This window comes from Enterococcus sp. 12F9_DIV0723, from assembly GCF_002174375.1.
Taxonomy (GTDB): Bacteria; Bacillota; Bacilli; order Lactobacillales; family Enterococcaceae; genus Enterococcus_A; species Enterococcus_A gilvus.
Genome location: NZ_NIBK01000001.1, coordinates 721,497 through 779,167, shown reverse-complemented (window position 1 = coordinate 779,167; position 57,671 = coordinate 721,497). Strand labels below are relative to the sequence as shown.

Annotated in this window: 54 protein-coding genes, 3 tRNA genes, 1 rRNA gene and 1 other annotated feature; of the genes, 11 read left to right on the top strand and 47 right to left on the bottom strand. The window is 42.5% G+C overall.

The features are described 5' to 3' along the window. Positions 1-164 precede the first annotated feature (164 nt). The 10 genes from smpB to A5868_RS03755 all read right to left on the bottom strand — a co-directional run bounded on the left by smpB (position 165) and on the right by A5868_RS03755 (position 9,450). A complete protein-coding gene (gene smpB / locus A5868_RS03800; protein ID WP_010781594.1) occupies positions 165-629 on the bottom strand; it encodes an SsrA-binding protein SmpB in 465 nt (154 codons plus the stop codon). Position 630: 1 nt separating this feature from the next. Then, positions 631-3,006 carry a ribonuclease R gene (rnr, locus tag A5868_RS03795; protein ID WP_086305501.1) on the bottom strand — a complete coding sequence of 792 codons (2,376 nt, stop codon included), beginning with the start codon at positions 3,004-3,006 and terminating at the stop codon, positions 631-633. Beyond that, a complete protein-coding gene (locus A5868_RS03790) occupies positions 2,987-3,751 on the bottom strand; it encodes an alpha/beta hydrolase (protein WP_086305763.1) in 765 nt (254 codons plus the stop codon). The genes rnr and A5868_RS03790 overlap by 20 nt, the downstream gene beginning before the upstream one ends. Before the next feature lie 187 nt (positions 3,752-3,938). Then, a complete protein-coding gene (gene secG / locus A5868_RS03785) occupies positions 3,939-4,175 on the bottom strand; it encodes a preprotein translocase subunit SecG (RefSeq protein WP_010781597.1) in 237 nt (78 codons plus the stop codon). A gap of 80 nt (positions 4,176-4,255) precedes the next feature. Continuing rightward, entirely contained in the window at positions 4,256-4,531 is a 276-nt protein-coding gene (locus tag A5868_RS03780; protein ID WP_010781598.1) for a GNAT family N-acetyltransferase, read from the bottom strand. Between the two features lie 34 nt (positions 4,532-4,565). Then, positions 4,566-4,832, bottom strand: a complete 267-nt coding sequence (locus A5868_RS03775) for a (4Fe-4S)-binding protein (protein ID WP_010781599.1) — start codon at positions 4,830-4,832, stop codon at positions 4,566-4,568. 66 nt (positions 4,833-4,898) lie between these two features. Continuing rightward, positions 4,899-5,234 (bottom strand): hypothetical protein, encoded by a 336-nt coding sequence (locus A5868_RS03770; RefSeq protein ID WP_086305500.1) that lies wholly within the window; start codon positions 5,232-5,234, stop codon positions 4,899-4,901. Next, positions 5,221-5,733, bottom strand: coding sequence for a gamma carbonic anhydrase family protein (locus A5868_RS03765; protein WP_086305499.1), 513 nt, complete (start codon positions 5,731-5,733; stop codon positions 5,221-5,223). Before A5868_RS03765 ends, A5868_RS03770 begins: the two co-directional genes overlap by 14 nt. A 229-nt stretch (positions 5,734-5,962) precedes the next feature. Further along, on the bottom strand, positions 5,963-7,723 hold the full coding sequence (locus A5868_RS03760) for an ABC transporter ATP-binding protein (protein WP_086305498.1): 1,761 nt from the start codon (positions 7,721-7,723) through the stop codon (positions 5,963-5,965). Further along, on the bottom strand, positions 7,720-9,450 hold the full coding sequence (locus A5868_RS03755; protein WP_010781603.1) for an ABC transporter ATP-binding protein: 1,731 nt from the start codon (positions 9,448-9,450) through the stop codon (positions 7,720-7,722). The genes A5868_RS03760 and A5868_RS03755 overlap by 4 nt, the downstream gene beginning before the upstream one ends. Before the next feature lie 360 nt (positions 9,451-9,810). On the opposite strand from A5868_RS03755, the gene A5868_RS03750 reads away from it, so the two are divergent. The 3 genes from A5868_RS03750 (at position 9,811) to A5868_RS03740 (ending at position 12,429) form a co-directional block, all read left to right on the top strand. Next, entirely contained in the window at positions 9,811-10,023 is a 213-nt protein-coding gene (locus tag A5868_RS03750) for a DNA-directed RNA polymerase subunit epsilon (protein ID WP_010781604.1), read from the top strand. A 3-nt stretch (positions 10,024-10,026) separates the two neighbouring features. Next, positions 10,027-11,703, top strand: coding sequence for a ribonuclease J1 (gene rnjA / locus A5868_RS03745; RefSeq protein WP_010781605.1), 1,677 nt, complete (start codon positions 10,027-10,029; stop codon positions 11,701-11,703). A 234-nt stretch (positions 11,704-11,937) separates the two neighbouring features. Continuing rightward, a complete protein-coding gene (locus tag A5868_RS03740) occupies positions 11,938-12,429 on the top strand; it encodes a TetR/AcrR family transcriptional regulator (RefSeq protein WP_010781606.1) in 492 nt (163 codons plus the stop codon). Positions 12,430-12,500: 71 nt separating this feature from the next. On the opposite strand, the gene A5868_RS03735 is transcribed toward A5868_RS03740, so the two are convergent. From A5868_RS03735 to A5868_RS03695, 9 genes are all read right to left on the bottom strand, one after another. Continuing rightward, a complete protein-coding gene (locus tag A5868_RS03735; RefSeq protein ID WP_010781607.1) occupies positions 12,501-12,701 on the bottom strand; it encodes a cold-shock protein in 201 nt (66 codons plus the stop codon). 151 nt (positions 12,702-12,852) lie between these two features. Beyond that, the gene (gene radC, locus A5868_RS03730) at positions 12,853-13,542 is read right to left on the bottom strand and encodes a RadC family protein (protein ID WP_010781608.1); all 690 of its coding nucleotides are present in this window, start codon (positions 13,540-13,542) and stop codon (positions 12,853-12,855) included. A 50-nt stretch (positions 13,543-13,592) separates the two neighbouring features. Then, entirely contained in the window at positions 13,593-14,252 is a 660-nt protein-coding gene (locus A5868_RS03725) for an HAD family hydrolase (RefSeq protein WP_086305497.1), read from the bottom strand. Continuing rightward, positions 14,239-15,552 (bottom strand): bifunctional folylpolyglutamate synthase/dihydrofolate synthase, encoded by a 1,314-nt coding sequence (locus tag A5868_RS03720; RefSeq protein ID WP_086305496.1) that lies wholly within the window; start codon positions 15,550-15,552, stop codon positions 14,239-14,241. The genes A5868_RS03725 and A5868_RS03720 overlap by 14 nt, the downstream gene beginning before the upstream one ends. Positions 15,553-15,742: 190 nt before the next feature. After that, complete coding sequence (locus A5868_RS03715; RefSeq protein ID WP_086305495.1) at positions 15,743-18,382, bottom strand: valine--tRNA ligase; 2,640 nt, start codon at positions 18,380-18,382, stop codon at positions 15,743-15,745. Positions 18,383-18,501: 119 nt separating this feature from the next. Beyond that, positions 18,502-18,714 (bottom strand) — a binding site (T-box leader). A gap of 32 nt (positions 18,715-18,746) precedes the next feature. Further along, entirely contained in the window at positions 18,747-19,382 is a 636-nt protein-coding gene (locus A5868_RS03710) for a redox-sensing transcriptional repressor Rex (RefSeq protein ID WP_010781612.1), read from the bottom strand. 145 nt (positions 19,383-19,527) lie between these two features. Beyond that, positions 19,528-20,736 carry a tRNA uracil 4-sulfurtransferase ThiI gene (gene thiI / locus A5868_RS03705; protein ID WP_010781613.1) on the bottom strand — a complete coding sequence of 403 codons (1,209 nt, stop codon included), beginning with the start codon at positions 20,734-20,736 and terminating at the stop codon, positions 19,528-19,530. A gap of 33 nt (positions 20,737-20,769) precedes the next feature. Then, complete coding sequence (locus tag A5868_RS03700; RefSeq protein ID WP_010781614.1) at positions 20,770-21,912, bottom strand: cysteine desulfurase family protein; 1,143 nt, start codon at positions 21,910-21,912, stop codon at positions 20,770-20,772. A gap of 172 nt (positions 21,913-22,084) precedes the next feature. Next, on the bottom strand, positions 22,085-23,806 hold the full coding sequence (locus A5868_RS03695) for a septation ring formation regulator EzrA (RefSeq protein WP_010781615.1): 1,722 nt from the start codon (positions 23,804-23,806) through the stop codon (positions 22,085-22,087). Between the two features lie 317 nt (positions 23,807-24,123). Here A5868_RS03695 and A5868_RS03690 point away from each other — a divergent pair, with 317 nt between their 5' ends. Next, the gene (locus A5868_RS03690) at positions 24,124-25,476 is read left to right on the top strand and encodes an aspartate kinase (protein ID WP_086305494.1); all 1,353 of its coding nucleotides are present in this window, start codon (positions 24,124-24,126) and stop codon (positions 25,474-25,476) included. Positions 25,477-25,498: 22 nt separating this feature from the next. On the opposite strand, the gene A5868_RS03685 is transcribed toward A5868_RS03690, so the two are convergent. From A5868_RS03685 to A5868_RS03675, 3 genes are read right to left on the bottom strand one after another with little or no spacing between them, the layout of a single operon-like run. After that, positions 25,499-26,011 carry an HAD family hydrolase gene (locus A5868_RS03685; protein ID WP_086305493.1) on the bottom strand — a complete coding sequence of 171 codons (513 nt, stop codon included), beginning with the start codon at positions 26,009-26,011 and terminating at the stop codon, positions 25,499-25,501. A 52-nt stretch (positions 26,012-26,063) separates the two neighbouring features. Beyond that, the gene (locus A5868_RS03680) at positions 26,064-26,900 is read right to left on the bottom strand and encodes a Cof-type HAD-IIB family hydrolase (protein ID WP_086305492.1); all 837 of its coding nucleotides are present in this window, start codon (positions 26,898-26,900) and stop codon (positions 26,064-26,066) included. Between the two features lie 13 nt (positions 26,901-26,913). Continuing rightward, positions 26,914-27,744 (bottom strand): DUF72 domain-containing protein, encoded by an 831-nt coding sequence (locus A5868_RS03675; RefSeq protein WP_086305491.1) that lies wholly within the window; start codon positions 27,742-27,744, stop codon positions 26,914-26,916. Positions 27,745-27,833: 89 nt separating this feature from the next. Here A5868_RS03675 and A5868_RS03670 point away from each other — a divergent pair, with 89 nt between their 5' ends. Then, the gene (locus A5868_RS03670) at positions 27,834-28,808 is read left to right on the top strand and encodes an asparaginase (protein WP_010781620.1); all 975 of its coding nucleotides are present in this window, start codon (positions 27,834-27,836) and stop codon (positions 28,806-28,808) included. A 30-nt stretch (positions 28,809-28,838) separates the two neighbouring features. On the opposite strand, the gene A5868_RS03665 is transcribed toward A5868_RS03670, so the two are convergent. The 6 genes from A5868_RS03665 to A5868_RS03640 all read right to left on the bottom strand — a co-directional run bounded on the left by A5868_RS03665 (position 28,839) and on the right by A5868_RS03640 (position 34,043). Further along, positions 28,839-29,576, bottom strand: a complete 738-nt coding sequence (locus A5868_RS03665) for an acyl-[acyl-carrier-protein] thioesterase (protein WP_010781621.1) — start codon at positions 29,574-29,576, stop codon at positions 28,839-28,841. Further along, complete coding sequence (locus A5868_RS03660; protein WP_086305490.1) at positions 29,577-30,410, bottom strand: fructosamine kinase family protein; 834 nt, start codon at positions 30,408-30,410, stop codon at positions 29,577-29,579. Between the two features lie 12 nt (positions 30,411-30,422). Then, a complete protein-coding gene (locus tag A5868_RS03655) occupies positions 30,423-31,208 on the bottom strand; it encodes a tyrosine-protein phosphatase (RefSeq protein ID WP_086305489.1) in 786 nt (261 codons plus the stop codon). 224 nt (positions 31,209-31,432) lie between these two features. Next, the gene (locus tag A5868_RS03650; protein WP_086305488.1) at positions 31,433-32,761 is read right to left on the bottom strand and encodes an aminopeptidase C; all 1,329 of its coding nucleotides are present in this window, start codon (positions 32,759-32,761) and stop codon (positions 31,433-31,435) included. Between the two features lie 57 nt (positions 32,762-32,818). Next, entirely contained in the window at positions 32,819-33,790 is a 972-nt protein-coding gene (locus A5868_RS03645; RefSeq protein ID WP_086305487.1) for an acyltransferase family protein, read from the bottom strand. Between the two features lie 179 nt (positions 33,791-33,969). Next, a tRNA-Asn gene (locus tag A5868_RS03640) sits at positions 33,970-34,043 on the bottom strand. A 126-nt stretch (positions 34,044-34,169) separates the two neighbouring features. Between A5868_RS03640 and A5868_RS03635 the strand changes: the two genes are divergently transcribed. Together A5868_RS03635 and A5868_RS03630 are read left to right on the top strand one after the other, a co-directional pair. Then, on the top strand, positions 34,170-35,336 hold the full coding sequence (locus tag A5868_RS03635; protein WP_086305486.1) for a serine hydrolase domain-containing protein: 1,167 nt from the start codon (positions 34,170-34,172) through the stop codon (positions 35,334-35,336). Positions 35,337-35,450: 114 nt separating this feature from the next. Next, positions 35,451-35,523, top strand: a tRNA-Thr gene (locus A5868_RS03630). A gap of 128 nt (positions 35,524-35,651) precedes the next feature. Here the strand turns inward: A5868_RS03630 and A5868_RS03625 are convergent. The 5 genes from A5868_RS03625 to A5868_RS03605 are packed head-to-tail and all read right to left on the bottom strand — an operon-like array spanning position 35,652 to position 40,059. Further along, complete coding sequence (locus A5868_RS03625; protein ID WP_010781627.1) at positions 35,652-36,053, bottom strand: PTS sugar transporter subunit IIA; 402 nt, start codon at positions 36,051-36,053, stop codon at positions 35,652-35,654. A gap of 25 nt (positions 36,054-36,078) precedes the next feature. Further along, on the bottom strand, positions 36,079-36,888 hold the full coding sequence (locus A5868_RS03620; RefSeq protein WP_010781628.1) for a PTS system mannose/fructose/sorbose family transporter subunit IID: 810 nt from the start codon (positions 36,886-36,888) through the stop codon (positions 36,079-36,081). Next, positions 36,875-37,774 carry a PTS mannose/fructose/sorbose/N-acetylgalactosamine transporter subunit IIC gene (locus A5868_RS03615; protein ID WP_010781629.1) on the bottom strand — a complete coding sequence of 300 codons (900 nt, stop codon included), beginning with the start codon at positions 37,772-37,774 and terminating at the stop codon, positions 36,875-36,877. The genes A5868_RS03620 and A5868_RS03615 overlap by 14 nt, the downstream gene beginning before the upstream one ends. 11 nt (positions 37,775-37,785) lie before the next feature. Beyond that, the gene (locus A5868_RS03610) at positions 37,786-38,265 is read right to left on the bottom strand and encodes a PTS system mannose/fructose/N-acetylgalactosamine-transporter subunit IIB (RefSeq protein ID WP_010781630.1); all 480 of its coding nucleotides are present in this window, start codon (positions 38,263-38,265) and stop codon (positions 37,786-37,788) included. 21 nt (positions 38,266-38,286) lie between these two features. Next, positions 38,287-40,059 carry a glycoside hydrolase family 35 protein gene (locus A5868_RS03605; protein ID WP_086305485.1) on the bottom strand — a complete coding sequence of 591 codons (1,773 nt, stop codon included), beginning with the start codon at positions 40,057-40,059 and terminating at the stop codon, positions 38,287-38,289. Positions 40,060-40,229: 170 nt separating this feature from the next. On the opposite strand from A5868_RS03605, the gene A5868_RS03600 reads away from it, so the two are divergent. Beyond that, positions 40,230-40,940 carry a GntR family transcriptional regulator gene (locus A5868_RS03600; protein WP_086305484.1) on the top strand — a complete coding sequence of 237 codons (711 nt, stop codon included), beginning with the start codon at positions 40,230-40,232 and terminating at the stop codon, positions 40,938-40,940. A 14-nt stretch (positions 40,941-40,954) separates the two neighbouring features. Here A5868_RS03600 and A5868_RS03595 read toward each other — a convergent pair whose 3' ends face one another. The 10 genes from A5868_RS03595 to A5868_RS03550 all read right to left on the bottom strand — a co-directional run bounded on the left by A5868_RS03595 (position 40,955) and on the right by A5868_RS03550 (position 53,298). Beyond that, positions 40,955-41,896, bottom strand: a complete 942-nt coding sequence (locus A5868_RS03595; RefSeq protein ID WP_086305483.1) for a hexose kinase — start codon at positions 41,894-41,896, stop codon at positions 40,955-40,957. 11 nt (positions 41,897-41,907) lie between these two features. Continuing rightward, a complete protein-coding gene (gene lacD / locus A5868_RS03590) occupies positions 41,908-42,915 on the bottom strand; it encodes a tagatose-bisphosphate aldolase (protein ID WP_086305482.1) in 1,008 nt (335 codons plus the stop codon). A gap of 21 nt (positions 42,916-42,936) precedes the next feature. Next, entirely contained in the window at positions 42,937-44,109 is a 1,173-nt protein-coding gene (locus A5868_RS03585) for an SIS domain-containing protein (RefSeq protein ID WP_086305481.1), read from the bottom strand. Positions 44,110-44,123: 14 nt separating this feature from the next. Next, positions 44,124-44,855: a GntR family transcriptional regulator gene (locus A5868_RS03580; protein WP_010781636.1), complete on the bottom strand. Its 732-nt coding sequence runs from the start codon at positions 44,853-44,855 to the stop codon at positions 44,124-44,126. A gap of 295 nt (positions 44,856-45,150) precedes the next feature. Then, the gene (locus A5868_RS03575; protein WP_086305480.1) at positions 45,151-45,810 is read right to left on the bottom strand and encodes a hypothetical protein; all 660 of its coding nucleotides are present in this window, start codon (positions 45,808-45,810) and stop codon (positions 45,151-45,153) included. A gap of 60 nt (positions 45,811-45,870) precedes the next feature. Further along, a complete protein-coding gene (locus A5868_RS03570) occupies positions 45,871-47,226 on the bottom strand; it encodes an APC family permease (protein ID WP_010781638.1) in 1,356 nt (451 codons plus the stop codon). Between the two features lie 68 nt (positions 47,227-47,294). Continuing rightward, positions 47,295-48,782: an amino acid permease gene (locus tag A5868_RS03565; protein WP_139843627.1), complete on the bottom strand. Its 1,488-nt coding sequence runs from the start codon at positions 48,780-48,782 to the stop codon at positions 47,295-47,297. 26 nt (positions 48,783-48,808) lie between these two features. Beyond that, entirely contained in the window at positions 48,809-50,212 is a 1,404-nt protein-coding gene (locus tag A5868_RS03560; RefSeq protein ID WP_086305479.1) for a C69 family dipeptidase, read from the bottom strand. A gap of 422 nt (positions 50,213-50,634) precedes the next feature. Further along, complete coding sequence (locus A5868_RS03555) at positions 50,635-52,038, bottom strand: L,D-transpeptidase family protein (RefSeq protein WP_086305478.1); 1,404 nt, start codon at positions 52,036-52,038, stop codon at positions 50,635-50,637. A 270-nt stretch (positions 52,039-52,308) separates the two neighbouring features. Continuing rightward, positions 52,309-53,298: a LacI family DNA-binding transcriptional regulator gene (locus A5868_RS03550; protein WP_086305477.1), complete on the bottom strand. Its 990-nt coding sequence runs from the start codon at positions 53,296-53,298 to the stop codon at positions 52,309-52,311. A 371-nt stretch (positions 53,299-53,669) separates the two neighbouring features. Here A5868_RS03550 and A5868_RS03545 point away from each other — a divergent pair, with 371 nt between their 5' ends. After that, positions 53,670-54,290, top strand: coding sequence for a LysM peptidoglycan-binding domain-containing protein (locus tag A5868_RS03545; RefSeq protein WP_086305476.1), 621 nt, complete (start codon positions 53,670-53,672; stop codon positions 54,288-54,290). A gap of 75 nt (positions 54,291-54,365) precedes the next feature. Here the strand turns inward: A5868_RS03545 and A5868_RS03540 are convergent, their stop codons facing one another. Continuing rightward, positions 54,366-55,007: an HAD-IA family hydrolase gene (locus tag A5868_RS03540; RefSeq protein WP_086305475.1), complete on the bottom strand. Its 642-nt coding sequence runs from the start codon at positions 55,005-55,007 to the stop codon at positions 54,366-54,368. A 123-nt stretch (positions 55,008-55,130) separates the two neighbouring features. Between A5868_RS03540 and A5868_RS03535 the strand changes: the two genes are divergently transcribed. Both A5868_RS03535 and A5868_RS03530 read left to right on the top strand, forming a co-directional pair. Further along, complete coding sequence (locus A5868_RS03535; protein WP_086305474.1) at positions 55,131-56,105, top strand: ring-cleaving dioxygenase; 975 nt, start codon at positions 55,131-55,133, stop codon at positions 56,103-56,105. A gap of 10 nt (positions 56,106-56,115) precedes the next feature. Next, a complete protein-coding gene (locus tag A5868_RS03530; RefSeq protein WP_086305473.1) occupies positions 56,116-56,736 on the top strand; it encodes a flavin reductase family protein in 621 nt (206 codons plus the stop codon). A gap of 22 nt (positions 56,737-56,758) precedes the next feature. Here the strand turns inward: A5868_RS03530 and A5868_RS03525 are convergent, their stop codons facing one another. The 3 genes from A5868_RS03525 to rrf form a co-directional block, all read right to left on the bottom strand. Continuing rightward, the gene (locus A5868_RS03525; RefSeq protein WP_010781647.1) at positions 56,759-57,112 is read right to left on the bottom strand and encodes an iron-sulfur cluster biosynthesis family protein; all 354 of its coding nucleotides are present in this window, start codon (positions 57,110-57,112) and stop codon (positions 56,759-56,761) included. Between the two features lie 103 nt (positions 57,113-57,215). Next, positions 57,216-57,289 (bottom strand) — tRNA-Asn (locus A5868_RS03520). An 8-nt stretch (positions 57,290-57,297) separates the two neighbouring features. Next, positions 57,298-57,413, bottom strand: a 5S ribosomal RNA gene (gene rrf, locus A5868_RS03515). Positions 57,414-57,671 lie beyond the last annotated feature (258 nt).

Here is a 57,671-nt window from a genome sequence, read left to right as displayed (position 1 = left end):
GAATAAGTCGAGGTTAATTTCTCTCACGTTATTTTATTCCTCTTTTTCCTTCTCCAATAGCTGATTTAGCCCACAAAAAGGCTAGTATAGATTGTACCTAATCGTATCAAAATCCATTGTGAAGTAAAGAAATTCTCCCTAAATATGCGAAAAAGAATATTTTGCTAGCGCGAATAGTTTTTCAACGTTCGACTGATTTGACGATCCACGTCTTTACGCTTCAAACTTTCTCGTTTATCATATTGATGTTTTCCCTTGGCAACACCAATCAGAACCTTAGCGTAGCCATCTTTCAAGTACACTTTTAAGGGGACTAGTGTGATACCTGTCGTCTTAAGTTCGCCAGCTAAACGAGCGATTTGTTTTTTATGCATGAGCAGCTTGCGAGTTCGCAAAGGGTCGTGGTTAAAAATATTCCCCTGTTCATATGGACTAATATGAACATTGTATAAGAAAGCTTCACCATTTCGAATGCGCGCAAAGCCATCTTTTAAATTGATTCGGCTATTGCGAATGGCTTTTATTTCAGTTCCTTGCAGAACGATCCCTGCCTCGATCGTATCAATGATCGTATAATCGTGGCGTGCTTTTTTATTTTGTGCGACTAATTTTCCATCACCTTTTGGCATGTTATCCCTTCTTTCTGCCCGGTTTTTTCTTTTTGGCTACAGATTTGTAAAATGGTTTTTTTCCTTTTTTCTTTTTCTTGCCTTTTTCGTTGTTTTTATTCTCAACATTTTTACTATAGTGCTTTTCGCTAGTTTTATGATTGTTGCGGCCGCCGGTTGGCTTGCGTCGCTTATCACGACGGTTGTTGCTAGGAACCTCCAAAGAAGGAATCTCTTCTGCTTCTAAAAGTTCAAAATCGATCTCTCGTGTTTCTGGATCAGACTTCGTCACCTTTATTCGGACTTTTTGACCGATTTTAAAGGTTTGACGTGTACGCTCACCGACTAACGCCAATTGGTTTTCAATAAAATGGAAGTAATCCTGTTTCAATTCGTTTAGATGGATCATTCCCTCTACCGTATTTGGAAGCTCAATGAAGATACCAAATTTGGTGACTGAACTGATAAGTCCATCAAATTCTTCTCCAACTTTTTCTGCCATATATTCGGCTTTTTTCATGCTGTCGACTTCTCGTTCAGCGTCCACTGCACGTCGTTCCATCTTCGAACTATGATTAGCGATGTCTGGTAGTTTTTCTGCCCATTTTTCTTGAGTTGTTTCACTTTGATCTTGGCTATACGTCCGAATCAAGCGATGGACGATCAAATCGGGGTAACGTCGGATCGGTGACGTGAAATGCGTGTAGTATTCCGCTGCCAATCCGTAATGCCCATAATTATCCTCGGAGTAACGTGCTTGCTGCATACTACGCAATAACATCGTATTAATAACTGCTGCTTCCGGTTTATCTCCCACGTCATGGATTACTTGTTGAAGATCCTTCGGGGTGATCGTATTTTTTGTTCCTTTGACTAAAATACCCAGTGCTGCTGCAAAATCAAAGAAACGCTGCATTTTTTCTTCTTTTGGTTGTTCATGAATTCGATAGATGAATGGTACCTTCAATCGATTGAAATGCTCAGCAACGGTTTCATTCGCCGCCAACATGAACGATTCAATCAAGCGTTCGCCAACACCTCGATCTCGCAATTCAATATCCAGCGGGCGTCCTTCAGGATCAACAAGAATTTTAGCTTCTCTGTCCTCAAAGTTAATTGCCCCGCGGCGACTACGACGTTCTTCAAGAATTAGATGCAGTTCTTTCATCAAATGAAACATCGGAACTAGGTCACGGTAGCGTTCAGTCGTTTCTGCATCGTCTTCTTCTAAAATTTCATTTACCGCTGAATACGTCATTCGTTCGGTCGTTTGGATCACACTTTGAAAAATCTCATGATGAACAATCGTCCCACTTGGATCAATCTCCATCTCACAGCTCATAGTCAAGCGTGGTACTTGAGGATTCAAGGAGCAAATACCATTTGATAAACGTTGCGGGATCATGGGAATTACTCGGTCCGTCAAGTAGACACTAGTTCCACGTTCGAACGCTTCTTTATCCAAGATGCTGTCTTCCGTCACATAGTAAGAAACATCCGCGATGTGTACCCCTAAAAAGTAATTTCCATTATCTAGTTTACGGACCGTCACAGCGTCATCCAAATCTTTTGCATCCGCTCCATCAATGGTCACGATCTGTTGATCCCGTAAATCACGGCGGCCTACTAAATCAGATGCAGCGATTTTATCAGGGACTTCTTCAGAAGCTGATTGAACCTCTTCTGGAAATTGGGTTGGGATTCCTTGAGCAATCACGATCGACAATATATCCATGCCTGGATCATTTTTATGACCAATTACCTTTGTGATCATCCCCTCAAGACTTGTTGCATATCCCTTCTCAGGATAATGAGTGATCTCAACGATCACGACACTGCCATCCACTGGTTGAATGCCTTCCGCCGCAATAAAAACCTTAAATTGCGCACTTTTTTTATCCTTCGGTGTTACATAACCGAATAAATCAGATTCCGCAATTTCATCCACATCAAAAGCTGTAAACTCACCAACAAGTTGCTGAATCTTCCGTTCTTTAATAGAAACAACACGGCCTTCCGCACCACGATCTGAAAACAGATCCGCCGTTTTTTGGATGTCGATCATGACAATGTCACCATCCATCGCAAAATTAGTCGCTTCTTTCGGGATAAAAATATCCGGTTCCTCTGGATCAATCGTCACGAAACCAAAGCCTCGTTCGTTGCGACGAAAAATCCCTTCCACTTCGATTGGCTGAAAAGGCAACTTGATGTGCCCTTTTTTGTTAAATTCTAGTGCTTTCTCTCTTTCAAGCTGCGCCACTGTTTGGACTAATCGTTTATAATCCTCGCTTTTACGCATATCTAAAACTTCTGCTAATTCTTCCATTGAAAGACTTTTTTTGTTGGCTGCCTTCAAGCCAGCTAGTATTTCTGATTTAATTGTTTTTCTCTCCATTATCTTCTCTCCAACCAAGACTGGCTAAAAAATTTACCACGTCTTGTTCTAATTGTCTTCTTTCTGGGCCCACGGTGATCACGTGACTGCTCTCAGGATACCAATTCAAGCTGAATGATGTCTGACGCAATTGGCTCGCTGTTTGAAATACCCCTTCCGCTTCAATCATTTCATCTTGTCCTGCCTGTGCCATAAAGAAAGGCCGAGTGATTGCAGCTAAGTTTTCATAAGCAATTAACGCTTGATCTTCGATGGCCTTTAACTGATCTTCTACCAATGGGCGATAACTGTCAATTTTCTCTCTTGTCGCTTCCTTGCCTGATCGATCCAATACTTGCTTCGCATATAATAGAAAATTTTCAGTCACATTCGTTTTAACTGGGGCAATAGGGGAACAAAAAAAGCCGCCGCCAAGAAAGTTTTCTGGCATCTTACTTAATAAGCGAGTCGCGAAAATCCCTCCCATTGAAAGCCCGAAAACAGCGATTTCCTGATATCCTTTTGACTTCAAGTACGCTACCCCGTTTTGAGTGTCTTCCCACCATTGTTCGGCAGACTTCTCAAGAATATCTAATGGGTCGATGGTCCCGTGTCCACTATATAAGGGTGCATAAACTGTATAATTCCATTTTTCCAAATAACGTGCCATCATTCGCACGTCATTTGGACTGCCAGAATACGCGTGCAACAGTAGGACCGCTCGTTTTCCATTCGGCAAAAACAACGACTTTGGCGGTTGAATCATCTTTTTCACTCTCCACTCATTCAATTTCATACGCAGACACCTCACTATCCGTATTAGGTCCTTTCGCCAGAAAATAATCCGTTGACCCTTGATTGTAAGTGCCGCCTGCCTTTCTCTCTTACCTTAAAGTGTACTTGATTTAATACAAATACAAAATAAAAAAGACCTCTCACGCGAGAGGCCGGTTTTATTTGCTTGATAAAAACATTAATACGAAGAGCAAAACCATCCAGATCACACCTAGAATCGCTGTTGATCGTTGCATCACAGCTTCAAAGCCGCGCGCTTTTTGCTTTCCGAATAATTGATCTGCACCGCCAGTAAAAGCACTCGCAGCACTATTTTGTTTGCTAGGTTGCATCATAATCGTAATAACGATGATTACTGATAAAACTAAGATAACACCCAAAATAAAATTATACAAAAGATGACCCTCCTTATTTCCAAACTACCTCGATTTTACTTTAGCACAATTGAGGTCATTTGACTAGGGACGTGAGATACTTATTTTCTTAAAACATCTGCATATTCTGGTTTTTCATCAAACTCTTTTTTTGCGAATGGGCATAATGGGATGATTTTTTTATCATCTTTACGTGCTTTTTCAACACCGGCAGCAACTAATTTTTCTGCCAAGCCTTGTCCGCGATACGTTGGATCGACAAATGTATGATCAATGATCATAATTTCTGGACCAGCATTTGACCATGTCATTTCTCCTGCCTCTTCATTTTGATCGTTCAATAAGACAAAGCGTTCTTTTTCTTCTTTGATTTCCATAATGATTCTCCTTGCTCTACTTTATTTGTTTCCCTTACTTCTTAACAACATATTTCAAGGCGCCGCTTGGACAAGTATCCACGACATAACTAGCATTTTCAACACTGCCATTGTCTGGAATAATCCAGGGTCTGCGTCCCACCTCAAAAATTTCTGGATTGCCTCTTACACAGTTCCCAATGTGCGCGCAAATATCCTTGTTATAATAAATATCAATGCCCTCACCATGATACTTGCGATAGCCCTTGGCCAATAAGTCTTCTTCATTGACCGGCTCATGATCAAATTTGCTTCCGTCCATTTTTTATCACTTCCTTTAAGTAAGATTATAATGGGAATTAAGAAAAATTTATACTAACTCGTCTTATTAAACCAAAAGTTCAATCAGTGTCTGCATCGCGTGATACGCATCCGTTTGATCAGGAAAGGCTAAAATAAAGTGCCGTCCTCCAACCGTTTCAACGATCAGTTCGAATATTCCCTCGTGCTGACGAATAGAAAATGGCTTCAAGCTATCCGTTGTATAATAAATATTTCGCGGCTCTTTTGTTAAATCGTCTTCTTCCAGTACATACAATCCACGACTAGAAAAAATCAGGAAATGGGCTTTCTGATCTTCGTAAATAGCTAATTGATTTAGACCTTCATCAGGAAACAACGCCCGCAGCTGTGCCTGCAACAGTAAGAAGCTAGTCTCCTTCATGAACAGCTCCTCTTACTTGGAATGGCGGTATCTCGTTGTTCAAGTATTTTTCTCCTAATTCGTAATAATGCTCCGCATTTTTGCGGTTGCTACTGATTTCTTCCGGTGTCAATTGACGAATCACGCGTGCTGGTGATCCAAATGCTAGCGAGTTCGGCGGAATCACTGTTCCTTCTGTTACTAATGACCCCGCACCGATCAGACTATTTTCGCCAATTTCTGCATGATTCAAAATCGTTGACCCCATCCCGATCAACGCCCCGCTATGGATCGTACACCCATGAATAATACACGCGTGTCCAATTGTGACATATTCTCCGATCGAAGTAGGAGCATCATGATCCACATGTACAATCGTTCCATCCTGCACATTGCTCATTTCTCCAATAGCGATCGTGTTGCTATCTCCTCTTAAAACGCTTTGAAACCAAATCGTTGCGCCCTTTTCTATGGTTACATCGCCATAAACATCCGCGCTGGATGCGATAAAATTAGCCATTCCTTTTCCTCCAATTCTCTTTCTGCTATCCTTGATCCTTCTCTTATCTAAACTTTTGTTGTCCAAATAAGTATAGCATTTATCCATTGACTCTTCCTTACCTAAGCAGTGTATGAATAAAAGTAAAAAGCCAGATTCTTCTGCATTCTCATCGTTGATGGAAGCAGAAGCACCTGGCTCTCTAGTTATCTATTGAAATATTCTAGTATCTTTTAAATGAGCCTTCCTTTTATTCCGCTTCTTCCATGAACTGGCTATTGTATAGCTGTTCATAGAATCCCCCTTGGGCCAGAAGTTCATTGTGGGTACCATGCTCAATGATTTGACCATCCTTCATAACTAAAATATGGTCTGCATCACGAATCGTTGATAACCGGTGGGCAATTACAAAACTCGTGCGCCCTTGCATGACACGATCCATTGCTTTTTGGATCAATCCTTCTAAACGAGTATCCACCGAGCTTGTTGCTTCATCCAGAATGAGAATCTTAGGATCAGAGATAACTGCTCTAGCAATGGTCAATAATTGTTTTTGTCCAAGAGAAACATTGTCTCCCTCTGAATTGATTTCCATATCATACCCATCAGGCATCGTTCGAATAAAATGATCCACATTTGCTGTTTTAGCCGCATCGACTACTTCATAATCCGTAGCCTCTAAGCGTCCAAAGCGAATATTGTCTCCGATCGTTCCTTCGTATAACCAAGCATCTTGCAATACCATACCAAATAAGGAACGAACATCCGAACGATTCATTTCTTGTGTGTTTACACCATCAATCAAGATGCGTCCACTGGTGATATCGTAAAACCGCATCAGCAAATTAATCAACGTCGTCTTACCTGCACCTGTCGGACCAACGATAGCGACTGTTTCCCCCGCTTTGACTTCGAAGCTTAAATCCTCGATCAACGGCTTCTTCGGATCGTAACTGAATCTTACATGATCAAAAACAACATTTCCGTGTACCGGTTCTGGTAAAGGCAGATCCTGCTCGTTTAATTCTTCCTCTGGTTCATCTAATATTTCAAAAACTCGTTTAGCTGAAGCCGATGCACTTTGGATCATTGAAGACAGTTGGGTGATTTCCCCCATTGGCTGACTAACTTGCCAAATGTATTGAATAAAGGCTTGAAGCTGCCCTACTAAAATCACACCGTGAATAACATTCCAACTTCCCAAAATAGCCATCGCGATGTACGTTGCATAAGCGGTCAACTGAACCAACGGCTGCATCAAGCTTGATACAAAGGCCGCGCGGAAACCATAGCGTCGAAGCTCATGATTGACTTCGCTAAAGCCAGCCAAGGTTTCTTTTTCACGTCCATACAATTTTAAAACGCTAAAGCCAGTCATATTTTCCTGTACATAGCCGTTCAATTCACCCAATGAATTTTGCATTCCTTGGAAATCCTTCTGTGACACTTGAACGATTTTTCGAGAAACAACAATGGATAACGGAATCATGATCAATGATAAGACCGCCATCATGGGATTGATGTAAAACATCATAGCAACTGCTAACAAAATACCTAAGACAGCATTGATAGATTTGATGATGGCTTGCTGCATCGCATTACTCACTGCATCCACGTCGTTCGTTACACGTGAGAGAATGTTTCCTTGTTGGTTTCGATCAAAATAGGAAACTGGCAACCGATTAATCTTGGCTTCAATATCTTCACGCAAATCACGCATTGCAGATTGTACAACATTTGCCATCAGCCAGCCTGTTCCTAATTGCGTACAACTATAGGCAATCCCCACAATCACGATGACGACTAACCATTTAAAGACATAGTCAAAGTTTACAGCCTCGCCCTGCATGATGTTTTTACTAACTTCAGTTGTAGGCAGACCTGTCAAATAAGGCATCCAGGTTCCTAGAATCAAGGTTCCAATAGCCAGTATCAAGACCAAAATAAATGATTTTTTGTAAGGATTAATATAGTGCATCAACCGCTTTAAAGAAGAAGTGTATTTTCTCATGCTAATTCCTCCTTCGTTAATTGAGAAGCAGCAATATCATAATAAATTGGACAACTATCTAATAACTCACGATGAGTACCTATTCCTACAACATCGCCCTCGTTCAACACAACGATCTTATCCGCGTGCATAATCGTACCTACACGTTGCGCAACTATTAATACCGCGCATTCTGTCGTTTCCTTTTTCAATCGAGCACGCAGTTTTGCATCGGTTTGATAATCCAACGCTGAGAAGCTATCATCAAAAATATAAATCTCCGGTTTGCGGATCACCGCGCGGGCAATCGCTAAACGCTGCTTCTGACCACCAGAGAAATTATTTCCACCCTCTGATAATTCTTCTTGGTAGCCATCAGGTTTCTGAGCGATGAACTCTGAGGCTTGCGCAATCTCTGCGGCCTGTTCCATCTCGGCTTGTGTCGCATCTTCTTTCCCGTAACGAAGATTATCCGCGATCGTTCCAGTAAATAATTGTGCTTTTTGCGGGATATAACCAATCTTGTTACGTAGATCCTTCAATTGATACTCTCTTACATCCATTCCATCGACTAACACTTGTCCTTCTGTCACATCGTAAAATCGAGGGATCAATTGAATCAAGGTTGATTTCCCAGATCCAGTACTCCCGATAAAAGCAACTGTCTCACCTGGCTTGGCTGTAAAGCTGACATTTCGAATCACCGGACTTTCTGCATGTCCCGGATATGCAAATGTCACATCACGAAACTCCAAAGAGCTTTTTTCTGTTGGTTCAGCTGTTTTTTCAGGATTGTCTTTGATTAATGGGTCCATATCAAAGGCTTCTTGAATACGCAATGCGGATACATTGGCCCGCGGATACATCATGAAGACTGTCGCAAACAGCATGAAAGAAAACAGCGCATGGAAAATGTACTCGATAAAAGCGATCAACGTTCCGACTTCTAAAGCACCCTGGTTGATCTGAACGGTCCCGTTCCAAATAATCAGAACCATGACAATATTAAATAGAAAGAAAAATCCAGGCTGTGCTACTGCCATTAAATGAAATAGACTCTTCGAACTATTCGTGTAGGCATCATTGACGAATTTGAAACGCATTTCTTCAAATTTTTCATTCACAAAAGCGCGTATTACCCGTAAGCCAGAAAGATTCTCACGTAAAATTCCGTTAATATTATCTAAATTATTCTGCTGTTTTGTAGATAAGGGCTCTGAATACTTCGCAATTAAAATAACTGCTAATAACAAGATAGGCAGCGCCAACAAAACATAAATACCCAAACCAGGACTCGTCCGCATGATCAAATACAAGCTCATTCCGAACATCATTGGAGTCATGAAGCCGGTCGTCAGGATGTTTTGCATGAAGAGCATGATCTGATACGCGTCATTTGTTGTTCTAGTAATTAACGAAGGAACACCAATCTGCTCATATTCCGAATGGGAGAAGGTCTGAACTTTCTCAAAAAGGTCGTCCCGAATATCAGCCACCATTCTAGATGTAATCTGAGAACTGAAGTAACGTAATGAAATACTCATGATGATCCCGATCACTGTTATCACAATCATCACGATCCCCATCTTACGTACATAGTCAAAATCGTTATTTCCAATTCCTTTATCAATCATCATGGCTAATATCGTCGGCAACCCCAACTCGATCAAAATAAATCCAAAAACACTGATGAAATCTAACAATAATAGCTTTTTGTAGCGCAAGGTATACCGCAACATCAACTTCATTTTTATTCGCCTCTCTCTATAACGTAATGACTCCAATATAGCATAAAAATATTGCTTCTGCCTGCTCAGTAATACGTTCTTTTTAATTTTATTTTTAAACTTTCTGAAAATTTCTTAGGATTCGTCATTTCAATTCTTAGTTTCTATACTTCTTATATATTCTGTGATAAACTACAAGTAATTGTTGTAAGAACAACCCAAAGAACGGTGAAATTGTTTTTTCAAGCAAGAAGCAAAGACGAGGCTTCTTCTCAACACTTTAGTTCTAGCTAAAATGCTGAGCATAAAAAAATAGGTGGCAACCGCCCCTCATTTTGTCGTGGAAAAAATTGCTATAATGCAAATAAAGGAGATAGATTCATGATTTACAAAGTTTATTATCAAGAAACCAAAGAACGCAACCCAAAACGCGAGCAAACACAATCATTGTATGTGGAAGCGGACAATGAAGAAATGGTACACAATTTATTACGTGATAACACCCCATATAACGTTGAATACATCCAACTTTTAGAAGGCAATCATTTAGAGTATGAAAAAGAAAATGCCGACTTCAAGTTAACGGAGTTCTAATCTATGAAACTCTCGCTAAAAAACAACGAAACTGGTGTCTTTGCCATTGGTGGATTGGGCGAAATCGGAAAAAATATGTATGGGGTTCAATTTCAAGATGAGATCATCATTATAGATGCCGGGATAAAATTTCCTGAAGACGATCTATTAGGAATTGATTATGTCATTCCCGATTTTAGTTACGTTGTCCAAAACATCAATAAGGTTAAAGCATTAGTGATCACCCACGGACATGAAGATCATATCGGTGGTGTTCCCTACCTATTAAAACAAGCAAATATTCCGATCTACGCGGGGGCTCTTGCTCTGGCTCTGATCAAAAACAAATTGGATGAGCATGGATTATTGCGTGACGCAGAATTGCACGAAATCGATGAAGATTCAGTCATTCGTTTCCGCAAAACATCTGTGAGCTTTTTCCGAACGACGCATAGTATTCCAGATCCTCTAGGTGTGGTCGTTAAAACACCTTCTGGGAATATCGTGGAAACTGGTGACTTCAAATTTGATTTCACACCTGTCGGCCAACCAGCCAACTTGCATCGCATGGCTAAGCTTGGTGAGGAAGGCGTGTTGTGTCTCTTATCTGACAGTACGAATGCTGAGGTTCCTACATTTACAAAATCTGAGCAAACTATCGGGCAGTCCATCTTGCGTATTATGGAAAAAATCGAAGGTCGGATCATTTTCGCTACCTTCGCTTCTAATATTTCTCGTTTGCAACAAGCCGCTACTGCTGCTGTTGCTACAGGTAGAAAGATCGCCGTCTTCGGTCGAAGCATGGAGAACGCGATCGTCAATGGACAAAAATTAGGCTATATCACTGTTCCTGATGGTACATTTGTTGATGCTCATGAAATTAATAATTTGCCTGCTAACGAATTAATGATTTTATGTACGGGTTCTCAAGGGGAACCTATGGCAGCTTTGTCTCGTATCGCGAACGGTACGCACCGTCAAATCCAGATTCAACCGGACGATACCGTCATTTTCTCAAGTTCACCTATCCCTGGGAATACGACAAGTGTGAACCATTTGATCAACTTGCTTTCTGAAGCGGGTGCAGAAGTGATTCATGGGAAAGTCAATAACATCCACACTTCTGGTCATGGTAGTCAACAAGAACAAAAATTGATGCTTCGCTTAATGAAGCCGAAATATTTTGTTCCGATCCACGGCGAATTCAGAATGTTGAAGATCCATACAGGATTAGCTCAAGATACAGGTGTTCCTGAAGAAAATTGTTTCATTATGGAAAATGGCGATATGTTGGCCTTGACTGCGGATAGCGCTAGACGCGCTGGTCATTTTAATGCCAGTGATGTGTACGTGGATGGCAGCGGGATCGGAGATATCGGTAATGTCGTTCTGCGAGATCGCCGTATTCTTTCTGAAGAAGGCTTGGTTCTTGCTGTCGCAACGGTTGATATTGCTAAGAAGGAAATCTTAGCTGGTCCAGATATTTTATCTCGAGGATTTGTGTACATGCGTGAATCCGGCGAGATGATCAATGAAGGGCAACGGATCTTATTCCACGCATTGCGGGAAGCTTTAAACGAAGCAGGATGCACTGAAGCAAAACTGAAAAATGCGATGGTCGCAGCACTGCAACCATTCTTATTTGATCAAACAGAACGTCACCCAATGATTTTACCAATGATTATGACGCCTGATAACTAATTAAACATCTATCTGATTTTCAGATAGATGTTTTTTTAATTTTAGGTCTTTTCAACGAATATTCAAATAACTGGCGCTTTTTTTGCAAAAAAAAATATTATTTTTCTGAAAACACCAAAAAACCAATTGACAAATAACTCTTTTATTTGCACAATGAAGACTAGTTAGAAAGATACAATAACTGCATTTAGTTATTTTATAGTTTCTTGAAATCAGAATAAAGGAAGATTAATTATGGTTAGAACACAACGCATAAAAAGAAGTCACATCATTGATGGTGCGTATCAGTTGATTCTCAATGAAGGCTTCAATAAATTCCATGCCCGTAACATTGCCCAACACATCTCTTGCTCGACTCAACCGATCTATCGCGAGTTTGCCAACTTAGCTGAGCTGAAGTCGGTTTTGACCAATCGTATATTGGTCAAATATACAGATTTTCTAGAAGATCAGGAACCAAAATCTTTACAAGCATTATCTGCAGCTATCACCAACTATGCTACTGACTATCCAGAGGAATTTTATCGTTTCTTCTTACAAGACTCCGATACGATCCAACTAGTCAAGCAAGCGACCAAAGATATCTTTGCCACGATCAAGCTAGAAAAAAGCAATCCCCTCTTTTTTGAATTTTTCTGGCAATACTGTATTGGCAAGTCCGCACTTGCGACTAATAATTCCAATCATACAGATGGCTTGGAAGAAGACCGCTTTTTCCAATTTTAAATGGAGAGCTGATCCTTTTTTCTTAGCATACAAAAAAAGCCTTAGAGAACATTCTCTAAGGCTTTGTTGTATTATTGCTTATTCACGTTAGCTGCTTGAGGTCCGCGATCGCTTTCTTCAACATCGAAAGTTACTGCTTGTCCTTCTTCTAATGTTTTGAAGCCGTCGCCTTGGATAGCTGAGAAATGTACGAATACATCGCTGCCATCTTCACGAGTGATGAAGCCAAAACCTTTTTCTGCGTTAAACCATTTTACTGTTCCGTTTTCCATGAATAAAATTCCTCCTCGTGCCTAAGCACTTATTGATTGTAACATTGCTGCACTACGAAAAGGAAACATCTGTATACCAGCTCGCAACTCAAACAAAGCTACATTAATAGTTTAACATTCTACTTATTCTTAGCGCAAGGGTTTTCAATCGCTACTTTAAGTACTTTTCTTCACGTAAACTGAAATATTTGGTTTCTCCAACAATAATATGATCTAAAAGTTCGATTCCCATCATTTCACCACACTCTTGCACGCGTTTTGTAAAGTCCAAATCATTGGATGACGGTGTTGGATTTCCTGATGGGTGATTATGACCTAAAACAACGCGTGCCGCACTGATACGCACTGCTTCTCGAAATATTTCTCGTGGATGCGCGATGGATTGATTCAGTGATCCGATAAAAATGGTTTTCTGTAAAATAATTTCATTTTTTGTATTTAAAAAGAAGGCGACCAAATGCTCTTGTTGATAGTCCTTTAATTCCGTGATCAAAAGCTGACCTAAAGAAAGACTTGATTGGACCCTTCCCATCTTCGGCTGCAACGCACGATTGATTCGATAGCCAAATTCCATCATGGCTTTTAATTCAATGGCTCGTGTCTCGCCGATTCCTTTAAATTTCTGCAGCTCATGCAACGTGGTGTGCTTTAAATTATAAAGGTCCGGGTATTCCCGCAAGATCGTTCCGGCTAATTCCATCACATTTTGCTGACGCGAACCGTTTCGCAAAATGATCGCCAACAGCTCCTGATCCGACAAATGCTTTTCGCCTTCCCGCAACAAACGCTCACGTGGCCATGAACTCTCAGGCAATTCTTGCAACAACAAACTTTTTTCCATAAAAAAACTCCTTTACGCACTTTTCAATAAGGTACGCAAAGGAGCAAGTGTTATGCTTCTAAAAAGTTGATGACGTCATGCAGTGTTGGTAAAACGGCTGCTGTTTTTTCTTCGAGTTCCGCAGTTGGAGGAATAATATCTGGAACCATGACCACAGGGACACCTGCCCCTTCGGCAGCTAAGATGCCGTTTTTAGAATCTTCCAAAACCAATCCTTCTTCTCGAGCAATCCCTAAACGATCCACCGCGATCTCAAAAATCTCAGGATCAGGTTTCGCATACTTTACATCATCAGCAGAAACAATGTCCGAAAACTTGTCTCGAATGCCTGCATGCTCCAATAGAATTTCAATGACAGGACGTACGTTGCTCGATGCAAGAACACGAGGAATGTTTTTTTCTTCTAAATAAGCCAGCAACTCGTGAACTCCCGGCTTCAAATCAACTTCCCCCGTCTTGAACCGATCGTGGGCCATTCCCCAACTTTCGTCAATGAATTTTTGGACCGTTTCTTTTCCGTGATCTGCATACATCTCGTGCAAGGCTTCCCACACTTCTTCATCAGAGATCCCGATAAAACGGTTATACACATCCTTCGTGAAGGGCAGGTCGTACTTTTCAGCTACCACCAAATTTGCTTCACAATAAATTGATTCTGTATCAAACAATAAGCCATCCATGTCGAAAATGATTCCCTTAACTTTTTTCATTCTTACCTCCTAAGTTTAATAATAATTGACGTACTTCAGAAACGAAGTACAGTGATCCAGTAATTAATAATAGATCGTCAGCTCCCATATCTTCTAGCAACTCGCCTAAGCCAAATTGCCAGAGTGAGACAACGTCAAAACGGCTGTCTGACTTATCGAAGCGGCTAAGATCCAATGCCTTTGGGTACTCAAACGTCGTTAAATAAATATGTGCATTAGGAATTTCTGAAAGCATCGACAACATTTGGTCCACATCCTTTGTCTCCAATGCAGAGAACAGAATTCGGATAGTGTACCCTCGAAATTCTCGCTTCATATTTTCTGCCAGTCGTTTGATGGCATGGCCATTATGCGCGCCATCCATCACGATCAAGGGTTCGTCACTGATTTTTTCCATACGAGCAGGCCATTGCGCGTTTGCCAATCCTTTTTGTATCGTTCTTTCTTCAAAAGGCAAACCTTGCCCTTCACAATACAGATGATACAGTTTGATCGCCACCCCCGCATTTTCAACTTGATGACGGCCCAACAGCGGAACTTTCAACGACGTTAGCTTTCCTGCTGAATCTGTAAAACTAAACAACTCGCCCCAGTTCGGATCAGGTCGCAAATAATCTACTTGATATTCTTCCCCGTAACGATAGATCTTTGCTGTTTCAGCGACCGCTTTTTCCACGATTTCAATCAAAGGCCCTTTTGTGATGTTTCCAGTAACGACAGGGACATTTTTTTTGATGATCCCTGCCTTCTGCTGAGCAATCTCATTTAAGGTATCTCCCAAAATCTCCATATGATCATAACCAATCGTCGTAATCGCAGTCAAAATAGGCGACACGACATTCGTGGAATCTAACAAACCGCCCAACCCAACTTCAACGATCGCGACATCTACTGCTTCCTCTGCAAAGTAATCCAGCATGATCGCAGTTAAAATCTCGAATTCCGTGATTCCACCAATAGCCGGCTGGTCATCCAGGTCAGCAACAATAGGCTGGTATTTTTCTACATAATGAATCAGGGCAGAATCAGGAATCGGCTGCGCGTCGATCGCGATTCGTTCGTTGAACTCTTCAATATAAGGGGAGGTAAAACTCCCGACCGTCACTCCTGCCTCTATGAAGATACTGCGTAAATAGGCAACTGTAGAACCTTTCCCGTTCGTCCCAGCGATATGAATGACAGGAACTTTTTTTTCTGGATTCTCTACTTTATCTAGTAAGGCTTGGATACGGTCTAAACCTGGACGTGATCCAAATTTTTTTCGACTGTGAATCCAAGCAATCGCTTCATCTATCGTCAAATTACTCGCCTCTTTTTTATCTTTTTTTACATGCTTCTAGTATAGCAAAGATTTTAAAAGAAAGATTGCCAAGCGCTGGTGATTTTTTTTAAAGACTCCTTTCATAGCTGAATTCCTCAATTTCCACTTCAGGTGAATAAAAAAATGAGTGCAGCTTTGATTTAGCCGTACTCATTTTTTATTTTCCTTTTTAAGAAATCGTTCGTAAGCTTTCGATCCGATCTTGAACCGCTGCTTGTTTTTCCAAATAATCTTTTTCTTTTTCACGTTCCTCTGCAACGACACTTTCAGGAGCATTTGCTACAAAGCGTTCATTGGCTAATTTTCCTTGCACGCGTTTCACTTCGCCGTTCCATTTTGCTAATTCTTTTTCTAAGCGTTTGATTTCTTCTTCAATATTGATCAATCCAGCTAACGGAAGATAAATCTCAGCACCCGTCAAGACTGCGGACATCGCTAAATCCGGTGCGGTAATGTCGCTTGAGATCACCAATTCCTCTGGATTACAGAAACGTTCGATATAGCTCGTATTTTCAATCAAGAATTCATCCACTTTTGTATCACTGGTTTTGATCAGCAAAGTGATCGGCTTAGAAAGTGGTGTATTTACTTCAGCACGAATATTCCGAACAGAGCGAATCAATTCCTTCAGAACTTCCATTCCTTTTGCTGCAGTTTCGTCATTGTTTTCAGGGTGAACCACTGGATACTCCGCAACAACTAAGGACTCCCCAGTATGAGGGATTTTCGCCCAAATTTCTTCTGTCACGAACGGCATGATTGGGTGTAACAGACGCAATGTTTGATCCAGAACATATACTAAGATACTCTTGGTTGTTTGTTTGGCTTCTTCATCTTCCCCGTAAAGAATTTCTTTACTCATCTCGATATACCAGTCACAGAAGTCATCCCACATGAAGTTGTACAATTGACGACCCGCTTCACCGAATTCAAATTGGTCAAATAAGCTCGTTACTTTTTCAATGGTCTCATTTAAACGCGTCAAGATCCAACGGTCCGCAACGGTTTTTTCACCAGAGAAATCAATGTCTGCCGGTGTGAAGCCTTCAACATTCATAATCACAAAACGAGACGCATTCCAAATCTTGTTGATGAAGTTCCATGCAGCGTCCATCTTCTCATAGCTGAAACGTACATCTTGACCCGGCGCTGAGCCAGTAGATAGGAACCAGCGTAAAGCATCGGCACCATATTTTTCAATGACATCCATGGGATCAATCCCGTTGCCTAGGGACTTGCTCATTTTGCGTCCTTGTTCGTCACGAATCAATCCATGAATCAACACATTTTTGAATGGGCGTTCGTCCGTGAATTCCAAGCTTTGGAAAATCATTCGACTCACCCAGAAGAAAATAATGTCGTAGCCTGTCACTAATGTGCTTGTTGGGAAGTAGCGTTTATAGTCTTCGCTCTCCTCATCCGGCCAGCCCATCGTAGAAAACGGCCACAAGGCAGAACTGAACCAAGTGTCCAGTACATCTGGATCTTGTTCCCAATTTTCGCTGTCGGAGGGAGCTTCCATCCCAACGTACATTTCACCCGTTTCTTTATGATACCAAGCTGGAATCCGATGTCCCCACCATAATTGACGAGAGATTACCCAATCATGAACGTTTTCCATCCAAGTCATGAAGGTATTGTTGAAGCGCGGCGGGAAGAATTCCACCGCATTCTCCGTGCTTTGATTTTTGACTGCCTGATCAGACAACGGCCCCATCTTCACAAACCATTGTGTAGATAAACGTGGTTCAACAACAACGCCCGTGCGCTCAGAATGACCGACACTGTGAACCATTTTTTCAACCTTGATCAAACGACCGATTTCTTTTAGATCAGCCACGATCATTTTACGCGCTTCAAAACGATCCATGCCTGCATATTTACCGGCAAGCTCATTCATGCTGCCATCTGGATTCATAACATTTACCCGTGGCAAGTCATGACGATTACCAACCTCAAAGTCATTTGGGTCATGGGCCGGTGTGATTTTCACAGCTCCCGTTCCAAATTCCCGATCCACATAACTGTCGGCAATAATTGGAATTTCCTTGTCTAACAGTGGTAAAATCGCTTTTTTACCAATCAACGCTTGGTAGCGCTCATCTTCTGGATGAACCGCGATCGCTGTATCACCTAGCATCGTTTCAGGACGAGTCGTTGCGATTTCTAATACGCCGCTGCCATCTGCTAACGGATAAGAAACATGGTAAAAGGCTCCTTCCACGTCCTTGTGGATCACTTCAATATCCGACAAGGCTGTTTTTGCCTGCGGGTCCCAATTGATGATGTATTCGCCACGATAGATCAAGTCTTTTTCATATAAAGAAACAAAGACTTTCCGAACAGCATCAGACAAGCCATCATCTAAAGTAAAGCGTTCGCGACCATAATCAAGGGACAATCCTAATTTTGCCCATTGCTCCCGAATGTGTCCTGCGTATTCCTCTTTCCATTCCCAAACTTGATCAACGAATTTTTCACGACCAAGATCATAACGAGAGATGCCTTGCTCTCTCAATTTTTCTTCTACTTTTGCTTGAGTAGCGATCCCTGCATGGTCCATTCCAGGAAGCCACAAGGTGTCAAAGCCTTGCATCCGTTTTTGTCGGATGATCATATCTTGTAGTGTTGTATCCCAAGCGTGGCCCAAGTGTAATTTTCCAGTTACATTGGGTGGCGGAATAACGATCGAATACGGTTTCGCCTGTTTATCTTCTGATGGTTTGAACAAGTCTTGATCTAGCCATTTTTGATAACGGCCCGCTTCAACCTCTTGAGGATTGAATTTTGTTGGTAAATTTTCAGTCATAGATGTTCCTCCTAAATAATCATTGTTTTGTGGATGTTGGATGTTAGTCAGCCAAGAAAGAGTCCTTATTCCTATTGAAAAAAGCAAAACTAACAAAAAAAGCCTAGAACACAAGTGTGTTCTAGGACGTAAATTACGCGGTACCACCTAAATTGCAGAATATTCATCTGCCGCTCAAACATGTATAACGGTCATGTGCCGTGCGCTCTTACTTGCTTCAGATCGCAAAACTCCCAAGCTACCTTCCATGAGCCAAAGTGAAAATGTTTCAGCCGAGCATCTTCTCTCTTAACCTTCGTTTCTCATGTACTCCTCTTGATCATCGTAGCATCATTCTACAATGAAGTAGGATTCTTGTAAAGCCCTACTGTCCATCAAAATAAATCAACGTCTGCAATTCCGATGTCAAATCAATGTAATGGACATGAACATTGTCAGGGACGTTTAATGGGTCCGGTGCAAAATTCAAAATGGCGGTAATTCCGTTGTCCACCAATTGATCAATCGCTTTTTGTGCATTTTGGCTAGGCACCGTCGAGATGGCAACAGTGATTTTTTCTTTTGCCAACACCTCGTCCATTTCTTCAATTGAAAAAACAGGGTACCCGCAAATCTCTTTTCCAATTTTTTCAGGATCATTGTCAAAGGCACAGACGATCGTCAAATTCTCATTCCGTCGAAAATTATTGTTCAGCAAGGCTTGGCCCAAATTACCACAGCCGATCAAGGCGATCCGCTTCTCTTCCTTGGTCTCCAGCATATCACTGAAAACTTTGATCAAGTCGCTGACATTGTAGCCATAGCCGCTGCGGCCCAGTTCACCAAAATGGGAAAAGTCGCGGCGAATCGTCGCTGAACCGACTTGGATCATTTTACTCAGTTCAGAAGATTTGACGCGGGTAACACCATTTTTTTCCAATCCTTTCAAATAACGCAAATACAAAGATAATCTTTTTGTTGTAGCTTTTGATAATTGTGGTTTTTGAATGATCCGCTCCATGATCGCACTCCTTTTTCGTATGGATGACTGTATTGGTTCTCACTGTTTGTTAAATACTTCACATATAGAATTCTAACATGTCCGAATAGTAATAACAATCTTTTGACAAAAAAAGAGCAAGAAAGTGGCTTTCTTGCTCAACGTACTATAAAAAGTCTGCGAATTCTTTTGCTTTTTCTGTTTTTTCAGGCGTGATTTCTTCGATCTTTATTCCAGCCAAGCAACGCGCCATCAACCCTTCAATATCAAACCGCTCTTCCAATTCCAAAACCTTATCCAATTTTGGTCGCGTCTTTGGTTGCGGCGGCGCGAAAATCGTACAGCAATCCTCAAAAGGCTGGATAGCAATTTGGAAGGTATCGATCTTTTCTGCCAGCTCGATGATCTCCGTTTTATCCATCGTAACAACCGGACGGATGATTGGTGTAGCCGTCACCTCGTTGATCGCTACCATACTATGCAACGTTTGTGAGGCTACTTGTCCCAAAGACTCCCCGTTAACAATCACTAACCCATGACGCATCTCACGAATGGCGTCTGTTACGCGCAGCATCATCCGGCGTGTCAGAGTCATCCAATAGCCTTGCGGACTATGCTGTTTGATTTCTTCTTGAATCTCTGTGAAGGGCACTTCAATAAACTGAATACAACCAACGTAAGGTGTCAATTTTTCTGTAAGATCCTTCGCTTTTTGCAACGCTTGTTCGCTGGTATATGGCGGGCTCGCAAAATGAACCGCCTCAATTTCGACGCCGCGCTTCATAGCTAAATACCCAGCAACAGGAGAATCGATCCCGCCAGACAGCATCAACATTCCTCGACCGCTCGTTCCAACGGGCAAGCCACCCGCACCTTTGATCGTTTCGTAGGAAAGATAGGCACTGTCACGGCGTATTTCAACACGTAAATTAATATCAGGATGCTTCATCTGTGCACGAATCTCTGGACAGACGTCCATGACTGCATCTCCTAGGTATTGTTGGATCTCGTGACTGTCCAACTCAAAATTGTGGTCGCTGCGTTTTGCCGTAATTTTAAATGTTTCTTTTCCGGTATAAATTTCTTGCATGATTTGTTGAGTCATTTGCTTCAAAGCATCCAGGTTTTTGTCTACTTGAATACTTGGTGAAAAAGTTTGAATCCCGAAAACTTTTTCTAATCTTGGTAACACCAAATGGCTATCTTCCCCATTTAGCAAGATATGCATCCGGTCTCTGTCAGCATGAATCTTTAAGTTAGGAAACTCTGCCAATGCCCCCCGAACATTTTGCGCTAAGCGCATAATAAAGCTGCGGCGATTTTTACCTTTCGTTGATAACTCGCCGTAGCGCACCATAATCTCAGTATATTGCACGATCATTCTCCTTCATTTATAAAAGCATATCCGTTAATTGATTTTTGAAAATTTTTCATAGAGATGGTTGAATACCACCATGAATTGTTCCGCTTCTGCCATCGTATTCGCTTCATCCAAGCTTACACGAACCGCCGTTGTCGCCGTATCATGGGGAACATTCATCGCATGCAAGGTCGAACTGTCGACTTTTTTCCGACTAGAGCAAGCACTTGTTGTGGATACAAAAATTTGCTTCTCCTCGAGGGCATGCACAAGAACTTCCCCGCGAATCCCCTTGATTCCAAAGGTCAAAATATGAGGCGCAAAATGTTCGTTTCCCGAAAAAACCGTTACTTTCTCATAACTTGAGAGTGCTTCTTTTAAATACTGGCGAATGAGCGCAGTGTGATCCGGTCTCTCTGCCTTTTTCTCAAGATGTAATCGCAAGGCTCGACTCATGGCTACGATCGCAGGAAGATTCTCCGTGGTTGCTCGTTGCCCACTCTCTTGTCCGCCACCATTTAAGAGCGGTGCTAATTTTCGTCCTGATTTCCAGTAAATAAATCCAACACCTCGAGGTCCGTGAAATTTATGTGCCGAAAAAGTAGCAAAATCGACCCGAGGCGTGAACCATTTATTTTCGTCCACTTTTCCGATTGCTTGGACCGCATCTACGTGAAAATGGATGGTGGGATACTTTTCTAATACTTCACTGATGGCTTCGATCGGTTGAATAGCACCAATCTCGTTGTTGACACCCATAACGGAAACTAAGATTGTTTCTGGACGGATCAATGCAGCAAGCTTGTCTACTTGCACAAACCCCTTCTCATCAACAGGTGCAATACTCACCTCGAAGCCGAGCTCTTTTAATTGCCCTGCTGTGCGGCTGACTGCTGGATGCTCTACACTAGAGATAATTAGGTGATTGCCATACTCTTTTTTTGCAATTGCCGTCCCTTTAAGGACCCAATTGTCGCCTTCCGTGCCACCGCTTGTAAAGAAAATCTCCTTTGCCTCCACGTGCAGCAGTTCAGCGATTTGATTGCGTGCCTGTTGTAGCAATCGTGTCGCCTGCGTTCCTAAATCATGGAGACTCGACGGATTGCCCATGATACGTTGACTGGTCTTAACATATGTATCAAGTGCCAACGGATAAATGGCCGTCGTTGCACTATTATCAAAATAAATCATTTTCTGACCTTCCTTCAAAAATTCTTTCCTATTATAGCGAGAATGTTGCGAGTCTTCAAGTGTTCCTTGAAAACACGAGTATTTTCCTAAGCATTTAGTGATTCTTCCTCTCATTTTACCTACAAGTTTTCCAACTATTTAAGCGCAAAAAAAAGCTGAGCAAACGCTCAGCTTAAACTAAATCTCGGTTATTGAAATAGAAATCTTCAATTCGTTTAAAAGCACCTGGCTCAACACGTTCAAGTGCTGTTCCGATCTCATCAAGAGCATCTTGATAACGGTACTCTTTATTGAACAATTCCAAACTATTATCGATCGCATTCTTGATTTCAGGGTGCGTATGGCGATAACGGTTTGCGTATTGCATCATTTGTTCGGTCAATGCTGCAGCATCAACTAGATCATAGGTTTTTTGGTCTAATAGTTCCATGTCTTCATCACAAAGACTAACCAATTTATTGATGTCTTGCATATTGATGCGAATTTTATTTAACGCTTTGCTCAACTCTTCAACACGATCTGTTGCAACAAAGAAGAATTCTAGATAATCTCCAGGCAGACCTGGTAAACGTTGTTGTTCAACATACCGTTTTAGATTGCGCAGACGGAATTCGTATTTCTCGATTTTCTCAGAGGCTTCTTTCTCGCCTTTTCTTAAATCGTGCAAATCGTCATCGATTTCAACTTGTTTTGTCTCAATGTCGTCTAATACTTTAAACGCATCTTTGTAGAATACTTGAACCTCTGAATAAGACAATTCATGCTTATCAATTTGTGGTTCCATGTTGCGGTAGCGACGTTCCAATTCTTCGATCTCCGTTTGGAAGCCGCGTGCACGACCTAATTCATTGTTGTTCAACGCGTAGCTTTGAGACGTATGATCCAACTCCACCATTAATTGATGATTGTTGCGGGAAGCATGCCCAATGTATTCCCCGATCGTCTTACGATTCGTCAAAACATATTTTTTCGCTTCAAATTCTTTTTCCAGCAACGCGTACAGGTCATCGATCAACTCAGCCGTTTCTTTGTTGGCGGTCTCTACAGTCCCCAACTCGATTTTTTCCAAATCTTCCAACGAACGTTCCACGTGTTTCTTCACTTTGTCCAAACGTTCTTCGAAATCGTCTTCTGGTAAAACGAAGTGATCAAGCATCATTTTGTTGTACGTCTTTTCTAACTCATCAATCTGACTTGGGAATGTTTTATCTAAATCTTCATAAATTGCAGGAACTTTCTGCATCGTCTCTTGCACTTCATAGGTGTGCTTTTCAGCATCGTCTAACACTTCGCGGGCCTCAATTGGATCGCCCGATGTATTTAACGTAACGAACTGTGTAAATTCGATTTCAACATTTTTGACCTGTTTTTGAATCTCTGGTAACGCAGGACCAAAACTGTCTTTCTTTTCCTTTAAATCTTTCTTCAGCTCTTCGAAGACATCTAACGCTTGCTGTACAGCTAACGAATTCCGTTCTTCTGTTTCACGTAATTCCTTTAACCCAGTACGAATGCTCTCTACTTCTTCTTCCATATCAGTCATCGTACGTTCTGCGCTTTCGATCGCTGATTTGCCCTTCATGAAGCGGAACGTTTCATTTTGACTCTCAACTTCAAAGATTTGACTTTCAAGTTCAGCAAAAGATTTTGTCGAAACATCCGTCCACTTTTGGTTCCATTCACGGAAAGTATTCTGACTTTGACCAACCAAGTGCATTTTCTTTACTTCGTCGACTTCCTCAACAACAGGAAGATCGAATAACGCTTCTTTCCTTTTATCAAGTTCTTTTAAGCGTTCTTGATTTTTTTTCTTCATCAGATAACCAATCAAGTATAAAACGGCAGCCAATATGACTAAGCCGATAACGATCCCTATGATTACATTACTTCCCATGTATGATTTTCCTTTCAACTATCAAGATTCAGTTTATTTAATGGTTCATTATTTTTCTGTTTTTTGGCGAAAACATCTAACGTAGATTATAACACAAAAGACATTTCTCTTCACTAGCTAGTTTTGAATTCATTCAAAAATGTTTATCGCACAGTCACTCCTCATACTAGCATTTTTTAATTACTGCTTCAATTCCTATAAATTTAAGATTGTTGTAATTTTATAAAGTTTTCTGCTCATGAAAGCGTCGAATCCCCTTGAAATTGTTGAACTTTTCAGATAATATTAAAACCACATTAAAATAAGAGGTGATTAAAGTGAAAGTGATTAAATTTGGCGGAAGCTCTGTAGCTTCAGCTGAACAGCTAAAAAAAGTCTTAACAATCGTTTCTGACGACACTCGTCGTCGTTTCGTTGTGGTTTCTGCTCCAGGAAAGCGAACCAATAAAGACAAAAAGGTCACCGACTTATTGATCCAGTTTTACAATGCTGTAGCCTATAAACAAGAAACAGATAAATTGATCCGTGAAATCGTTGCTCGCTATACAGAAATAGCCTCCGAGTTTCACGTTGATGAGGATATTGAACACCGTTTCACTCACGAATTGCAACAACTGCAAGAAAATTATGATGAAGCAGATCCTTATGCCTTGGACAGCTTTTTAGCTAGTGGAGAAAATCTGAATGCACAATTAATCGCAGCGTGTTTCCGCAAAAGTGGTATGAAGGCGCGCTACATTAATCCAAAGGAACTAGGTATTACTGTTTCTGATGAACCACAAAATGCCCGAATCTTGGAGGAGTCCTACGAAAAGATTTATGAGTGGCGGGAAACGGAAGAAATTTTGATCATTCCCGGCTTTTTTGGATATACACGTGATGGGCATCTATGTACTTTTTCTCGAGGCGGTTCGGATATCACCGGATCGATCGTTGCTGCCGGTTTGAAGGCTGATTTATATGAAAACTTTACCGATGTTGACGGTATCTTTGCAGCAAGTCCAAAATATATCCATGCACCCGAATTGATTCAATGTGCGACGTATCGGGAGATTCGCGAACTCACTTACGCTGGATTTACAGTCTTTCATGATGAGGCCTTAATGCCAGCTTTTAAAGCGCAAATCCCCGTGATCATAAAAAATACGAATAATCCGGAATGCCAAGGAACTTTGATTAAAAAAGACTTCGAGAACGAGAGTCGCAATGAGGTCGTTGGTGTAGCCAGTGACGGCGGCTTTTGCGGGATTACGGTGGGTAAATATTTATTGAATAGAGAAGTCGGGATCGTTCGGCGGATATTGCAAATTCTTGAAGATTTGCATATTGGTTTTGAACACATGCCCTCTGGTATTGACGACATCTCCATTATTTTGCGCGAGCGTCAATTGACACGCGACATCGAAGCAGAATTAATGAAACAAATAGAAGAAAAAATCAAACCCGATCAGTTGTCCATCGAGCATGGCCTTTCCGTAGTCGCCCTTGTTGGTGAAGGAATGCGCGAACGGCCGGGGATTACCTCAGACAGCACCGCAGCACTGGCTCGAAAAAATGTCAATCTGCGAATGATCTCTCAGGGCGCCGATGAACGCAGCATCATCTTTACTATCCGCAGTGAGCACGAACGCCTCGCTGTTCGATCTCTGTACTACACGTTCTTTGATTAGAAGTATAAAAAAGGAAAAGCCGTTAACTTTCGGCTTTTCCTTTTTGTCTATCTAATTCTTTTTTGATCAAAGGCTCGGGGGCATAGTTTTCCTGCCAATCCTCCGGTTTCATCACTTTATTTGTTACTGGATGGTAACGCGGCTTTCCATCCGGAAAGAGTTTCCCCATATTGGCACGATGAACAATTTCAAAAATCGGCTGAGGGTCTACACCGATCAATGCGAATGATCCATATGTAAAATACAATAGATCTGTTAAGGCGTCGACTTCCGAAATCAATGCATCTTCCACTGGTTCTGCTTTTGCTAGAACCTTTTCTTTTGCTTGATCGACACTTTCATGAAGTTTTTTTACTAAGTCTTCAAACTCTGCTTCATTTCCTTCAGCGACACCATATAAAAACTCAACGATTTCTTCCGCCTTAAAACCTGCCCGAAAACTTCCCCGATCTTTTGTAAATGCTCTTGGGGCCTCCGGCGGTTGTGGGGCAAAAGTCTGGTGGAACTCTCTTGCCATTTGATATGGTTCTTTCATATATAAAAACTCCCTATTCCAATTAACTATATAATTAAGAGAAATGATTTCCCTAAATAATTTCAAAGTGTTTCAATGCTTGATAAATGCCGTCTTTTTCATTTGTAGCAGTAACATAGTCCGCTTGCTCTTTCACTTCAGACAACCCATTGCCCATTGCGACTCCGATCCCAACCTTTTGAATCATTTCAATGTCGTTATAATGATCACCAAACGCCATCACTTCGTCTAGGTTGATGCCCGCAGCTTTAGTAAATTCTAGAATCCCCTGATATTTTGAGCCATCCTTGGGTACAATATCAACAGAATAGGGATTGGATCGCTGAAAAGAACAATCTGGCAATAACTCTTTCAATCGAGAAGCCTCATTTTCTGCACTGAACAGAACACATTGATAGATCGGTTCTTGTAAGATCGTCAGTTTTTTATAACGACCCTTTTCTCGATTGGGACTAAACGATTGCAGCAGCCTTCGTGTCGATCGTACTGGAAACCACTTTGGCATCCAGCCAGCAATTCGTTTCAAGAATGATTTTTGCGACCACTTCATCAAATGACTGCCGTCTACTCGCCGACGTCCACCGAAAATGATCTGACGGTGCTCCCTATCAGCGAATGCAACGATACGTTGCAATGTCTCGGGTGAAAATGGACGAAGATAAATTTCTTTTTCTTTTGTATAGACCGCTTGACCATTGTAGGTAACAAAAACATCCAATGGCAAATAATCGATTCTTTCTTTGATTTTTACTGGCCCTCTTCCTGTTGCGACTCCGCAAAATATTCCTTGCTCTTGGGCTAATCGGATCGCTTCACGTGTGGTATCCAGTACTTTTGAATCACTTGTGATTAATGTTCCGTCAATATCAAAAAAAATGGCTTTTATCATGGCACTCCCTCGTTTAGAATAAATCGATTTGGCTCGGATTCAGTCCCTCATACTCCAAGTTGAGAATCTTTTTTATGTGCATCGCATTTTCCGCCGCGTCACCGCCGGAATTGTTATTAAAAATAACGCCAACTTCCTTCGTATTCTGGGCGACTTGATGGATTTTCTCACCTAATGATTCCAGTTCAGCCTGATTGTAACGGTACAATGTGCGTTTTTTGCGCCAATCCCCCGTGCGATCATTCCAATAGGCTTGGTTCCTTCCATGGAATCGGAACAAGCTGAAGGTGTTGTTTGTCACTGTCGTATCTAATGGTACTGTATCTGGCAATTGCGGCTCATCCACCATCACCAGGCTAAAATTTAGTGATTGCATGAGCTGATGCGTCTTTTCGATAAACTCTTTGGCATACCAGCTGTAGTCTCTCAGCTCGATTGCGACTGGTAAATTTGGAAAGAGCTCCCGCAGCGTTTCTAAGTAGGCAACACTTTCTTTCGTACACTTAAATTGTGCCGGAAATTGCGCTAAAAAGCAAAATAACTTTTTACTTTCGATCATCGGTTGCAGGGTTTCTAAAAAATGCTCCTGCATTGCGGCCATAGAAGGATAACTATCCTGCCATTTACTTTGTCCTGTGAATCCTGAATACAGTTTCACCACAAAACGAAACTCTTCAGGAACTTGAGATAACCAATTTTCGACAGACTTTTTCGTGGCAATGCCGTAATAGTTCGTGTCTAACTCGACCAATGGCAAGTAGCCGGCGTATTCATACAAGGACGAGTTCTTTTTTCCAGTCAAACTAATGTGTTCATTAAAAGAAGTTAATCCAATTCGAATCATACAATCCTAGCCTCCTTCTGTTTCATAGTATACAATAAGCTTAGCAAAAAATTAGCAACAATGCGCTAATAATGAATGGAGTAATCATAATGAAACGGATTTTGATTTTGCACACAGGCGGAACGATCTCAATGAGCCAAGATGCGGATGGCGCTGTTCGTCCAGATAAAAAAAATCCTTTGTTAGCAGCCGGCCAGGAATTACGTTTGCCTGCTGATATTGAATTAATTGTAGAAGATTTCTCGAACTTGCCTTCTCCTCACATCACTGTTGAGACGATGTTTGAATTGAAAGAACGCATCAAAGCAGCCAAAGAGGAAGGACTCGATAGTGTCGTTATCACTCACGGAACAGACACGTTAGAGGAAACAGCCTATTTTCTAGAAATGACGATTGGCGACCGGATGCCGATCATTTTAACAGGTGCCATGCGCTCGATCAACGAGCTGGGAAGTGACGGTCTTTATAATTTCGAGTGCGCCATACGAGTAGCTGCTTCAGAGAACGCTATTGGGAAAGGTGTGCTGGTAGTCATGAACGACGAGGTCCACAGTGCGCGTTATGTTACGAAGACCCATACGACGAATGTCGCGACCTTCAGAACACCTACCTTAGGCCCGATCGGATTAGTCACAAAATCAAAAATTCTTTTCAAGCAAGAATTGCCCGCGACCACACGCTATGACATTGAGAGCTTCGATGCCATGATTCCTATTATTAAAGTCTTTGCCGGGATGCAGGGGGATTTCTTTGAACTATTAGATCAAGGAATTACTGTTGACGGCATCGTTGTGGAGGCTTTAGGGGCTGGAAATTTGCCGCCGCAAACATTACCGCCTTTTTATCATTTATTGGAAAAAGGACTGCCCATCGTTTTAGTTTCGCGCTGCTTCAATGGCATCGCCGAACCTGTTTATGACTATCATGGCGGCGGTGTGGAATTGGCACAGCATGGTGTGATCTTCTGTAATGGGATCAACAGCCAAAAAGCTAGATTAAAACTACTCATTGCTTTGAACGCGAATCTTTCAAAAAAAGAACTGAAGCGTTTTTTAGAAGAATAACAAAAAAAGAAGCGGGATCGAAAAATCGATTCAGCTTCTTTTTTGCCATAGAATATTTGCTTCACACGCGAGTTGATCGCCCAAACGGATCTCGTGGCGCGTTTTTACTTCTTCTCCATCGACTATTTCATAATAGCTTTCGATGTCATTGCCGTATAAGACTTCTTTATCGAATTTGACATTCACATAGCTGGCTTCGTGTTGTGTCATAAAATCATATCCAAGAACATCGATCAGCCAATTGAAGTACATGGCATTATTCACGTGATGATTGCTGTCAAGATCGTAATAGCGAACATGGTACAGCTGCTTCTGGTTTCCTTCGACCTTTTCGATTTTTGGCCAGCGATGAATCTTTTTGATTGGTGTAGACTCAAAAGGAGCCATTAATTCTGCATCCACACTGCTCATCTTTCGATTCTCAATGTCCATCAACACAAATGACATGTTGATTTTTACGATTTCTTCTCCTGCTTCGTCATATACGTAGTAGCTCCGATAACAGAAAAATCGATTGAATTCTGTCGGAACTGTCGTTATGTTGATGTGCTCGCCAACTTGAGGCAATCGATCAATCGTTACCTCCGTTTGTGTGATCACCCATGTGATGCCCAAAGTATTGATGTACTCTGTTCCTCGCTGCAACTCATCGCTTTGATCGGACGAGGCTTTTATTGCCACACTTAACAACGCTGGAAACGTCATATTTTGATTGATATCGCACTCGTAATAGGCGACTTCATGATTGATGGTGTATCTTTTTCCCAATTACTTTCCTCCTAAAGCTAGAACACGATCTACCGCATTCCCATAACTCTCACCAAAAATATTCAGATGAACGAGTAGATAGTACAGTTGATAAACCGCAAGTCGATCTTGCCAACCTGCACGCATCGGTGAAATTTCCTGATAGCTGTCAATAAACTCCTGGCGAAACCCGCCAAAAAGCTGTGACATGGCTAGATCCATTTCTCGATGACCATAAGATACTGCTGGATCGACAAAGACGGGCTGCCCGTGAATGTCAAAAAAGGTATTGCCGCTCCAGAAATCTCCATGCAGCAGAGTTGGTTCAAAAGACATTGTACCCCATTTTTGATAAACCCACTCTTTAAATAACTGATAATTTTTTTCCCTTTGCGCAGTCCAATGATTTCGCTCGTTCGCTATTTTGATTTGAACCTCTAACCGATTCGCGAAATAAAAGGACCACCAATCTTTTGATTTTGTATTGATCTGAGGCAGAAGCCCCATAAAATTATTTCTTTTATACCCAAAATTGAGGGCCTTCATCCCATGAAGTTTGCTTAATTCGAGGGCCAGATCCTTTTGATCTCCCTCACCAGGCTCGATCCATTCCATTAAAAGAAAGGCCGCGTCCTCATAACTTCCGTGTTGATAGGTCTCAGGTACGCGCACCGCATTCCCCAGTTCCTTCAATCCGTCGACCTCTGCTTGAAAAAAATCAGCTGTCATTTGTGGATGGTATTTCAAAAAATAATCCTGATCGCCGTCTGTGACGCGGTAGGCTTGATTGATATCTCCGCCGCCAATGGGTACAGCTTTTGAATGCAGGTTTAAATAATTTAGCAATGCCTCCATTTTATCCACTCCTCACAGTAAATAGATTTTTTTCAAATCGTTGATCTCTTGTGTTGATACGCCGATACCGTCATGAATAAATGCTGCTACCGTTCCATACTGTTCCTTGATTTTTTCAAAGCTGGTTTGCAAATAAATTTCTTTCGCTGACATCATATCTTCGATGCCATGCAAAGCTTCCGCAGGTACACCAGCAAGTTCAGCCTTCTCGTACATCTCCTGTACGACTATTTTTAAATAACGATTTGTGGCTAGATAATCCGTCATGATCGTTTCATTATCCACCCCAAAGCTGCTTAATAACAGTGCCGCCGCAAATCCAGTGCGGTCCTTTCCTGCTGTACAATGGAACAGCAGTCCTTTTTCCGATTCACTATTGTCCAAGGCCAGATCAAAGAATTTACGGTATTGCCCTCGAACATGTGCATCTGTTACAAAATGCGTATACACCTCGATCATCTGTTGGCGCGCATTTTCGCCATTTTGCATTCGATGCATCATTTTTTTCGGCGAAGCAGAGGCCGTTTCTGTTTCTTCAATTGGAAAAATGGGGAGAAAAATATTTTCCGCTTCTGGTATGGCTTGATCCGGCTGTGTCTCGCGTTCTTCTAACGAACGAAAATCAATGACCTTTTTGATCCCATACGCGTTTAAATAATTTTTATCCTGATCATCCAGATGATTGATGCTTGCTGAACGAATCAATTTCCGATACGCTATTTTTTGCCCATCTTTTGTTTCATAGCCGCCCAACTCACGCATATTTTCTGCATGACGAACCGATAGACGTTTAGACATACAACCACTCTCCTCATTAGGTGTGCTCATTCATTACTCTCATTCATTACTATAGTAGAACGAACATCCTTTTTGCTAAAAGTATAGCACAGTGAAAAAGAAAACGCTTTTTATAGTAAGAACAAACTCGTTGAAGCCCTTCGTATTCCTCGGGTCCTCTTGTATAGAAAAAATAGAATCGAAAAAGACCTGAAACAAGAATGATTGTTTCAGGTCCTCTTTCGTTACGCCAAAGCGCCCATTGGGTCCCATGGTGCGAGAACAGTTGGTTCTGCTTCAAAAGCAGCGAGCTGTTCAGGTGTTAAGAATTCTTTGCGGACAACGATTTGATAAGTATACTCATCCATCCAGTCATCGCTCATTACAAAGAAGCCATTATCCCCGACTTTTTCACCCCAGCTGTTTTCAACTTTCCATTTTTTAGATTGATCATTAATGATATCCACACCCGTCAAGACCATGGCATGCGTCATCATGCTTTCCCCGTAATCCAATCGTTCCGCTTTGGTCATGGTCAAATCGACATCAAATAAATCCTCTACATCATATGCGTCCAATGCCATGATGCCGCTGTCCCGAGTGGAGGACTGTCCCACATCACACCCAAACCAGACAGACTCGCCTTGTTCCAATTGTTTTACGGCTAATGCTTTAAAATCAGCCATTTCCAGATTCAAATACTTCACTTCTTTACCATCGACGACATTTCCCAACATATCCACGGTATAGGATTTCATGAAGGGTTTGTCATCAGTTGGCGCATTGATGATACTTACATAGTCCTCTAAGTTCAGATCAATGTATTTTTCATAAAAGCTTTTAGGAGTTAAGTCCTGATCTAGATGATAATTTTTTTCTTCATCGCGGTATTCAAAATCGAAAGCAGCAGGCGGTGTTCCCAGTGAGATCGCCAAAAGATTATAGACTTCTTGCAGCATCGCTTCTCGATTTGCCTGAATCTCTTCTTCAGTTGCTTTTTCGACTACCATTTGACGCAACAGTACGGCATGTTTACGCAATAATTTATTTAAATAATTATTTAAATCCCGAGAATTTGAGCTATTGCTGCTTTCAGGCATCACGCTTTTTGGCACGACTCCGTATTTTTGGAAGAGTGACACGATCATGTCCCATTGTCCACCATCTTGTTGAGGCGTCTGTAATAAAAAGGCGACTTCGCGACTGGTCACATCCTGTTGTGCAGTGTTCAATATATTCTCATAGAAATAATTGGCTTTTTCATATTTATCCCAAAAGAATGTGTAATTTTGCGAAAGTTCAAAGTCTTTCAACTGATATGTCGTCAATAATTTGTGACGGAAGGTATTTAGCGCCGCAAACATCCAGCAACGGCCAGATTGTTTTTGATTGGCGACTTTCCCGGTCGCAAGATCAATGGAAAAGATCGGGGTGTTCTCTACATGTGCTTGCACGTTTTCCGCAGAGGCCCGAATCCCATTTTTTACTACACCTCGTTGTAATGCGATCTGTTTAGAATTCTTTTCAAAAGCCTTACGAAAAGCTTGAGTTCGTTCGTTCGTAATTTTTGTCATAAAAAAACGCCTCCTTGCCCCTCATTTTACGCTTAATGAGGCAAAGAGACAATTAGTTTACAAACTCGGCTGTAAAACCTGCTTTCCTTTTTCGATCCATTGACCGACTCGCTTGCTTGATAGCAGGACTGTCACAAGCATACTGAAGATGAATAATACGAGGATCGCCATCGTGTTGGCCTCAATAGTCAGATCCATTGCCCGCAAGCCCTTTACTAAAAAGCCATGGAGCAAATAAACGGTCAGAGTGTTTTTTCCCCATGTAGAGAAAAAATGACGGTTCTTCGGGACTACTAATAAAAAGGCGAGAATACCCACGAGTCCAGCCGCAAAAAAGAGCAGCCGCTGCGGTCCACCAAGAATGGGGTGATTCAAATAATCTTCATAGGGTTTAGACCCGAACACCCAATATTTGTTGATCAAATCATTTCCTTGTATGAATAAAAACAATCCTCCGAACAATAAAACAGCGATCCATTTTTTTGGGTAGGTCTTTAGCTTCTCGATCCAAGACTTAGGAAGTGCATAGCCTGCCATAAAGTAAGGGAAAAAAGTCAATGTTCGTTGAAGTGCCAAATAGCGGTCAAAAATCGGAAAATACCCGACCAGCAACGCTACCACTACACTGGCAAGTAAAATGCGCTTCACTGAGAAATAATTTGTCAAATGAAGCAGAACATTCCAACAGAACAGGCTCAATAGAAACCATAACGACCACTGAGGAATCCCCAAATCGAAACTAAAGGAATCCTGTAGACCGATCAGCGTATAATATCCTGAATACAGCAGTTGAAAAAATAGATACGGCACTAATAATTTTTTTACTAAATTCATAATCGGTTTCGGTCCACTTTTCGTAAAATAGCCTGATATCAAAATAAACGCCGGCATATGGAACGTGAAAATGAAGTAGTACAAATCATTGTACAAAGGATGATCATCTGCAAGTGGTTGAAGAAGATGACCAAATACCACTAAGATCATCAAGAAAAGTTTTGCGTTGTCAAAATAGGCATCGCGTTTTTCCATCATATCCCTCCTTCATCCAGTATAACGAGAATTTTTTTCAGGTTCAAAAGGATTGAACGAGTTTTAAAAAAAGGTCATCTTTTTCTCAATCTTTCCCTCATATTTAACGACTTTATTCATATAAAATTCACTTTTTAGGTGTAAAAAAATAGAGACGATCAAATGATCGTCTCTTAAGACTCCGGCAGTAGGACTCGAACCTACGACATCATGATTAACAGTCATGCGCTACTACCAACTGAGCTATGCCGGAAGAATACTTTTTTATAATAGCAATTTTTGAAGTATCGTGCAATCCTAAATTTTAAAAAAACGCCTCGTATGATACGGACCTTTAAAAAAATAATTTTTCCCATAAAACGGATCTAGGAGAATTTTTATGCCCCGTCGACTGCATCGAAAAAAAAGAAGAAAAACATCTATAAAATTTGGTTTGCTGTTCCTCCTCGCACTCATTCTTGTAGGGAGCGGAATCTACGTTGAACATGTTCGTACAGAGCAGGCAGCCTCAGAAAAAAAGGCGGCGAACGCCCCTGAGGCTCTGCCGAAAACTTCAACGACTTTTACCAATCAGCAGTCCATTGAACCTAAAAATACTTTATCCGCAAGTATCGAACAATCCTTAGTAGAAAAAGACTTTAGCGGGACTGTTCTAGTCTTTCACCATGGGCAAGTCATTTTGAATAAAGCCTATGGATGGAAAAAACAATCAAAACGAATCCGGAACACGATCAATACCCAATACTGTATTGGTTCGGTTCAAAAAGGCCAAACCGCCTATTTGATCATGCAGGCTATCAAAGCGGGAAAAATCACTATGGATGAAAAACTCAGCGCCTTTTTCCCCGAAATACCCAATAGTGACAACATCTCTATTAAAGACATGTTGAATATGAGTTCCGGTCTGCGCATCGATGAAAAGAAGATCAATGCATTGAATACAACGGATACTAAAGAAATTCTAAATGCCACGGTCCAACAAACAACTGTTGCCCCTACTGCAAGTTACTCCTATCAACCGGTGAATTATGTGCTGCTCGCCGGTGTTTTAGAAAAGGTTTATCAAAGCGACTATGATCACTTATTTGAGAAATTATTGAAGGAACCGATGGGACTTGGTGAGACCAGTTTTTACTCTGCCTCTAACACGTCTCAGGCGCTCTCTTATTCTCAAAATGTTGGGAATCCTATCTATGCACCAACAACGGCTTCCTCCTATGCCGATGAATTAGGAACAGGAAATGTCTTTATGACTTCTAGTGATCTCTATCATTATTTCCGCAACCTTTTCGATCCGCACTTTTTGACGACTGAGGAACGCACAGACCTGTTGTACACGTATCCCGGTGAAAAATATGCGAGCGGATTGTACGACATGAAGACGTATTACCATGCTCGGGGGGTAAAAGCTCGCTTTGAAGCAGTCGCTAACTTTTCTAAAGATGGCCAAAACGGAATTATCCTACTTTCAAATGTATGGAATCAGCCAAAAGGCTATAATGATTTCGCGGGTCAATTATATAAAAGAATCGCCGCCTCTGCTTAGGTGGCGATTCTTTTAAAATAATTCAGGTTATCCTTTTCAAAGGTTCTTTTTCTGACTAGGTAGTTGACAAACGACTGTTACTTCGCTATCCTATATCTTGTGTTAAATAACTATGCCGCCTTAGCTCAGCTGGTAGAGCGTTTCCATGGTAAGGAAGAGGTCGTCGGTTCAAGCCCGACAGGTGGCTCTTTTAGAAACCTTGAATATTCAAGGTTTCTTTTTTTGCAGCTCATTCTTTCGGATTAGGGAACATTTGGATAAAAAAATCGTAACGAAGCAAGAGCCAGAGGAAAATTCCTCTGGCTCTTGTATTCGTTACTCGTCTTCGTCATCGTCGCTGTTGATTCGTTCATTCACATGACAAATATTGCTTGTGGCAGCTTCGACTAATGCGAGTTCTGTTCCAATCAATTCACTATTGATAAAGTCGATTACCATCGGCATGTTCATTCCTGCGTATAGGTCAATCGCTTGGCCTTCTAAAATCATTCGCGAAACGACGTTGCAGGGGGTTCCTCCCATGAGGTCTGCTAAAACGATGAACTCATCCAATTCAGCGATCACTGCTTCAAATTTGGTTCGGAAATCTTCTGCTGATTCTGAAGGCAGCAGCCCGACAGTGTGGATACTTTTCTGTGGTCCCATGATCATTTCCGTACTCTTTTTTAATTCTTCACAAAACAATCCATGGCTGATTAAAACTAGCTCTTTGCTCATACATACTCTCCTTGTTCAGTTATCATTACTTGGAAATTACTCCTAATGCAGATAAAGCGACACACACGACTAATACGATAAAGATCGCTTTCGTAGACGTCATGTTCTTTTTACCCAGCATCCAATACACACCGCCGACGATTCCTGCGGGTAGTAAGCGCGGCAAGATCATATCCAAGTTGTTTTGCATATTCAAGGTAACGTCACCAATACTTGGTGCCCAAGAGAATTTTACATTGATCATTGTAGCAACCAAGGCACCGACCATGAATACCCCTAGCAACGTAGCAGCATCCGTTAATGCCGTCAAGCGATGCTGCATCGTTGTCACTAAAGAGATTCCTTCTCGGTAAGCAAATTCTAGCTGTTTCCAGCGGAAGATCATCACGGCGATTTGTGCAACGATCCAGATGAATATCCCAGTTGGGTTTCCATTGATCGCCATATTTGCAGCCAAGGCCCCGAAGATCGTAGGGATCAAAGCAGCGAAGATTGAATCTCCAATGGCAGCAAATGGCCCCATCAACCCGGCCTTCAACCCTGAAACTGTCTGCTTCCCGCCGATTCCCTCTTTTTCCTCAATCGCTAGATCGATCCCAGTAATGATCGTATTGAAGAAGTTGGACGTGTTAAAAAACTGTGTATGGGTTTTCATTACTTCTTTTAATTCAGGTGTATCATCGCCATAAATTTTCCGTAATTGCGGTAAGATCGTATACAAATATCCTGAGCCTTGCATCCGTTCATAGTTCCAACCTAATTGGAACGTGAACAAGCTTCTGCGATTGATCTGTTTAAAATCTTCCTTCGTCAACTTGTAATTAGATTTCGTCATCTTCGATCTCTCCTTCATCTGAATCATTGGAAGCATCCTCTTTTTTCTGTGCTGGCGCATTCGGGATCATTTGCCCATTTTTATAGCTGATCGCTGCTAAAGCAAACCCGATCAAGGCTACTGCTAACATTGGCAATGAATTGAAGACGCCCTCAAAGTTTTTCACGACACTCGCTACGCCGGTACCCAATACTTGCATATTCGTAAATACAGTACCCAACAAAGCGGTCAAAGTGAAGCCTAGAATCAAATAAGGAAAATGTTTTTTCACTGGCAAGTAGCGAAGTAAAATAGCAAACCCGACAGCCGGTAACACCGCCCCAGCGACAGATAATCCATCACCCAGCCACTTCAGATCGCCATTTAGAACAGCCACTACTTTTTCGACAAGTCCGCCACCAAAAGCCAATGCTAGGAAAACTGGGATCATCCGAGAGAAAGACCACGGAATCGCACCCATTAGGAAATTCCGTTCAATGCCCTTGTAATTCATATCTTCCACCAATTTGTCGATTCGATGGGCAAAATACGTATTCGCAAAACGCGCCAAGATGTCCAACTGAATCATCAAGCTGGCAACAGGAACAGCGATTGCCGCAATCGCCTGCTCTGGATTCATCCCTAACGCAACTGAGAAAGCCGTTGCCAAGATCGTTCCAGAGTTGGCATCGATTTTAGAAGCTCCGCCAAATGTTCCTACACCAAGTACGGTCAACTGCATACTACCACCAATAATAAGTCCAGCTTTCAAGTCCCCCATCACTAATCCGGCGAACAATCCAGCAAAAACAGGTGCACTTAATGAAGAATAAATCTGTAATTCATCCAAAATTTGATACCCTGCATATAATGTTAATAATAAGATCTGCCACCATAAGATATCCATCATTCTTCCTCCTATTTCGCTAAAAGACTCATAAAGTCTTCTGCTTTGTCACTTGGGACCATTTGTGCGATCAAGCGTACACCTTTGGCATTCAACTGGTTGAATACGTCCACGTCTTGATCCACCACATTGATTGATTTCGTGATCGAACGCGTTTCTTCCGTTTGAGACATGTTCCCAACATTGATTTCTTCGATCGGTACACCCAGCTCTACTAATTTCAATAAACGATCGGGTTTACGCGCGATGATCAATAGACGTTGGGAATCATACTTACCTGCTAAAATATTAGTTGCTGCCTTTTCAATTGGTAACACGCTCAGACGAACGCCGGCTGGTGTAGCTAATTTCAACCCGCTTTTTTCAATGTCGTTTTGTGCGACCTCATCGTCAACCACCATGATGCGCGAAATATTTAATTTCGTCGTCCATAAATTTGCTACCTGTCCGTGAATCAAGCGTCCGTCAATTCGTACTCCGATAATGCTCATACTTATCCCTCTTTCGTGTCTTTATTTCATATCTTTATATAGTGGTTCTTTTACTAAACGTATCTCTGGTTCATAGGTGCCTTCTGTTTCAAAAATAACGATTTCATTCATTCCTTCTTTTAAGAATCCCTTAGGAATGTACAGCGACACTGTCGGCCCAACTTCCCAGAAGCGCCCGATATTCACTTGATTCACAAAAACGACCCCTTTGCCGAATTTTTCTAAATCAATGAACGTGTCTTCTAGTTCATCCAACTCGAAGGTGTACCTGTAAAAACTTGGTTGACTGGGTTGCCATTCTCTCGAATAATCGACCGCTTCACAAGAATCCAACGGCAGGCTATAGTGCGTCCAATCGGTTAAAAAGTGCAGATCTGCCATTACACCAGTGCGAATGCCTTTTTTCTGGGTATCCGCGAAGAGTTTGTGTCCATAATTGACTCGGCCCATATTCTCAATCAAGAGATCTAACTGATTGTTTTCCTGAGCCATAGAAACTTGAATGTCTTCCCCGATCTCCGTTTGATATTGCGTCGCCTTCCATTCTCCATTTAAAAACAATTGACTGCGGTCACGTCCATCAATCACTCTCAAACGTTCTTCTTCTGCATCTTTCTCGATCATCGTTCGATAAAGCAGGTAGCCTGTGTTTTGTCCCAATTGCTCCATTGTTTGGGGATAGGTTGCTTGAACAGGTTCGCTGATCGTATCCAGTGTCGCAAAGAGGCTGACCTTGTTCGCTAATGGAATAGGTCTTTTTTCGATCGTTTGCTTGATCAAGGGTTTCAATTGCTGAATCTCTGGATAGTTTTCATGGATCATTTTTTGCAACGCGTAGTATTTTTCTGTTGGATTTCCCTGTTCGTTAAGCGGAGCTCCGTAATCATAAGAAGTGATTTGCGGGAGATCGATCACACCGCGGGCGGAGCATCCATTCATGAAGCCGAAGTTCGTTCCTCCATGGAACATGTACAGGTTGATACTGCCTTGGGCCAGAACCTCTCTCACTGCCTCAGCCAATTCCTGCGGGTCCCGTTGAATGATCGGCTCGTTCCAGCGATTGAACCAGCCATCCCAAAATTCCATACACATCAACGGCCATTTCTTCTCATGTTCTTCGAAAAAGCGCTGCATCGAAGCGAAATTTTCTTTTGCCTTGGAACCAAAATTTCCAGTCACGAGAATGCCTTCTTCGATCATGCTGCCTGCTCTCAAGGTCGCTCGCCACGGCCCATCGGATGTGAAGAAAGGCGCTGTGATCCCTCGTTCGATCATCAACTCTTTGATTGAACGTAAATACGCTTTTTCTTCCCCGTAAGACCCATACTCATTTTCGATTTGGATCATCAAAACATTCCCGCCATTTGACAGCTGATGAGGAACGATCTTGCTCATCAATACGTCGTAATACTCCGCCACATGAGCCAAGTAAGCGGGTTCATTTGTTCGGAGGCGAATGGGTTCGTTTAGCAGCCATGCTGGAAATCCGCCAAATTCCCATTCTGCACAAATATAAGGAGAGGGTCGAACGATCGCGTACAGCCCTAACTCTTGAGCAATCGTTAAAAATCGCTCCAAGTCTAGAATTCCATCAAATCGAAAGGCGCCTTTTTTAGGTTCGTGCATATTCCACGGTACATAGGTCTCTACCGTATTGAAGCCCAGAGCCTTCAAGTTATAAAGTGAATGGTACCAATCTGAAGGCTCTACCCGGAAATAATGGATCGCTCCAGATAAAATCTTAAAAGGCTTGCCATCAAGCAAAAAATCTTCTGTAATTTCAAATGTCGTCAAAAACTCACCCCTCAATGAAAGCGTTTTTATTATATTAATATATTAAATTATTTTAAATCCAAAGTCAAATAGTTTCTAATCCTACACGATATGTTAAAATCAACCCATAAAGGGAAATGAAAAGAGTTTAATGAAATGTTTAGTCCCTATTCATTTTTTGGAGGAATCGTATGGCAATCCCAAAATATCAAATCATAAAAGATGAGCTTAAGCAGCAAATTATTTCTGGAAAATTTGAAAATGGCGACAAATTTTATACGGAAGCCGAGTTGGCAGACATATTCAAAGTCAGCTCGATCACCGTCATCCGTGCGTTGAACGATTTAGTTAAGGACGGATTCATTATTCGTCATCAAGGTCGCGGCTCTTTCGTCTCAAGAGCACGGAAGGGAAAATTAGTAGAATTTTCCGATATCGAGCTATTCCCTATCTGCAATGATCACGTCGAGGTCTTATCGATCCAACGTGGGAATGACCCTCGGTTTTTGAGTAAGCTGGAGCTGCCGGATAAGGCCTACTATTACTGTATCGAACGTCTTCGCAATACCGAGGATGTCCCATATATCTATCAGCGGACCTATCTGCCGGAGCAATATGTGAACTCAAATTTTCCAGATTTAAGCTACTACAATTCGATCTATCAACGATTTAAGCTAGATTACAACATCCATATGAATGAAGAAGATTTTACAGAAACAAATGAAATCAAATTCCCCACGCCTCTTGCGGAAGCGGAAAAACTACACATTTCGACCAATGAACCGACCGTCCTGCAAATCCGAGTAACAAAACGGAAAGACACGCAACAGGTTCTAGAGTATGTCGAGTCCTATAAAAAATGGAATTTCTACAAGATTGAACTTGTTTCTAAAAATCTTTGATCCGTAAGATCGAGCTAGCGCTCGATCTTTTTTACGTTGATGTTGTTAAAATGAGCGGCGACATTGGCTGGATCCACGTGCCCAGTCTGCTTTTCCTGGGCATTCGCCATGCCAGCGGCCATACTTAGCTTCAACAGGTCTTCAGAGGTCTTTCCTTGGGACAAGCCATAGGCAAAGCCCGCAATGGTAGCATCCCCAGACCCTACAGGATTGACCACTTTTATTTCAGGGATCGTGACGCGGTAATACGCCTCTTGATGCTTTGCGATTGCTCCTGCCTTTCCTAAAGAAACGACGATCCACTCGATGCCTTCGAACAATGGCTGTGAAAGGGCGTTTTGGAGTGTCTCCATTTCTGACAAGGAAAACCGTTGTCCCAGCAAAGCCTCTAATTCTTCCAGATTTGGTTTGATCAGGAATGGTTTTGCTGTGCCTTCTAGTACACTGATTAGGCTCTTGCCAGAGGTATCCAACAGGACGTGTGCCTTTTCAGTATGGGCAGCTTGAACCAGTTTTTGATAAAAATCAGTCGGCAACCCCTTCGCCAGACTACCGGAGATGGTCACGATATCCGCTTGCTGAAGCAGTGCGGTGATTGTTTCAAAAAAGGTGGTCTGTTCTTCACTTGAGACGGTCGGTCCTGATTCTAAGATTTCTGTCTGATTGCCCTCATGTAAAATCGCAATGGAATCGCGACTTTCCTCTTTGATCGAAGTGAAGGCTTGCTTAATACCGGCTTTGTTGAGTTCTTCGGAAATATAGGCGCCGTGAAACCCGCCCAGCACACCTGTAGCTACCACATCGCCGCCTAGATCATGGATGACACGCGTCACGTTCAGTCCTTTTCCGCCAGCGGTTTTAGTTACTTGATCCGTACGGTTGACTGTATCGATCGCCAAAGACGATAAAGGATAGGAAATGTCGATCGAGGGATTCATCGTTACCGTTACTATCACGAGACTTCCTCCTATTTCACGAATGCTTCTTCGGCAAGCTGCACTTTGTCATGCCAAGAGCTGGCAGTCTGAGCGAGGACCGTGTTTAGGCTTTCGATATTTTCTCTGCCTTCGGTCTCTAACCATTCCCGCGCTGCTGACTCCCCAGCTTCGATGAACGGCTTGACCCCATTTTTCCAAGTCGCACGTCCGCAAAGTACCCCGTTGAAGGTCGATCCCGCTTCTTTAGCGAAGACTAAGGTCTGCTGGAACAATTCGGTTGATACGCCCGCACTTAAGAAAATAAATGGCAAGTCTGTTGCTTGGCTTTGTTCAAGGAAGTAGTTTGCGGCTTCTTCCTTAGAATAGGCCGTCTCGCCTGTTCCATAGCCTTCAACGTAGTTCATATTGACAGGCACTTCGACTTTCAATACGTCTACCTTGTATTGCGGCTTTGAAAATTCCTTCATCATCTCATTGACTTTATGAGGCTTGATTTTTGCATAAGCCAGTGATCCGGCATCTTCATTTTGTGCGTCATAAGAGACCAATTCTAAGTAAAAAGGTATGTCCTCTTGCGCGCACTCACTGCCTAAGCGTTCAATGAACCGGTGCTTTTGCTGGTTGATGGCTGCGTCTTCATCAATGTCATAGTAAAGCAAGAATTTTATCGCATCGGCCCCTTGCTCTTTCAGCCGTAAAACCGACCAGTCCGACAATAAATCCGGCAAACGGCCGGGTGTTTCTGCGTCGTAGCCTGTTTTTTCATAGGCCAGCAGCAAGCCGGCATCTTTATAGCGAGCCTTTGCAGCGGTCAATCCGTATTCAGGATCTAGAAGGATCGAGGACGCATACGGAGTCAGTTCACTGGAAACCAACGCCTTAAATGCTTCAATGTGTGCATCTGTTGGTTCTACGTCTAATGCCTTGATCATTTTCTTTAGAGCGCCGCGTTGATCGATCGCCAACGCGCTGATTACGCCCTCTTTTGTTGATAAGCGGTCCATTGCCGCCTTTTTCCCTTTGGTCAGTGTAAGCATCGTTTTCCTCCCCGTTCTTCTCTACTTGTATTCATGGATCGTAACGCCTTTTACCACACGATTCACAGTTCCTGTAGGCGATGGTGTATCCGGTTTGTTCGCTACTTTGACAGAGGTCAATAGTGCGACCGTCTGGGCCACCATGATATAGCCTAACGCTAGATACCCATCCGGCAAGCGTTCTGCCGCAGAAGCAAACTCAAATTTGTCACCTGAGAAATTCCGCTCTCCAGGCTGCGTGATGGCTAATACACTGATAGCGATTTCATCTCCATGTACTTCCTCTAAGACATCCAAGTCATAGTCGCGTGTATAGGGATCATTATTCACAAAACCGAACATCAGCGTCTTTTCATTGATGAAGGATTTTGGTCCATGACGAAAGCCCATGGAAGAATCAAAAACAGTCGCGATTTTTCCAGCTGTCAATTCTAGTATTTTCAACTGCGCTTCGCGGGTCAAACCAGCGAGACTTCCAGAACCAACGTAAACGATTCGATCGAACTCGAGTCCGACAAGGGTCGCGAGCTCCTCTTCACGAGCGATCACTTCACTCCCCATGCGGCTCAAGGCTTGGACATACGTTTTTTTCTCGGATAATGCGGTTTGGTCAAAGGTCAGCAAGGCGCCAAGGGTCATACAAGAAAAGCTGCCTGTCATGGCGAAGCCGTCATCATTTGAGCGTTCAGGCATCAAGAATAAGAAGCTGTTCTCTGCTTCTTCGCTGAGCTGAGCCAGCTTTCCTTCTTCGGCACAGGTGATCGCTAAATAATGGATCGTATCGACCACTTGATCAGCGATTTCAACAGCCGCCAAGCTTTCAGGACTGTTCCCGCTTCTGGCAAAGGACACAAGCAACGTCGGCTCTTCTTTGATCAAATATTCCAACGGCTCTGCCACGATATCGGTGGTGCCGATGCTTTCAAAGCTGAAGTCTTGGACATTGCCATGTTTCCGCAGGTAAGGAACCACGGTGTCACCGACATATTGGGAAGTCCCTGCACCAGTGAAGATCACTCGTGTTCGTTTCCCTTGAGCGTTTTCTTTTACTGCGGCAAGAAATTCTTCTAACGCGGCTTGCGCCTCCTGATAGAGGTGAAGGGTCTCCTCCCAAAGCTCTGGCTGCTGGCGAATCTCACGTGTCGTGATCTCAGCACCCATCTGTTCCAATTTGTCTTTTTCTACTGTAAACATCGATTCATTCTCTCCTAACTCTTTCGAATATGGCGGATCTGATAATGGAATTGATCCGCACGGGCAACACTCAGTGTGAATTCAATACGTTCATTTTTCATATTGTAGGTCTGTCGGGCTAAATGCAGGACAGGTGCGCCTACAGGGATCATCAATTGTTTCGCATCCTCCTTTGAAGCAAGACTGGCGTACAATTCTTCATCCGCCAGACGGACCGTCTGATCAAAATCTTCTGAAAAAAGATCGTACAAAGGCTTGCTGCGCAAAAGTGAATCGTCTAATGCTAAAAAGAATTTGACTGGTAAATAGGTATCTTCGATCATTAACGGCTCACGGTCTGCGATTCGTAAACGACTCAACTTAAAGACGGCCTCTCCTAAGGAAAGATTGAGATGCTGCGCAATGAACTTATCTGCTTCGATCTTTTCAAAGGATAAGATTCTCGTCTCAGGATTTCTCCCTAAGCTTTTCATCTGTTCCGTAAAGCTATAGGCGCCCGCTAAGTCGGCTGCGTCTTTTCTGATGTCAGAAACAAAGGTCCCTTTTCCATGACGTCGATAAATAAATCCGGTGCGTTCCAGCTCTTGCAGAGCCAAACGGACCGTCGTCCGACTGACACCGTAGTGTGCTGTCAATTCTCGTTCTGAAGGCAGCTTGTCATGAGGGATCATGCTGGCCTCCATCCGCTCTTTTAATAGATCTACGAGTTGATAGTACAAAGCTTTGTTTTTAAAAGAATTTTCCATGGGATTCTCCTCTTCGCAACTGGTTATAACCACAAACCAATAGTAAGGTGGTTTTTTTAGGTCTGTCAACAATAATAATCGATTTGTCATTCATAAAATTAAAAAACCCTTTATACCAACAATTAGCAGGGTACCTATTTTTAGGAATCAATCAATAGAAGCGGCCTCTTTTTTTTGCTCATAGAAATTACGCGAGAAAATCTAATACCAGTTGGTTCGAAATGAAGCCCAAAAACAAAAAGCCGCTGATCCAACGGCTTTTTGTTTTGACTCGATGTAATTGATGCTTACCTGCTTATTCTTCTGCTTCTAATGGGAAATCAATTTTATACGTATGAGTCGTTTCGTGGTTGTTATCTGTTTTTGCACGGAATGTCACATCCACAGCTTTGATTTCTCTGATTTTTTCTTCGTCTTTGATCTTGAAGTGAATGAAGCCATCTTTGTGGGCATCTGTCGTTGAGAATTCGTCATCGAAAATATCCATAAAGAAATCGGCGCTGACTTTTTTGCCATCTGCTAATTCAACTTCCGCTTTATCAGGCATGATGTATTTGTCCGAGGTATCTTCAATGTCTAATTTATACTTCAAGGAGAGCAAGGTTTTATAGGTATCTCCTTTTTCATCTTTAAAGTCTTTGACCGTGACTATTTTCGCATGGTCGACATCGAAGGTGATCTTGTCCCAATCTGAATTGCTGAACTGTGTATCATAGGATACGATATCCTTTACCTTTGGATCGATTCCTTCTGTTACGACTTGTTTGAAGTAGCCGTCATCTTTTAACGTCTCTTCACCGACGACTGCCTCGTCACCTGAAGAATCAGTGTAGACTTCCTCTGAGCCGGAACCGCCGACGATCGTGCCGCTTTCTTCTGTTCGCCCGCAGGCTCCTAATAATACGATCATTCCTAAAGTTGCTGCTGCTAATCCTAATTTTTTCGTTGCTTTCATGTTAATCATTCTCCTCTATTCATTTTTTTAAATGATATTTTTTTGTGGTTACGTGCTTTTTTAATTGGCTGCTTGTTCGTTCTCAGCGCCTTTGATTTTTGTGACATAGATAATGACACCTAGTATGAATACGGCCAACATCACTAATAGAACTTTTAAGTTAAAATTCGTCAATAAATACATTGAGATGACCAAGGCCAAAATAGGAACGACATAGCCGCCCTTTAGGCTGAAGCCATTATTTGGAAATTGTTTCGTCTTCTTGAATTTGATGACCGCTAGAATCGATGGTACATATTGGATAAATGATGCTAACACGATGCAGGATACTAAGAAGATATAGCTGCATTGTGTTGCAAAAATACTGATCACGGAAGTCACGATCACTGCCACATAAGGGGCACCGTATTTATTTTTCTTTCCAATAGAACTTGGCAATAAATGGTGCTCTTCTGCTAATGACGCAGCCAGTGCCGGTGTGCTGAAGGATACAGCGAAGGCGACACCAAAGATCGACAGGATCATCCCTAAGATGATGATGGCATAGGCCCAATGACCGACACCGATCTTCATTGCTTCTGCAATCGGGACATCGTACTTCACGATCGTTGTCCCTAAGATTCCGATAGCGATCGTTTGAACGAGTGTGTACAAGACGGTGACACTCGCCATCACATAAATCAATGCTTTAGGAATATTTTTTTCGGGATTGTTCATTTGCGCTGCTGCAACAGGTATAAATGAAAACCCGCTGAACATATAAAAAACAACACTAAATGCGGACCCGAAATGACCGACAAAGCTTTTCGTATTTGTAACTGTGCTTGGTACGATCGGTGTGAAGTTTGTTTTATGCATGAAAAATGCTCCTAAAACTATGAAGAATAGAACAATAAAAATTTTGAAGACGGATGAGATCCCGTTGATGAATTTGACGAGCGACGTACCAAATAAATTAATGATCGCCAGTATCGTGATCAACGTGACCGGAAACAAAATTTTTACGATCCCATTATCCAATTGCGGAAAGAGATTTTTCAGTGTTCTAAGCAAGGCTACAGATTCCGCGGACAAGGTCAAACAACCTAAGAACCATGAAAACAAGCCGATTTGAAAGCCGGTAAATTTACCGAATGCATTATACGAGTAAAGCCATGCTGCCCCTGAGCCAGAAAATCGGCTGGATAGATCGGCATAACATAAGGCGATCATGCTGACTGTCATTGCCGCACACAGGATGACTAAGACACTCATCACGCCCACTCGTTGGTATATCTCTTGCGGCAAAAGAAATGCTCCTGAGCCAACGATCGCATTGATTCCTAGAAAGTAGATCGACAGAAAAGACAATTTGCTTTTGCTCGTGGCCGCCGCTGTGCCGCTGCTCTTTGCGAGCGGACTATTTGTTGTCGCCATTTTAAATCCTCCAATCTATAAGAACGAGCGCTTTGTGTTTTACGGTTTCTAAAGCGCTCATTCTGGCGTTAACTTTTTGTTTCCTTTTGGCTGGAGGGCATTTTCCAGCTTTCTTTCCTGTTTCGATAAATGAACAAAGGAACCATGAAGAAGATGCCCGTAAAGATCACTACAAATACTAGATTCAGCAAGCTATTGTTCATAAACGTGATAACAAGCGCAAAAACAATCGTTGCTAGAAGTAAAAAGGACACCATGTAGGCCAAATGATTGCCTTTTTTCCCGACACGGAAAGGATGGTCTTGATTTTTATCCTGTCGTCTCATGCTGATATAGCCAATCGTCATCAAGCTGTAGGCCAGACAATACAAGACGGTCCCGCTGTTGGTGATGATGATAAAGACTGTATTGATCCCGGGGATCACAGCGTAGGCGACCGACAATAGTGAGATCGCTGCTGCTTGCACGATCAATAGCGACGGACACGCATTGAATTTATTGGTTTTCCAAAATTTCAATTTAGGTGGAAAATCGCCATTCAGCGCACTTTGTGTCATGGTTTTAGAGGCACTGACGAACCAAGTAGACATATTCGTCAACACACTGATGATCGACATTAAGCAGAACAATTGGACGAGAATGTAGGGCAAGCCTAGACGTTCCGCAAAAATTTGCAATGGTTGGACCGTGTTGTTCAACTGGATATCTCCCTTAGGAATCACATTTGCCACAAAGAAGGCGTTACACAATGAGAGAATCGCTAACAGGACCAGTGCAATGATGACCCCTTTTGCGTATTGACCCGACGGTTTTTTTAACCGCGTAATAAATACAGAGGACATCTCGATCCCTAAAAAGATAAATATAACTCCGCTGAAGTACATTCCTGAGCCGCTAGTCAGCGACTTCGGTACTAACTTAGACGGTTCAAAGCTACCTAAGATACTGTCGGCATTAAAGCCGAATTTGATGAATGTGTACAATCCGAGCCCGAATAGCATGACCACTGGGATGTAAAAACCAAGCCATATGCCGAATTTCCCATTGATTTTTGCCATATCGAATTTTAGATTCAATAGCGTCATGGTCCAAACCAAGACCAAAATGACGCCCAAGGTATAGATCGGGTTTTCGACCAATTCTTTCTTCCCGATCAGCAGAGCAACGGTTGGCGCAAAGCCTGTACCCACCACCAGCATCGCGGGAATCATCGACATCCAGATCAGCCAGGAGGTGACAAAGCCCCATTTAGGCCCGAGCGTATTTTTGACCCAAAGCTCTGGGCCCCCTCTTCCAGGGAAGGTCGTTCCAAATTCGCCTGAAATCAGTGCGATAGGAAGGGCAAAGCCGATCGTGGCGATCGCCATGTATAAAAACATATTCCAGCCGGTCGCCGTCAAGGTGGAATAATAAGGCCCCGCGACCAAGGCAAAGGTCAGCCCGATAAACGTCGTCAAAGTAATTTTAGAGAGTGTCTTTTTTCCAGTAGTGCCATCAGAAACGGTCGCATTGGGTGCTGTGGTTCCCTTTTGAATGGCCCCATGATTGTGTTCCATTGCTGTTCAACTCCTTTCTGTCCATTTTAAATGTCCTTCGTAATGTCATAGGTCAATGCCGATAAGCCCAAGCCTTGCTCCACCAACGCACCAATATGATCCAACGCAAGCTGGTTCATTTTTTCCGCATGCTTCTCATTGCACGCAGTCAAAAAGTCTTTGCGTTCTTCGCCGGTATAGTTCCTTGCTTCTTGATCGCTGGCTAAAATCAACTGATGCGCCAGTTCTTTCGCACTCGTTAAATAGCCAAAGTTCAAAAAGGCAAGTTTGTCATAGTCTCTCTCAACTAAAACAGCGAGCAAACGTGCGCGCCAGTAGGCTTGATTGCTGTCAAAGGTCAGACTCGTCTCATTGTAAAGAGATGAGGTATCCTTACTGTTGGCATAAAAAGGAACATAGGGATTAAATGCTGTAGGTCCGCTGTTCAACCAAAACAATGCGGCGAACTCAGGGTCTACGTTGTTTCGAATTTCCAGGATATGAGATTCAGCGGTACGATTCATCGAAATAGGTCGGAAAGCGTGTGCTGCCTGCTCGTCGCCTTTACTGAATGGGTCATAGATCGTTTCATCGAAGTGAGAGCTTAGAACACGACCGACATCATCCACTGTTAATCGATGAGCTGGTTTGAATGTAAATGGCATATCATCGGCTGTCGGACTGGCATTCTCTTTGCCTAAAATTTTCTGTCCATACCATACTCTGGCGGTATTGTACTTGCGATCCTGCAAATTGCTCGTCCCAAAGATCTGTCTGAAATTGAAGGTGCCGTCTTCAGGGTTCAGCGCGTGGGTCTCTACGAAGGTGCGAATGTTTGCTGAATGCATGAAATTCGCCTCGTCTTCAAAATCTACCGTTTCAATGATCGATTGGTTCGCGATGACTGCGCAATGGTCATCAGGGATACGCTGTGCGACCCAATGATGCCCGCAAGGAATCTCCATATACCAGATGTCGTCCTTGTCGCTGAAGATGATCCCGTTTCCTTCGTGGGAACCGTGCTTTTCGATGAGTTTCCCGACGTATTCGACGCCTTCTCTTGCGGAAGTGATATAAGGGAGCACCATCGTTAACAGTGCATCTTCTCCTAAGCCTTCCTCTGTAAATGGATCGGCAGCCAATACGAAGGGATTGCCGAAAATACTTTCTGTCGAGCTCATGGCAACATTCAATGAATTGATTCCTGCCTCGCCAAAAATGCCTAGCGTTTCTTGTTCAACAAACGGGATCATTTGATAGCCCAGCGCCTGCTCAGGATACGCTTCAGAAAAATGAGTGATCACAGAGTGGAAGGTTCCGCTAGTAACCGCATTTTCCTCTACTTGAACAAACTTCACTGGCTGGATCGGTGCCTCGGTATCGCAATTTCTCGCGATCATTGTTGATCCTGTACGTGATGCTTTTTTTCCTACTAAAACTGTCGTACACATGTGTTTTCCTTCTTTCTTTTATTGAGTATCTTTTTTAGCCCTTTAGGCTGTTCATAAACGAAAACGGCAACGCTCATAATAACTGGCTCCCTCGGTATTCATTTGTCTATCGATTGTTTATCAGTTATTTTAACCTCTCTGTTTTCGTCTATTTATAAGGATGATTTTACAGTTAAACGCGTGCCTTGCTTTTTGGATCGTGTCGTTTTATGCGTCATTTTTTTGAATAGCTTCCCTCCACAAAGAAAAAATAGGACGCTTCTTCTCTATGAAAGAAGCGTCCTATTTTGGTCAGCGACAGTTATCTGTTTGCTGGTCTCAAGCCGATCACTTGTTTTTATCCCGCAAAATTCTGGGGGAAGAAAACGACTTTAAACAAAAAAAAGCACCAGAATTTTTTTCTGATGCTTGTTCCTGTTCTATTAGAAAACGACGACAGGGGTCCCTGTCTCCAAAATCGGATAAAGTTCATCCATTTTGGCTGGCGGCGTGTTGATACACCCGTGAGACCCTCGGTATAGCCAGAGATCTCCGCCATACGCATACTGCCAATCAGAATCATGAATGCCTACGCCTGTCCGGTCGATCGGCATCCAATAGCGTACAGGACTGGCGTACTTGGAGCCGTCCTCATTCAAGCCCCGCAGGACTTGATCCGTTGATTTGCTCGTCACATAATTTACCCCAGGCGGTGTTGGTGTGGATGGCTTCCCGCTGACAATATCTGTTTCCAGCTGGACCTTGCCCTCTTTGTAATACCACATATATTGGTTTTGCAGATCGACTTCTACATACGTATTGCCGATGCCGGCTTGGACTGTTGGTGCATCGCCTGTCACGATCGGCGTGCGATCAAAATTTTTCCCTTTTAAAATCTCCCCGCTCAAGGCTTGAACCTCCGCAGGAATGTCGATAGACCAGCCATAGATTCCCATAGGTACAGAGACCTCACCTCGTTTTGTACTAGTGAAGGGTGTCGGATTCTCCTGGGTATTATAGTCTGCGTTTAGCTTGGTCACAAAACGCGTGACCTTTTCCTGATCGATCTGCACTTCTCCATTCTCGTTCGTAGTCAGCCAGCTGCTGAGTTCCTCATTAGAGAGGGCGATGGCTTTTCCATTGATCCTATAAGACGCTTTCATTTTAGTAAACTGATTTAATTTTTCCTGTTGCTTCTTTAACGTGCCGTCCTTTTTTGTCATGATCGGCCGAGCATAATACTTTTCCGCATCTACTGACGACTGGCCTTCTTCCAAGCCGCGTTTTACAGCATTCTGCACAGCATCAATGTCAAAAGTGTTCCCTTGTTCTTCTGGAACGATTTTAAATGCCCCATTCTGCCACTCGATCCTAGCATTTTTCGTCGGAATCCGCGTCACATTTTTTTCTAGAAGCGTCATTCTCAACGACTCCACTAATTGTTCCACCTGCCCACGGTCAAAGGTGTTCGGCAGCTGGTACTGATGCTTTGCAAATCCGCTCAGGCCCCATGCAAATGGACTTTGCTCCTGTTTCAGCCGTTTGAGCGCCTCTCGATGATCTTTAGACCACCCGTAATCGCTGCGCTTGAGTTCCTTCCACAAATGCTTATCTAAACGAATCGCGAAAGGGGCCTCTGTCAGCTCTTTCGTGATTTTTTCATTCGCCTGCTCCACAGTCAGTCCGCCAACATCGATCGCGTTTACTTTTGTCTTAGGCAGCAATCGTTCCGCGTAATACACACTCTTGTAGGAGTAAAAACTGACCATTCCCAATAAAAGCACCAAACCAATAATGATGAGTTTCCTTGTTCCAATCGCAAAAAATACTTCCCCAACCCTTTTCAAAAACGCTCCCCCACTTTTCCATCATCATTCTTTTCCCCCCATACCCTGAAGGCCAAAAAGAATTCATTTTATCTCCCAATATTCTACCAAATAATTAACCCATATTGCTTAAAAAATTGAGCTTTTTTTGTTAAAAATAGAGAAATTACAAGAACACCCCCTTATTCACCGAACTATTTCACTAATATTCGTCTAGATTTATAGGGAAAGTAATTTTTTCATAACAAAAAAGCATTTGCTCTGACGCAAATGCTTCTCTACTCTCATTGCTTATTCTGGGTCAAAGCTTACATGGAACAACCGGTCATCCATTTGGCGATCTGGCTGTTGGATCGCCATTCGAATCTTGTCCGCGTAGGCATTTCCTAATTCTTTATAAGGCTGACGGACACTCCTTATTTTTGGCCGAACGATCTGCGTCACTTCTCCGCCATCGAAGCCTACCACCGTAATTTCCTGATTCAACACTCTGCCACTATCAAACACGGCTTGGTAACACCCGATCGCTAACATATCATCGCAGCAGAAGATCGCACTCACCTCTGTCTCCCTCAGCAATTCAGTAGCGCCTTGATACCCGCCTTCGATCGTCAAAGGCATCTGTTTGATGTGTGTTTCTTCTATTATAAGCTGATGATCCTGCAGCGCCTGTCTATATGCGTCAAATCGTTCCGCTAAATGATAGTGCTCTGCATCATCCATCAGAAGGCCGATCCTGCGATGCCCCTCTCCGATCAGCCACTCGAGGGCCCGATAAACTCCTGAAAATTCATCGATCTTCACTGTCCCGTAATAGCCTTCATTGAGTCCCCTATCCGCAAAAACAACTGGGATCTCCTGGTAGCGACCTTTGCGGATTCGTTGATCCTGATCGTATAGATTGGGCGTAAAGAGAATAATTCCCTCCACAGCGATCTTCGCCAACTGCTCCAGCAGCACCTGTTCCTTCTCGAACTCATGATCCGATTCGCAAATGATCAAATAGTACCCTTGCTCTTCCAAGTGTCGTTTGATCTCTCTGACGATCGCCGAAGCAAATTGTTCTGAAAAATCAGGAACGATCACACCGATCGTCTTTGATTTTTTTGCAATGATATTTGAAGCAAAATAATTTGGCGAATAGTTTTGCTCTTCGATCACCGTTAAGACCCGCTGTTTGGTTGCTTCGCTGAAGCGTCCCCCCTTCTGATTAAGGATCTGAGAGACCGTCGTCACGGAGACACCCGCCAGACGGGCAATTTCTTTTATCGTAATGGCCATGTTTCACCTCAATTTGTCTTTCATTTACCTTTTCTTAAGAAATAATCCGTCGTTTTTCCGAGATTTTCGCCCCTACAATCGTCTGATTCTTTACAACGGGGTGTCAACATTGCAACTTTTATCAGCGCTTACATCTATTTCCCCTGAGAAACACCTCGCAAATCCCTTGTCCCTCATAGTGATTCAGACATTCTTAATAGAGATTAAGTATTTCAAAAGGCCCCTTTTCTCCATGTTTTGTTACATTTCTACATTTCCTTGTAACCTCTTGTCACTGGTTTATAACCCACGACATGAAGAAGGATGGTAAAGTAAGTCTCGTAGTCGAAATGACTGATGACATTAAAAACTTTTTTGGAGGAATTTACATAATGAAATTTGGAAAAACTCTTGTACTTACAACTTTACTAACAGCCGGTGCAGTATTTGCACTAGGAACAAACGATGCACATGCAGCTGAAAATTACACTGTTCAATCAGGTGATACGTTATCAAAAATCTCAATCAAATTTGCAGGCGATAACAGCTTGGTTCATTCAATTGCTAGTGAAAACAACATCTCTAACGTTGATATGATCTTTGAAGGACAAAACTTGACGATCGACACAGATGCAAAAGGCAATACTACTGTTGCACCTGTTCAAGAACAAGCAGCTCCTGCACCTGCACAACAAGCATCTGTTCAAGAAGCGCCAGCACAACCGGCTGCTGCTCCTGTACAACAAGCACAACAACCAGCGGCTCCTGCTGCAGAAGCTTCAGCTCCAGCAAGCACAAGCTCAGCAAAAGAATGGATCGCACAACGCGAATCTAGCGGTTCTTACACTGCAACAAACGGTCAATACATTGGACGTTACCAATTATCTGCTTCATACTTAAATGGTGACTACTCTGCTGCAAACCAAGAACGTGTTGCGGATCAATATGTCACTTCTCGCTATGGTTCATGGGAAGGCGCACAAGCATTCTGGCAAGCAAACGGCTGGTACTAAGTCGAATAATTGATCAAAAAATCCCTCGCTTGAGGGATTTTTTTGTTTTCAACGTCCTTTTTCTGTAGAAGTTGCTTAAAACAATCTTTGGAGGGCGAGAGGAATCTCCAACGCCTTCTCTACAAGAAGATCCGCCCCTGCTTCCGCTAATTCCTGCCGATCCCCGAAGCCATACAGCACACCGATGCTCTTCAACTGATTGTCCTTGGCACCTAAAATATCAAATTTCCGATCCCCGACCATCACCGCCGTATCTCCTTCTAATTGCTCTAATGCGTACGTGATCACGTCGGCTTTTTTTGAACGGTCTCCCGCCAGGTCCGCGCCAAAAATCCCGGTGAAATACTTCGTCAATCCCGTGTTCTCGATCACCTGTTCAGCAAAAAATTCAGGCTTTGACGTCGCGATCGCTAAAGAATAGTCTTCTGACAAATCCGTCAGCATCTTTTCCACATCAGGATACACCGTCAATTGTTTGATTCCCTGATCAGCGTAATACTCACGGTAGCTTTCAACAGCTTCTTGCGCTTCAGCTTCTGAAATCTCGTAAAGCGCCTTCAATGAATCGGCCAAAGGAGGGCCAATAAAGCTGCGCAGTGTCTCCGTGTCAGAAATAGCCAAGCCCTTTTTCTCCAACATGTAGCGAATGCTGTTCAAAATGCCTTCACTTGAATCGGTCAACGTGCCATCTAAATCAAATAATACAATTTTTTTCATCGTCTACCTCCTGTTTCTATCCTACTGATTCCTTGGAAAATTATCAAGTCGAGGCATTATTCTTGCTAAAAAATCAGCTTTCCAATAAACTTACTTTTAGTAAGAATTTAGGAAGAATAAATTATGGATACACAAATTCGCGGATTACACCACGTAACAGCAATGACTTCCAGCGCCGAAAAAAATTATCGCTTTTTTACAGATATTTTAGGCTTGCGCATGATTAAAAAAACAGTCAATCAAGACGACATCGAAACCTATCACCTTTATTTTACAGATGATTCTGGTGCGCCCGGGACGGATATGACCTTCTTTGATTTCCCACAAATTCCAAAGGGAAGCAAAGGGACGAATAGTATTTCACGTACGGGTTTCCGTGTGCCGACCGACGCTTCACTGACATTCTGGGCTCAACGCTTCACAGAAAAGGAAGTTGCTCATGGCGAAATCAAAGAACGTTTTGGAAAGAAATATTTAGAATTCCAAGACTACGACGATCAATGGTTCCAATTAGTATCAGACGAAAAAAATAACGGCGTTGCCGGCGGGACACCATGGAAGAATTCAAATGTTCCTGCTGAACACGCGATCTTCGGCTTAGGCCCAACCATTGTTACCGTGGCAAAATTTGAACACCTAAAACTGGTTTTAGAAAACCTGTTAGGCTTTAAAGAAACTGCTGCTGAAGAAAGTCTGCATCAATTTGAAGTTGGTGAAGGCGGAAATGGTGCGACGATCCTTGTAGATGATCAGCCAGATATGATCCCAGCACAGGAAGGCTATGGGAATGTCCATCACTTGGCCTTACGTGTTGCTGATGATGACGCGCTTCGTGACTGGATCGAAAAGATCAATGCCCTAGAATTTCCAAATTCAGGATTCGTTGACCGCTTCTACTTCCAATCAGAATACTTCCTGGCAGCACCAAATGTCTTATTTGAACTAGCTACCGATGGCCCTGGTTTCTTGCAAGATGAGACCTACGATCACGCAGGTGAAATCTTGTCATTGCCTCCTCATTTGCAATCAAAACGGGAAGAGATCGAAGAATATGTTCGCCCCTTCGATACTTCTGACGCAAATAAGAAACGAAAATAAGGAGCGCGCTATGTACTTCTACTCTGCAAAGGATCTAACGACAAAACAAAATTATAAGTTTCTGACAGGCAGCGTCATTCCGCGACCGATCGCTTGGATCACTACGATCGATGACACAACGAATGTCGTGAATGCCGCTCCCTTCAGCTATTTCAATGTTGTAGCGAAGGACCTACCATTAGTCAGTCTTTCTATCAATCGCAAAGAGCATCAGATGAAGGATACTGCACGAAATCTTTTTCAACAAAAAGAAGGCGTGATCCATATGGTGAACGACTCGGTTCTTTCCGAAATGAACCACTCCTCAGCTTCTCTGCCTGCTGAGGAAAGTGAATTAGCCGAGAGCGGACTTACACTTGTAGACAGCAAAGAAGTCGCTGTACCAGCGATCCAGGAAGCTCCTATCCGCTTTGAAGTTCGGCTTCATCAATATGTTCCTGTAAGCGACCATGAAGGAACCGTGATCAGTGATTTGTTCATTCTGGAAGTTTTGAACTATTCGTTTGAAGAAGCTGTTTTTGATGCGGAAAAAGAGTATATCGACCCGATCTCCCTTGATCCAGCAGCACGTCTGGCTGGCACTACTTACAGCCACATCGCTAATACGATTGATTTAAAGAGACCAAATTAAATAAGGAGTGGGCCATTTAGGCTCACTCCTTATTTTTGCGTAAATCAATGATTTGGACATTTCCATCAATCATACCACTAGGGCTTTTCAGTTTGATCAAAGACATCCGAGGATCAAAAACCAAGGACATGTCGTCTTCCAAGTACAATTTTGAATGTTCTTTGATCGGAATTTCCCCAATTGGGCTTTCAACGTTCACTGTATAGTCCGAGTAATCTTGGTCTTTGTCTAAGATCAATAAGCGGAAGCTGATGTTCAATGCGCAGCTTCCCATCTTGGAGTACATCCCTACACCATCATCTAAGTCCAAAAGGATTCGACTGTCTTTGTATTTCCCTAGTCGCTCTACCAATTCATCTGAAATTTTCATATACATAGTTATCCTCACCTCACCTTGAGGATAGCACTATTCCCTTAATCCATTAAACAATTTGCTCAAACATAAAAAAAGACAACCTATAAAAGGCTGTCTTCGAAAACTCCGGCAGTAGGACTCGAACCTACGACATCATGATTAACAGTCATGCGCTACTACCAACTGAGCTATGCCGGAATAACAACGCGTGGCGACGTCCTAATCTCACAAGGGGCAACCCCTCACTACAATCGGCGCTAAGAAGCTTAACTTCTGTGTTCGACATGGGAACAGGTGTATCCTTCCCGCTATCGCCACCACACTATGCTTTATCTGAGTAAACGTCGTTCACTCAAAACTGGATCAGAAACAGTTAAACTACCGCGAATCAATTTTTTTGGTTAAGTCCTCGATCGATTAGTATCAGTCCGCTCCGTACATCACTGCACTTCCACTCCTGACCTATCTACCTGATCATCTCTCAGGGATCTTACTTTCTTAAAGAAATGGGAAATCTCATCTTGAGGTGGGCTTCACACTTAGATGCTTTCAGCGTTTATCCCTTCCCTACATAGCTACC

Bases quoted from the DNA above. Each gene is read 5' to 3' on its own strand.
- A5868_RS03580 (WP_010781636.1), bottom strand. From the start codon at position 44,855: ATGGAAAATTCTTTTAAAAACAAAGCTTTGTACTATCAACTCGTAGAT.
- A5868_RS03675 (WP_086305491.1), bottom strand. From the start codon at position 27,744: ATGATTCGAATTGGATTAACTTCTTTTAATGAACACATTAGTTTGACT.
- A5868_RS03570 (WP_010781638.1), bottom strand. From the start codon at position 47,226: ATGGCGACAACAAATAGTCCGCTCGCAAAGAGCAGCGGCACAGCGGCG.
- A5868_RS03620 (WP_010781628.1), bottom strand. From the start codon at position 36,888: ATGACGAAATCTAATTACAAGTTGACGAAGGAAGATTTTAAACAGATC.
- A5868_RS03700 (WP_010781614.1), bottom strand. From the start codon at position 21,912: ATGATTTATTTTGATAATAGTGCAACGACGGCCATTTATCCGTTGGCA.
- A5868_RS03625 (WP_010781627.1), bottom strand. From the start codon at position 36,053: ATGAGCAAAGAGCTAGTTTTAATCAGCCATGGATTGTTTTGTGAAGAA.
- A5868_RS03535 (WP_086305474.1), top strand. From the start codon at position 55,131: ATGGATACACAAATTCGCGGATTACACCACGTAACAGCAATGACTTCC.
- A5868_RS03615 (WP_010781629.1), bottom strand. From the start codon at position 37,774: ATGGATATCTTATGGTGGCAGATCTTATTATTAACATTATATGCAGGG.
- A5868_RS03760 (WP_086305498.1), bottom strand. From the start codon at position 7,723: ATGAGAAAATACACTTCTTCTTTAAAGCGGTTGATGCACTATATTAAT.
- A5868_RS03645 (WP_086305487.1), bottom strand. From the start codon at position 33,790: ATGGAAAAACGCGATGCCTATTTTGACAACGCAAAACTTTTCTTGATG.
- A5868_RS03775 (WP_010781599.1), bottom strand. From the start codon at position 4,832: ATGGACGGAAGCAAATTTGATCATGAGCCGGTCAATGAAGAAGACTTA.
- A5868_RS03685 (WP_086305493.1), bottom strand. From the start codon at position 26,011: ATGAAAGAACCATATCAAATGGCAAGAGAGTTCCACCAGACTTTTGCC.
- A5868_RS03585 (WP_086305481.1), bottom strand. From the start codon at position 44,109: ATGTTTACAGTAGAAAAAGACAAATTGGAACAGATGGGTGCTGAGATC.
- rnjA (WP_010781605.1), top strand. From the start codon at position 10,027: ATGAAACTCTCGCTAAAAAACAACGAAACTGGTGTCTTTGCCATTGGT.
- A5868_RS03790 (WP_086305763.1), bottom strand. From the start codon at position 3,751: ATGATTCAACCGCCAAAGTCGTTGTTTTTGCCGAATGGAAAACGAGCG.
- A5868_RS03695 (WP_010781615.1), bottom strand. From the start codon at position 23,806: ATGGGAAGTAATGTAATCATAGGGATCGTTATCGGCTTAGTCATATTG.
- A5868_RS03755 (WP_010781603.1), bottom strand. From the start codon at position 9,450: ATGAAGTTGATGTTGCGGTATACCTTGCGCTACAAAAAGCTATTATTG.
- smpB (WP_010781594.1), bottom strand. From the start codon at position 629: ATGCCAAAAGGTGATGGAAAATTAGTCGCACAAAATAAAAAAGCACGC.
- radC (WP_010781608.1), bottom strand. From the start codon at position 13,542: ATGGAAAAAAGTTTGTTGTTGCAAGAATTGCCTGAGAGTTCATGGCCA.
- A5868_RS03565 (WP_139843627.1), bottom strand. From the start codon at position 48,782: ATGGAACACAATCATGGGGCCATTCAAAAGGGAACCACAGCACCCAAT.
- A5868_RS03610 (WP_010781630.1), bottom strand. From the start codon at position 38,265: ATGAGCATTATCGGAGTACGAATTGACGGACGCTTGATTCACGGACAG.
- A5868_RS03715 (WP_086305495.1), bottom strand. From the start codon at position 18,382: ATGACTGAAAATTTACCAACAAAATTCAATCCTCAAGAGGTTGAAGCG.
- A5868_RS03770 (WP_086305500.1), bottom strand. From the start codon at position 5,234: ATGAAGGAGACTAGCTTCTTACTGTTGCAGGCACAGCTGCGGGCGTTG.
- A5868_RS03750 (WP_010781604.1), top strand. From the start codon at position 9,811: ATGATTTACAAAGTTTATTATCAAGAAACCAAAGAACGCAACCCAAAA.
- A5868_RS03560 (WP_086305479.1), bottom strand. From the start codon at position 50,212: ATGTGTACGACAGTTTTAGTAGGAAAAAAAGCATCACGTACAGGATCA.
- A5868_RS03530 (WP_086305473.1), top strand. From the start codon at position 56,116: ATGTACTTCTACTCTGCAAAGGATCTAACGACAAAACAAAATTATAAG.
- A5868_RS03725 (WP_086305497.1), bottom strand. From the start codon at position 14,252: ATGAAAAAAGTTAAGGGAATCATTTTCGACATGGATGGCTTATTGTTT.
- A5868_RS03740 (WP_010781606.1), top strand. From the start codon at position 11,938: ATGGTTAGAACACAACGCATAAAAAGAAGTCACATCATTGATGGTGCG.
- A5868_RS03650 (WP_086305488.1), bottom strand. From the start codon at position 32,761: ATGACAAAAATTACGAACGAACGAACTCAAGCTTTTCGTAAGGCTTTT.
- A5868_RS03575 (WP_086305480.1), bottom strand. From the start codon at position 45,810: ATGAAAGCAACGAAAAAATTAGGATTAGCAGCAGCAACTTTAGGAATG.
- A5868_RS03655 (WP_086305489.1), bottom strand. From the start codon at position 31,208: ATGTCTAAACGTCTATCGGTTCGTCATGCAGAAAATATGCGTGAGTTG.
- lacD (WP_086305482.1), bottom strand. From the start codon at position 42,915: ATGCTTACACTGACCAAAGGGAAAAAGGCGGCAATGGACCGCTTATCA.
- A5868_RS03710 (WP_010781612.1), bottom strand. From the start codon at position 19,382: ATGGAGCGGATCATTCAAAAACCACAATTATCAAAAGCTACAACAAAA.
- A5868_RS03600 (WP_086305484.1), top strand. From the start codon at position 40,230: ATGGCAATCCCAAAATATCAAATCATAAAAGATGAGCTTAAGCAGCAA.
- A5868_RS03540 (WP_086305475.1), bottom strand. From the start codon at position 55,007: ATGAAAAAAATTGTATTATTTGATTTAGATGGCACGTTGACCGATTCA.
- A5868_RS03780 (WP_010781598.1), bottom strand. From the start codon at position 4,531: ATGGAAATCAAAGAAGAAAAAGAACGCTTTGTCTTATTGAACGATCAA.
- A5868_RS03765 (WP_086305499.1), bottom strand. From the start codon at position 5,733: ATGGCTAATTTTATCGCATCCAGCGCGGATGTTTATGGCGATGTAACC.
- A5868_RS03735 (WP_010781607.1), bottom strand. From the start codon at position 12,701: ATGGAAAACGGAACAGTAAAATGGTTTAACGCAGAAAAAGGTTTTGGC.
- A5868_RS03525 (WP_010781647.1), bottom strand. From the start codon at position 57,112: ATGTATATGAAAATTTCAGATGAATTGGTAGAGCGACTAGGGAAATAC.
- A5868_RS03660 (WP_086305490.1), bottom strand. From the start codon at position 30,410: ATGGAGGCATTGCTAAATTATTTAAACCTGCATTCAAAAGCTGTACCC.
- A5868_RS03635 (WP_086305486.1), top strand. From the start codon at position 34,170: ATGCCCCGTCGACTGCATCGAAAAAAAAGAAGAAAAACATCTATAAAA.
- rnr (WP_086305501.1), bottom strand. From the start codon at position 3,006: ATGGAGAGAAAAACAATTAAATCAGAAATACTAGCTGGCTTGAAGGCA.
- A5868_RS03680 (WP_086305492.1), bottom strand. From the start codon at position 26,900: ATGATAAAAGCCATTTTTTTTGATATTGACGGAACATTAATCACAAGT.
- A5868_RS03670 (WP_010781620.1), top strand. From the start codon at position 27,834: ATGAAACGGATTTTGATTTTGCACACAGGCGGAACGATCTCAATGAGC.
- A5868_RS03550 (WP_086305477.1), bottom strand. From the start codon at position 53,298: ATGGCCATTACGATAAAAGAAATTGCCCGTCTGGCGGGTGTCTCCGTG.
- A5868_RS03545 (WP_086305476.1), top strand. From the start codon at position 53,670: ATGAAATTTGGAAAAACTCTTGTACTTACAACTTTACTAACAGCCGGT.